This window comes from Nostoc sp., assembly GCF_036917455.1.
Lineage (GTDB): Bacteria > Cyanobacteriota > Cyanobacteriia > Cyanobacteriales > Nostocaceae > Nostoc.
In genome coordinates this window covers 57,672-113,246 of the sequence record NZ_JBALDK010000040.1, presented here as the reverse complement: position 1 = coordinate 113,246, position 55,575 = coordinate 57,672, and the positions used below count along the sequence as shown (strand labels likewise).

The window sequence follows — 55,575 nt, the reverse complement described above, 5'->3', positions numbered from 1 at the left end:
TTTTTTAGATTAAATGGTGTGATCGCTTTTGGCTTTTGCTGGATAAGAAGGTAGGCGATCATGTTGTAAGGTATAAAGTATGTGATCACCCTTTTTTGTTGTTTCTGCACCTCTTCCTAGATAGAATTAAAAATGACAAATATCTGTATGATTTCCTTCCGTAATAGACGATAATGTTCTTCTAAATTTACTAAATGTGCATTGAAGGAATAAAATATTGTAGTATAAATTTAAAACCAGAGGAAATCAATAAGCCAAATAATATCCAAAATATTCTATTAACAATTTGTTTAGTTATTTTTTGATTAGCATTTTCATACTATTCTATAGCATTTTCGTCTCCTTTTGTGATACAAAAATTTGGATATACTTGAAGTTTATCAATTTTTTTATCTATAAAACTTTCAATTTTCAATCCCAAAAACAGCCCAGCCATAAAAATTGCTGTCATAAATATAAAAATCTTTTGAAGACTATCAATAGATACTTCCTGTTTTATCCCGACAAAAGGAAAAACATAATTGGAATATAGTGCAAAAATTGCTAAAAACGTTACTGGTGATGCATAGCGAATGATTTCGCTTAAAAGCACTCCTTGTTTTTTAAAAAATTTATGAATCGAGTTAGGTTCAGGAGAGTTTTTTAAGCCCTCGTGCCAATTACTCACAATATTCAGTAATTCGATTGCAATAATATTATTAATAAAATCAACTTTACATACAGTAGGAGTCTTTGCTTCTATTAATTCTGCAATGTCGTCACTTGTTAAAAGTAGTTGAATTATATCTTTTGGTGGAATATCATTACCAATTCTTAACTTCATAGAATGTCTCTGAGGTAGTTGATAATGCGGTAGTTTAATTAAAATATCCCAGTTAATAGTAATGGTTTGAATTTTTTCATTAACAGTATCCCAGTTCTCCCTCTCAAACTCAGCCCAAGTACAATAGTCTTTAATCTTTTTATTTGAGAGAATAAAGTTAATTGATGCAATTTTCGCAACTGTATCATGATTATTGAGTTTAGCTGCTACTTGTTCATCAATATTCCTAATATCCGCTAATTCCAAAGTTTTTTTACCCGGCAATAAACGGATCTCAGTATCAGGTTTTGCATTAAGTTGATAAAATAAAGATTTGAATTCATCTAGAGGTATCATTGCCTCAGTCTTATGTGGAACAATTCCTGAAGTTTCAGGAGCCTCAAAGTTATTCATGACAGTATATTGTATATAGCTTAGTGTAAATTATAACCTAAAATTTTAATTAGCTAGTCAGTTTAACAGTCATCGCTCCAACTCGATAACACACTACTGTATATTTAGATGCGATGCACAATAAGTAGCCCCTTGGGATGATCGCCCTCACTCGACAAGAAACTAAGCGATGTCTACGACGGGCTGCGCCTACGCATTAAACCGTCCAATCCTCTATTGACAATCCGGGTAGTTTGCCCAAATCCCGATGATTGCGTGTTAATAAAACTGATTTACGAGATGGTGCGACACCGATAGCGTAGCGACGTAGGAGCGTCGTAGACATCGCAGAGATTGTGTGTGAGATGCACAAGAAGTAGACCGTATTAGCGATCGCCTCTAACTCAGGGATGTTACTTAATACACTTGAGGCACAAAAAACTGCTCATTACGAGGTGCGCGAACATAATCTTCAGCCATAGGTCTAGATGGAAGCTCTAAAGGAGGAGGTGTCATGTCTTCGTAAGGAACTTTGCTCAACAAATGATGAATGCAGTTGAGCCGCGCCCGTCTTTTATTATCTGCTTCAATGGTAAACCAGGGAGCTTCTGGAATATTTGTGTAAGCAAACATGGTATCTTTTGCTTTTGAGTATTCTACCCAGCGATCGCGTGATTCTAAATCCATTGGGCTGAGTTTCCAGCGCCTTGCTGGATCGTGACTGCGAGAAAGAAAGCGTTCCTCTTGTTCGTCATCGCTGACGGAGAACCAATACTTGATTAAAACAATGCCCGATCGCACTAGCATTCGTTCAAATTCCGGGCAAGATTGCATGAATTCTTGATATTCTCCTTCAGTACAAAAACCCATTACCTTTTCAACTCCGGCTCGGTTGTACCAACTGCGATCGAACAAGACTATCTCGCCTGCTGTCGGAAGATGTTGCACGTAACGCTGAAAATACCACTGAGTTTTCTCGCGATCGGAGGGGGTTCCCAGAGCAACTACACGACAGCCACGGGGATTGAGTGGATCGGCAATGCGTTTAATTACTCCTCCTTTGCCGGCTGCATCGCGTCCTTCAAATATGACGACAACCCGATAGCCGACGTGCTTAATCCAGTATTGCATTTTGACTAGCTCAACCTGGAGTTGCTCTAGTTCAATTTCAAAAGTCTTTTTGGGAATTTTCTTGGCAAAAACTTCTGTGCTACCATCAAAAATCCGTTTGGATTTTTTAAATTTTTTCTTGTCTTTTGACTTTACTAGGTTTCCTACTAAGTCTGTAGCGGGTTGAACTAGATCATTATTTTTCTGGTTTTCAACTTCATCAATTGACATCGCTGTTACCCCATGCCATTGAATCGGCATAATTAGAGTTTATCTATCAAGTATATATTTTAATGCGGACTAAGTGTAAATATACACGTTCGCAAGCATAACAGTACCAAAGATGTAATATTAAGAGATGCGAGTGCTAGAACTCAGGTTAGCAAAAGCTCAAAATTTTTCTCGCTGGAGTAAGTTTGTCTATAGCATTGATTCGCTTGTAGCTTGTTATACGATTTTACATCTTCTTCTGATAGGAGAATGCTCATTCTGTCATAACTATTGAGCTTATTCCAAAAGTTTGATTCAAACATAATTAGAAGATGTTTAGAAGTAATTGGATAAACTACTTGGACACCATGTGAAGCCAGACCAGTTCCAAAATGCTCATGCTGTTTGATTGCTATTGGATTATCTGAAGTCCATAGTGGAATTGAAGTTGAGTTTATACCAAATAACCAAATATGACTTGATAATCTTTTTGATATCTCTGAATCAGAACCTTGATCGAGAATGTTCGAGATATAAAATAAATGCTGTGCTATTGAGTCTTCTTCTATACCTACCTTTAATAAATCATCAAAATAAATTGAATTACTGGAAGGTTCGGGACAAGAAAAGCTAGCTTTTTGAATATCTATCTTATTATTGAATAGTGCCCGATCCATTCTTTTCTTTAGATCATCTAAAGATTGAAATATTTCTTTAATTTGCCCTCTAGGCGTAGTTGTCCTGACCAACTGAAGTGCTAAAAAGGCAGAGAATTTTTTCTTTGCCTCTTCATCCAGAACTCCAAGAGAATCAAATAAGTTCTTTTTTTCGATTTCTTCAAGACAATCTATGATCGGTTTGAGAAAATCTCTAAATCTGGATTCGACTTTAGCGAGATCATGTTCAATGAATTGAGATTTTGTTTTATACCTCAATTCATCAGGTAAAAATGAATCAGGAAAATCATTAAAATATCTCTGTTGTGCAACATTTTTTACATGAGATGGATAAATAGATTTTTCTATTTTATCCAACACAAATAATGTATCTTCATTAGCAAAGTTTCTTAAATAGAATTGAGGTACAAAGTGCTGCTGTTTAACTTTATTCATTGAAATAAATCCTCTAATTTCAAGAGATCCCTAAGTAGTATATAGTGAGATAGCTTGACTTTTAATATAGTCACTACATAATACATAATTGATGTCATTGCTACGGATTCATCCGAATCAAGTCTGTTAAAATATTATCCAAGCTGCCGTTAACTTGAATGCGATCGATCTTCTCTGCAATCCGCTCTAATACTTCGAGTTCCTTCAAACGCAAGGCGACGGGGTTATCCTCCATCACTTTGGCAGTGTTTAGCATACTACGAGTAGCAGCAGTTTCTTCTCTACGTCTGACTACGTTTGCTTGAGCGGTTTTTTCTGCCTCCACTACTTTGCTCAAGATAGCTTTAATCTCACCAGGTAAAATAATATCTTTGACCCCTACAGAATCTACTTCAATTCCATAGTCTGCGGCTTTTTGGCGAATGTATTCAGAGATACTTCTATCTATTGCACCTTTATCTTCTAATAAAGCATCTAAGTTGCGTTCGCCAACTGCACCACGCAAAGCAAACTGTAATTCTTTGTACAAATAACCAGAAATATCTGATAACCCATTTTTTGCTCTCAATGGGTCGAGTATGCGGAAGCCAGCCGTCAAATTCAACCGCAGAGGTACTTTATCTTTTGAGAGGATATCTTGACCAGAGACTTCCATATTTTGTAGTCGTAGGTCAATGGTTTCGGTCTGAAAAGAGCGACCAAATAACCACCAAGCATGTACCCCTGGCGATCGCTGTCCTTGAAACTCTTGATTAATATATACTAATCCAACGTGCTGGGCGGGAACTTGGCAAATATGCAAACAGTTGCGACTAAGCAATTTCACGTCTGCTGAACCCTCAACCAACTCAGCCACTAGGCTTGGCTGTAACTGAGCATCAGCGCTGATGTCGAGAATTTCTACTGCAACACCCTGCCAAAATAATTTACGGCTGGTGGGTGGCAAAATAGAAATCACTTTCCCTCGATATCGCACAATTCCAACTTGCGAAGTCTGTAATTGCACTGGCTCACAATAAGCAGCAATAAAGTGGGGATGTTTTTCAATGAGTACATCTTCGAGGGGAAAATCTGGATTAGGAATAATCCGGCTGAGAATTCGGACTGTTACATCTCTATCTACCGACCAAAAAGCATACTCTCCTGCTTCTAGAGGTCGCACAAAATTGTTTTGCAGATATAGTAAACCAATCTCAGACTCCGAGATTTGGAACTTCTTCAATCCATTCAACGTAACTGAGCGCAATTGCTGGACAAATGAACTAGGTAATTCCCAGCTTTCTTCCAAGTTGAATATATGAGACTCTAGCTCAATAAAACCACGCCAAAAAGCAATCAATTTATTTGGTGCAACGCTTACCCAATTCTGACCGTAGCGGACTAACGCAACTTGGTTAAATGTGGTTCTGATAATTAATAAATCTTGTTGCAGTTCGGCTTCGTGATTTCGCAACAACAGTTCTAGGTTTTCAATCTGAGCTAGTGGCTGATTGAGGTCATAAATTTTGACTTGCCAATGGCGACCAAAATATGTATATGTACCGGGTTGCAAAATTTTCTTAAAGTCACTGCGGTGATATAAGATACCAATTTCGTTAGGTTTGATATAAAACGTTTGCCACATAATAATTTGCATAAATAATTTGCGCGATCGCTTAAGTAAGCTAGCTAAGAAGATTCGATCAACACATTTATAACCTTGGTTGAACTCAAATACCACCTGTGTCTCACAGCTTAAGTACAGGAGTACACAGAATTCATTTAGAGGTTCTTAGGCTTTAGAACCCTGTAGATAAAGGCTAAAGGATTGGTTTCATCTCTTTGTACTACTATATAATACAAAAAATATCTTTAATTGTGTATTTACAATAACGTCTGTTACTTCTTGCTGCACTGATTTACTGGAAATCTTAGTTTTATTATCATTAACAGTAAAACCTTCATTATCAATAATAAATTTAGTGTTTTTAATCAAATTAAATATTTGGTGCAATGCGTCTCCAGAAGCAGAAAATGTTAAATCGTCAGCATAGCGCGTATAAGAAAACCCAAGATTTTCAGCGATTGTAGCGAGACGATTATCGAAATGACGACAAATTAAATTAGAAATAGCAGGACTTGCAGGTAAACCTTGAGGTAAGTGGCGGTTTTCTGAAGCTGCGATCGCAAAAGCGCTAAATTATCAGTTCCCAACCTTTCTAGATTACTTGCAGTCGCTAATGAGGTAGTGGTTAGATTTTGGCTATACATACTACAAAAGATTTTTTAACTCTGCCAGTGCAAGCGTTTACAGTTTAGGTGTGGGCAAAAGCTTCTCCAAAACTGGATTAAGATTGCTATTCCTTTTCCCAAACTGCTCAATGGCAATCTAGAAAAAAGAACCACACTCAAATATACCGTTCAATTTACTAATCTAGAATCCCCAAAGGAAAACTAGATGTAGCAAACGAAGGGACATACTCAAGTTAGGGAAAAATGCAGTTGCGCTTACTCCTTAACTGACGCTACCGAAGATCGCCCTTACGAGTAATCCCGATAGCAGAACACTTACACCGCAGAGTTGAGAAAGTGAGGGTCTCGAATCTGTTAGGATCCGTACCATATTGGCTACCTTGGAAGGGTATTGTCTTTTGACCCGGACAGGGTTCTGGGTGAAAGTATAGGAATCGAACCTACAACACATCGATTATGAGTCGATTGCTCTACCAGTGAGCTAACTTCCTGGGGTTTGATACAGGACTCGAACCTGTGACGCATCGATTATGAGTCGATTGCTCTACCAACTGAGCTAATCAAACGATGGTATAGTTTAAAGCACTCGGCGATATACGCTGAATATCAGAGATTGGCGCACCAGTTAGGCTTATGGAACCTAAACTATAGCTTTGTAACTTTATTACTATCCCGCTTCAAATGTAACACAGGAAAAAAGCTGTAATTTATTCTTTGGGAATTCCTAGATGATCCCTCAAATCAACGTAAGGTGTTCTATTACTTTTACTTAAGGGTTGATGCCAAGCCAAGAGATTATTTAGCGCTTGTACCCCATCTTCATTGGGTTTGAGAGTCAATATCAACTTTTCACAGCGTCCATTGACTTGATTAGCGGTGCAAATCACATTTTGTCCGTTCATTTTGCCGACAGTAATAAATCTCAAGTCTCTATTGCGGCGGTAATTTTCCAAACGTTGGCTTACGTCTTGACAGCGCGTTACTTTATTGTAGCCAGCATCTCTGAAGTAATTGGAAGTCCAGCGAATCCAAGGCTCACTAACACCTCTAGGATTTGTGTACACCGTCACGGGTTTGTTTCCTGAAGTGTCACAATAAAATCCTCGCATACTTTCAGCTTGACTTGGCTGATTGATAGTTGCAGTCGCGCTGAGGGCAATTCCACCTGCAACCAAAATATTTGTCAATGATGCCAATTTCATGAGTATCTCTCAAATGTTGAGTAAAAAGTTTTTATTTGCCTTGTATTTGGCATTATTCCTACTTCATTTAGTAGGGAGATGATAAGAAGATTTAACTTCTTATTTCCCAATTGCTTGAGATTTTAGACGTTTTTACTTGTATATATAATGAGCCGCAACCCGCTTGCGACCATGATTTGTTTTTTCCCAATGTGCAAGAACCAACACTTTCTTTTTGACTTGTGGTGTATAACGCTTAATTTGGGGTGGTTTTTTTGCTATTATTTGAGCGGGTCTATTAATAGCGTGGGGCTTCACAATAACTTGTAATGCTGATGCTTGTGAAGGAATAGAAGTAACAGCAAATGGTAAAAGAAGTGCTGCACCAGCAAGAATATGTTTGATATTCATCACTCAATCTCCTTTAGTAGACTGGATGATTAAAGTTCAAAAAACTTTAATCTGGTTGATGTCTTATGTTTATAAGGATATGAGTTAAAACAGCTACAAACTAGTGATAAAAGTAACTATTGAATTATGACTTAAGTAATCTTTAACGTCAGGGTTTTAAAGTTTGAATCATAAATGCTGTTTATCCTGCGATGAAGGGGAGATAAAATGGCTATGATACCGAATTAAATAAGACTTATAGTTAAATGTCCTTATATTGAAAGTAGGAGTATTCCCCAATTTTGCAAAACACAATTACCTTAAATGCAATGTCTGCAATTAATTACGCCTACGCCTCAATTTGACTAATGCTCACGATTTATTCTTGTGCTTAGTCTGGGAAAGCTAGACCAGTCATGGGGTCGCGGATATATAATCCTAATGTCAGACTACGCATCGCTTCATCCCAAACGGGTATTAATTGTTCTGCTTGATCTACCCAATAATCGAATGTAATCAAGCACTGAACATTTGACCCCAAACCAATGCAAGTCCGCGAAAAAGCTTCCCGTGGTTCTTCTTGAATATCAATGAACTTCATCTCCGTCCAGACAATTCTGGCGGTTTGGCGTTTGATGGTAATAATTTCTCCCCTAGCAATGACGTTGCGACTGTCGTCTTCCAGCACTTTCTTCAATGTAGATTTTAGCGGAAACTGGCTCCAGTCGTTGGGTGGCAAGCGATTAAAAGATACTTCCAAACAGCAATCATCGTTGGGTGGTTTTTTATCGAGGAACTTGAAAGATTTTTCTTGTGGCTCAAGAATCCAATCTTGGGGAACATTGAAGCGAACAGCGCCTCGATCTGCTACAAATATTTTGTAGCCTGATGGAGATTCCCAACGATGGTCAGGTTTTAATTCAAGCGTTTCTTTGATCCACTGGAGATTGCTTTTCTTACGCTTTGCCATAGTGTTTCTGCATTTTCTGCTGAAGAGGGTGATGTTGAATTAGCCCATCGTAGACATTACCCTTTTTGTTAATGTTATCAAATTGCGAGGATTTTGAATAACTATTATATTAAATTAATAAGATTTTAGGGATTTTATATCAAGGAATCCAAGGTAACTGTGACGTTGTGATTAAAATTTCAGCTTTTGGCATTAAAATCTTAGCCGCAGTGTTCATGGTTATGGATCATGTGTGCTATTTGCTAATGCCAGAGTTAAGAATCTTGCACTTTATTGGACGATTGAGCTTTCCTCTCTTTGCATGGCTTCTGGCTAAAGGTGAAAAACACACCCAAAATGTATACCGCTATGGTAGTAGATTATTAATTACAGCAATTATAACTCAGCCTATTTATAGTTTTGTTTTTCGGAGTTTATCGCTTAATATTCTCTACACGCTTGTTCTTGGACTTGTGATGTTGCGCTTAGTTAGGCGTTATTCGCAATTCTGGCAGCAATTAATAATTATTGGATTGAGTGCAGCAGTTGCCGAAAGTGTGGGCGTTGAATATGGAGCTTATGGGATTGGAGTAATTTTCTTGATGTCTTTAACAGACAAACTGAAGCCTAGTGTATGGTTGCTCTGCTGGTGCATCTTTGAGTTTATTTTAGGAACTCTATTTATACCTAATATATTTCAACATTGGGCAATTTTTGCAGGATTCATTGTTTTTCAATTCAATGGTAAACAAGGTTTACGAGCTAGATGGTTTTACCTGTTCTATCCGGCTCATTTAATTATTTTAGGTATAATCTATTATTCGATACACTTCTTCTAACCAAATAGCGATCGCACTATCATCACAACCATCAAAACTAGCGATCACAGCAAAAAAATATAGATAAAGTCAAATTTAGTTAGCAAAAGCTCATTTTGAGAAAGCAAAAGCAGCTTTTACTTTCTCATTTTGGTGTTTTCCGCAAGTAAAACAAGCTTTTACTTACTCAAAAGCAGCTTTTGCTTTCTCATTTTGGTGTTTTCCGCAAGTAAAATAAGCTTTTACTTACTCATTTTGGTATTTTCCGCAAGCAAAAGCAGCTTTTACTTTCTCAAACCCCAGTTTGCTTTCTCATTTCAGTATTTTGCGCATTTATAAGAGCGATCGCATTTGTAGCAAAAACTATTGCAGATTTGCCGAAATTCTCTCAGCCTAATCTATACGTAAACAAATTAAGGTAAAGAATGTTAACCGTATTGTATTACAAGGTGTAGCTCATGGCTCGGAGAAAAAGAACTTCTTTAGTGTTAGAAAAAGCAGTGCGTCGTGCAGCTGGTATAAACTCAATTGCTTCAAGTTTAGATTTAGGCAATGGACTCACCTTACTTGGTTTCTCAAACCTGATCGAAACGATGCGAACTAGAGAAAATGCATATAACACTGCCCTTTCCACTTTAGATAAATTGTACCGAGAAATGCTGGAAACAGAAGACGAGTTGGGAGATATGACAGAACACATGCTAATGGCAGTTGGGACTCGATATGGCAAAAGCAGTGTAGAGTACGGTATGGCGGGAGGAGTTCCTAAAAACCAGCGTCGTAAGCGATTGCGAGGCGAGTCGTCAACTCCCATTGATGATGAGCAACCGTCAATAGTTGCCAGTGTGGAGAGCAAGAATGGAAAGAAACCAGCAGCGACAACTTAAAATGTGCCCTACTACTCAAAATTTTGTCAAGCTCAAATAATTGCATAGATGCAAAATGATATTATGGTGCGTTGTGTTTTGCAGCGAAGAAACCGATTTTGTGGAACCTTTTAAGCAAGTGCGATCGCACTTTAACCATTTATGACTAATCTAAACTACACCAAAGGAATCCCGAAACATCTTTCAGGAAAGCAAACTTAACTGATGCTGATTTTAGTCATGCCAAGGTGCAAAATACAAATTGTTCCCTTGCTGTATTGATGGAAGCTTGTGTTTTGAACTGGATAATTAAACCCCATAACCACTTGACAAATGTTTATTGTAAATACCTTTATCTAGAACCAGCGCAGCAAAATTGGCAACCGACTCAGGGTAATTTTCAACGGAGTGAGTTAGAACAGGTACTAATTCGATTTATTATCAGATGAATATTATTGAGCAAACATTAACTCAATTAAAGTTTGAAGGACACAATCAACAATGGCTCTGGGGAGTATTGTTTAGCGTCCCTTTTTTGACGGTTGGATTTAGCATAGCTATAATGACGAGCAACGTAACTACATTGGAATGTCAGCGAACTAACCCTACCCAAATAAACTGTAAACGAACAATTGCCGGCTTACCAGGAACAGAAACAACCTGGATTCCTGGGCAAATAAAAAGAGCCTATGTCAAGACAGTAGCAGCGACTGGAGTTGTGCTGAATATTTCTAATAATCAGGAGGTGAACTTAGTTAACCACGGAGTACTTGTGAGGGAAAAGCACAGCCAAATTGCAGATGAAATCAACGTTTTTATCCAAAACTCTCAACAAACTGAGCTAAGAATTCAAGAGGACGATCGCTGGCAAGGATTTTTGGAGGGACTGGTGCTATTTTTGCCTGGAATTGGAATCATTTTGCAGTCCCTGGCAATACCAATACAAGTCTTGTGTGATTTTGACAAAATCTCAGAGCAGATGAGGTTGGAGAAACAATACCAATTCTTTGGCACATTTACCACAAAAAAAAAGCTGGCTGAAATTCAGCAAGTTCAAGTGATTCTAGTAGAAAATACTAATAAAAGTCCGTGGTATTTTGTACAACTACAATTAATCTCAGCTAAACCGATTTCTCTATCAGCACCTACTCGCGATCGCCAGCAATGCCAAATTATGGTAGATGCGATCGATAAATTTCTACACCTTAAAAAAAGGGCTTAAGCCCCAAGTATTTTTTGAAAGAGTAGCTTTAATTGTTTGCTGCGAGCGCAATAAATTTGCATAGTACTCTCTTTAATCTTGTTCTGTCTGTTATCTGATATTTTAACTGCGATCGCTAATCAAATTTGACCTTATCCAGCAAAATATTTACCCGTAAGATTGAGTAGCAGTGGTGAAATTAAGCTTTTCTTGGATATAGCATAGGCCTTGGTGGTTAGAACATCAACAGATGATGAAACTTAGACACAAGAAGACTTTTCACCCAGTTCCCAGTTCCCAGTCCCCAGTCCCTTGCTATATTTGAAATATTTGATTGATAGTGCATTGCACTTTGCGACAATGTACCCTACACCTGGACAAAAAAATTTCAGCAAAGATAAGTCTCTACACATATTGGGAACTATAGAGGTAAATTAACTTAGCATCAACTTCCAGCTTTCAGCTATGAAGACTCACTACCCCAGCAAAGGTAAAGCATTTCCTTTACAGATTGTCCTTGTTGTTCCCTTCCTTATCCAAATTTTTGCAGCGGTCAGTTTAGTGGGTTATTTGTCCTTTAAAAACGGAGAAAGAGCAGTTAACAACCTAGCAGAACAGTTTATAGATCGCACTACTGAGGTAGTGAATGAACACTTAAAGTCTTATCTTTCCATTCCGCAAAGCCTTAATCAGATTAACGCAGATGCTATCCACAGGGGAATATTAAATGTGCGCGATCGCCAAACCCTGGGCAAATATTTCTGGGATCAGATGCAAGCCTATGACCTGACTTATATTGGTATTGGACTAACAACGGGTGAAGGGCTGGGAGCGGCTCGTTATGATGGCAAGACGATCACTATTGACGACTGGACTGCCAAGCCTCCTAATAATACCTTCACTTATGCCACAGATAATCAAGGTAATCGAACTCAGGTTAATGCTCGGTGGGATTGGAACAATTTCAGTGAATCTTGGTATACCCAACCAATTGCTGCTGGTAAACCTATTTGGGCAAAGATTGTAACTGCAAATTTTCCAACTGGCCCCTACATCAGCGCTTCTGCTAGTCGTCCCATCTATGATTCACAAAATCGCTTGCTAGGAATGATTGCAACGGATATTCATCTGTTGAAACTCAGCGATTTTTTACGCAGTTTGAATATTAGTCAGTCTGGGCGAGTATTTCTTTTAGAACGGGATGGTACATTAATCGCCAGTTCTGGTAAAGAGAAACCTTTTGTTCTCATCAATCAAGGTATCCGACGATTAAAGGCGATCGATAGTTCTGACCCAATCATACAAAACATTGCTAAACACCTCCAAACTTCTGGGTTCGGATCTATCAACCAAGACACAGATTTTAAACTTGAGGTGCAAGGAAAAAGGTATTTTGTCGATGCTATGCCTTGGCGTGACAAGTATGGCTTAAATTGGTTGATGGTAGTAAGTGTGCCTGAAGAGACATTTATGGCGCAAATTAACGCCAATACACGCACCACGCTTGTACTTTGTTTTGGTGCATTAGTTGTTGCCTCGGTAATGGGTGTATTTACATCCCATTGGATTGTCCGCCCGATTCTGCAACTCAATTGGGCAAGTGAGGCAATGGCATCCGGTAATTTAGCCCAGAAAGTAGAAGTTAGCAGTATTCAAGAATTTAATACCCTTTCCAACACCTTCAACCACATGGCAGAACAACTGCATGAATCGTTTACTGCTATAGAAAAAAGCAAAGAAAAACTAGAAGAGCGAGTAGAAGAACGTACTACTGAACTCAAAAATGCATTAGAAGAATTGCAACGCACTCAATCTCAAGTTATTCAAAGTGAGAAAATGTCTAGTCTGGGACAACTAGTTGCTGGAGTCGCACACGAAATTAATAATCCAGTCAACTTTATTCATGGCAACCTCGACCATCTACAGCAATATACCCAAGATTTATTAGCGTTTGTGCAGTTGTATCAGCAGTACGATCCTAACCCTGCGGCTGAAATTCAAACTCTTGCTGAAGACATCGATCTAGAGTTTTTGCAGGAAGACTTAGCAAAAATGTTATCTTCCATGAAAGTAGGAACCGATCGCATTCGTCAAATTGTACTATCGCTACGAAACTTCTCCCGCATCGACGAAGCAGAATTTAAAAGTGTTGATATTCATGAAGGTATGGACAGTACTTTGATGATTTTGCAACACCGCCTTAAAGCAAAACCAGAACAACCTGAAATTGAGGTAATTAAAGACTATGGCACTCTACCCCTAGTAGAATGCTATGCCGGACAACTCAACCAGGTATTTATGAATATCTTAGTTAATGCAATTGATGCGTTAGAAGAAAATAATACTAAGCTTACCTATAAGGAGATTGAGGAAAATCCCAGTCAAATTAAGATTCGCACATCTGTAATTAATTCAAAATGCTTAGAAATTGCGATCGCTGATAATGGAGTTGGTATTTCTAAAGAATTTCAGCAACGCATATTCGATCCTTTTTTCACCACCAAACCCGTTGGCAAAGGTACTGGAATGGGTATGTCTATCAGCTACCAAATCATCACAGAAAAACATGGCGGCAAACTAGAGTGCTTCTCAACTGCTGGAGTTGGAACCGAGTTTATCATCCAGATTCCTCTCCGGCTAAAAGCTGATGAAGTAGTTTAATTTAATACTGTGTTGAAATTATCAAGTTATCTAAATAGTAGCAAAATATACAATATGCAGGTATTAACACACCATACAGTTGACACAGATAGTTAAATAAATAGTCCTATTTGTTGTTAAAAAACCTATGCAGATAAATCAGCTGATTGAAACCTATGATCGCGGGGCGGTAGATTATGATGCGATTATGAAGCGTTACTGGCACATTGAACGCGAACCCCTAATTGCTTCTTTGCAGCTTCAGCCAGGACAAACCGTGCTAGATGCTGCTGTAGGAACGGGTCTTAATCTTTCAGCTTACCCGGAAGGAGTAAAGGTTGTGGGTATCGATCTTTCTGAAAAGATGCTGGATGAAGCACGTAAAAAGCACGTATCCGCAGATATCGCTTTCAAGATGTCGGATCTCTGCAATCTCGATTTTCCTGATAATAGCTTTGATGCAGCAGCATCGGGATTTACCTTTTGTGTGGTTGAAGATCCAGTTCTTGCTCTTAAAGAAATCTTACGAGTTACCAAGCCTGGTGCATTTATTGCCATTCTCGATTACTGCAAATCGCAAGATCCAGAGATTCAAAAATGGCAAGAGTTAATAGCTGATAGTAGTTCACAACTAGGCTTCCCTACTGGCAAAATCAAGTGGGATGCGTTGATGGATTATGACGAATTGATTTACAACAGTAAGCTGACGATTGAAGTGCTTGCGGACGATCGCATAGAAAGTCCAAACCCGTTCTCATGTGGTTGTCAATTGCTGCTGAAAAATTCAAAAGGTTAAAAACAATAGGATCGCACTCACTACACAAGAGTGCGATGTTTACGACAAGCCTGATCACAAGTAATTTTGAAACAGTTCTAGAACATGTTGCCAAGCATCAGGAGCAGCTTCAGGATTGTAACTTGGGTGTTGTTCTATAAATGGATACTTGTCTTTGAAGAATCCGGCGAAGAATCCGTGTCCTGCATCGTATCGAAATACACGATGATTGATATTATGTTTCTTTAATTCTGCTTCAATTTGCTCGTTTTCTTCTTGCGAAACTAATGCATCTCTTGTACCAAAAAAGGCATAAATAGTACCTTTAATTTCTGAGGTGCGATTAATAGTTGGAGTCTCTTCACCATAACTGGAAGTAGTAATCCCACCACCATAGAATGAAGCTGTGGCTTTGATATCGGGTAATGTTGCAGCCATGTAAGCAACATGACCGCCAAAACAGAAACCAATCACACCGATCGCATTATCTTTGACATTGGGTAAAGTTTTAAGGTAGGTAATGGTAGCTTGAATATCGCTGAATATCTCTTGATATTTTACTTGTTGATAGTATTCCAACCCCAGCCTATAGCTTTCTGGACTAAACCCAACATCTTCTGGGCTAAAGTCAGCTTCAAAACCGGGAGCAGTACGTTGATACATCGCTGGGGCGATCGCTACATAACCTTGTTTAGCGATTAGTTCGGTGATATCTCGAATATTACTGTTGATTCCAAAAATTTCTGGAAAAACTATAACTGCGCCAAAGGTTCCATTTTGTGCTGGTTGAGCTAAGTAAGCATCGATTTCTAAGCCATTGTTAGGTATTTTGACTTTTGCAGTATTAATTTCGATGTTTGTTGTTTCTACCATCTTTGTTTCGGCTACTTTTATACTAACTCATCTATTTTGACTGTTTTTTGATACCAATGGGTGATGTCTACAACGAGCAAAAACACCAAGAGTATTGCTTTACTCAATAGATATGATATTTCCAGAAATTAAATGTGTGTTAACCAGAACCTTTTTAGAGGGGTAGTTCTATTACCTATATCTATGCAAATCAGATGAATTTCTAACTTTTGAATAAATAGCATCTCAAACTTCTGGATGATACTAATGGTTTTGAATTTGTGCGACCTTACATAAGGTAAGCATAAATCAAAATTAATAACCAGAAGAAAAAACAATGCCAGATCAAAGTTTTAGAACAAATATTCCAGAAGTTGATCCAACAGAGATAGAAGATAATCGAACTGCGATCGCAGATGAACATCGCTCATTTCTAGAAAAAGTCCAGGTCAAAGCCGGATTTGCAGATCCCTATGATGCCAGAGACTTTACCGAAGTTGTGTTTCGCGTCATGCGGGACTTAATGACCACAGAAGCTAGCGATCGCGTTGAGGCAGAATTGCATACAGAGGCAGTGCCTACCGATGAGAAAGCGCTCCAGTTTGAAGTGTCTGATTTGTGGAAAGACACCAATCCAATTGTGGGATTTTTGAGCCGGGTTCGTCCACCCTTCAAAGGCCCAGGTATCTTCAATATCGATTCCGATCGCTTCCTGTTCCGAGTTGCTAATGAAAGTGGAATGCCGCGATCGGTCGAACGAGAGCAAGCGGTTAAAGCAGTGTTTTCTGCCACTAAAGACGAACTTTCCGAAGAGCGGATTCAGGAAATTGCTAGCTGGCTACCTGATTATGTCCGTGGGCTTTGGGAGCAAGCTTAATTAGAAACGTGAAAAAGTCTGTTTGCGATGATTACTCGCAAACAGACTTTTTCAATAGGTTTAGTCTACACCAAACTCTGTATACTGCCGTACATGAGGTGCGTGATATGCGATCGCAATATCTTGCTTAGGCACACCCTCGCTCACAAGTTGATCTGCAAGTGCATCCTCCGTTCCGTCATGCTGCACCCAAATTTTCCCATCTTTAATATCTACATACAGCACACAGCCGTAAATTCGGGTACTGCTATTCTTCCATCCCACATGCATAAGCTGATAGTGGTCTTTTGTAATATCAAAAATGGTTTGACTTTCTATTGGAGCGTTCCCAGAATGCAAGTTTGCCCGCGCCGTCAATAATCTCTGAATTAGTTCACGATACAAATTTAGCTTATCCATTCTGCAATCTCCTGTTTTTTTGTGCAGCATCTCGTAGAAAAGAGAAGATATCCCCTCACAATCAAATTTGTGACAAAATAGTTTTGTTGCCCTACAGCTAATGTAATCGGCTAAGACCTATGATTTCTACCATCAAGCGCCGCTACAGTTTAGATGAATATCGCGCAATTGAAGAAAAAGCCGAAGGACGCAGCGAATATCGAGATGGAGAAATTGTACCCATGCCTGGAGGAACGCTCAAACACAGCCGCATCAGTGGCAATATTTTTGCCTTTTCCAAATTTTTGCTGCGTGATACTCAATTCGAGCCAATTAATAGCGATTTACGGCTGTGGATTCCCGAACATCGACGCGGAGTATACCCAGACGTAATGATTTTTGACGGCGAACCGCAACTAAATGCTGAACGTTTAGATGAAGTCTTGAATCCTACTTTGATTGTTGAAGTTCTATCTCCTTCCACCGCAGATTACGATCGACAAAGTAAATTTCGGATGTATCGATCAATTCCAAGTTTTAGCGAATATTTATTAGTCGAGCAAGATGAACCTTTTGTGGAACGCTATAGTAAACAACCAGAAGGTTGGTTGCTTAGTGATTTTAGCGGTTTAGAGGTATCTATTTCTTTAGATTCAGTTGCGATCGCATTATCAATGGCAGAAATTTATCGCGGCGTTGTTTTTTAGTAAATCAGCTTTGTGACGATGTATGCTTTGGGAGGGGTGCGATCGCTATCACTCACTGTTAATTTAACTTTGTTTATAAACCATTTCTATTTTCAACTTATCAAGCTCCAATCTCAACTTGTCATTCTCCATCCTTAACTTAGCATTCTCTTCCCTAATCAACTCAACTTCATTTTTTTTACTCAACGCCTGATTAATCGCCAACTTCCGCATATCTAGCGAAAACCAACGCTGATAAGTTTGTGTATGAACTTGCACACTATGCCCCAAATTATCCGCCGCCGCTTTAATTGGTATCCCCAAAATATGCGCTCGAATTGCCCAAGCGTGACGTAAATCATAAGGTTTAAAATCTAATCCTATTTTGCGAAACCACCAACTAACTCGTTGTGTTAACGCCGTTATCTCAGCATGATTAGTGTTATCTTTTTTAGCGATCGCACTCCCCAACATCTCCAAATATTTAGGATTTCTCAAATCAAACTCCTTAATCCATTGTCTATATAAAGGTAATGCTTCTCTCTCACCAGTCTTACAATCTTTATGAACTTTCCATGTCAAATCGACATTTTCTTCACTTAACCACCAATCAAGATCGGGATTAATAAAAAGTTCCCGTGGACGTAAACCAAAAACTGCTAACATTCCATACGTCCAACGCCAAAGTTGCCAACTATCTTGAACATTTTGATTAACTTGATTTCCTCTGTTATGCAAATAATCTTCAAACTTGATAATTCCATCAGCTATTTCCGCATCTGTAGGGATAGTGCGGGAGTTATTCTCAGGCATCTTGGAATATTTAGATAAATCAATTTCGATTTTAAATGTCATGCAAAATGCTGATATAGCTCTAACTGCATTATATTTAGCCCATTCTTTATCGATTTGCTCAATTGAACTTATCAAATTTTCAGCGATCGCTAAATCTTTGGGATTCGTAAATCGTTTAGTTCGGGAAAAGTAATAAAAAAAAGTATGCTCGCTTTTCGTAGTTCGTTTATGAGTCTTAAAATACTCTTCTTCAAATTGCTCAAGTAATTCTCCTATAGTCTTAAATCCTTTCTTAACTGCCTCATTACCTAAATATTTATCATTCCATTCAAAAGTTTTCCGAGCGATTAACTTTCCTAATTCGTATGCTTCTTCCTCAGCCGTCTTCAGTCCATCCAAATTAGAGGGAATATTCAAACTGATATTGTATTGTTTTTTCCCAGTACCATTGCTATCTTTATCTCCCGGCTTAATTGGTAACGTCGCCCGTAATTGCAGACTTCCATTTGATTCTCTAATTGTCACCTTTGCCTTTGCAGACTTCAAACGCAGATTAACTTTCTCTAATTCTAGTAGTACTTTCGTTCTCATGTGTTCTTTTTGCTGCTGTGCTTGCAGAGATGAGCAAAAAAACGGGCGATTTTTTAACCGCCTTAGCTCAGGACAACATTTAGATGATGCGTGAGTCCTGAACCTAATTATGCTGTCTTTTTAGCCTATATTTAGCCTAAAAATAAATGTGTTATCAGTGAACAATGTTTAGCAGAGACATTGCTTACTGCAAACATTAGACAGTTGAAAATAATTAAACCACCAAAAGGATTACTCCGGCCCTTATCACGGTTATGACGGCTTCGCCATCTTCGCACGTGACATGGACTTGGCACTCAACAGCCCAACCTGGGGATTAATTGGCGCTCCTTGGAATGAAAAAGCTCAGGCTAAGAAGGCTGAAGCTAAGGCTAAGGCTGCCGTTTAGGGAAATGGGAGAGAGAGATAAGTAAGGATAACCTGGGGCTAAAACCCCAGGGGGGAGTTGGGAATACTAAATTCAAAATTGAAAGATTAAAAATTCGTTTTGATTTTTGCATTTTGAATTTTGAATCATATTTCCACTCCCGCCTTAAATCTTCATTCCTCGATTAGTAAAGAATTCAGTAACCTTGGAGATCCAGAAATGCCTCAGAATCCTGAAAAAATTCAAGATCACGTCGAGTTATTCCACCAACCGGAGTACAAACAGCTATTTGAAAACAAAAAGCAGTTTGAAAACGGTCACGAAACCGAAGAAGTTCAACGGGTTGCAGAGTGGACAAAAGGTTGGGATTATCGTGAAAAGAACTTCGCTCGTGAAGCTTTAACCGTTAACCCTGCTAAAGGTTGTCAACCATTGGGAGCAATCTTTGCTGCTGTTGGTTTTGAAGGTACTCTACCTTTCGTTCAAGGTTCTCAAGGTTGCGTTGCTTACTTCCGCACCCACTTAACCCGTCACTACAAAGAGCCATTCTCTGGTGTATCTTCTTCAATGACTGAAGATGCAGCCGTGTTTGGTGGTCTGCAAAACATGATCGACGGCTTGGCGAACTCTTACCAACTGTACAAGCCTAAGATGATCGCTGTCTGCACCACCTGTATGGCAGAAGTAATTGGTGATGACTTACAGTCTTTCATCAACAATGCCAAGGAAGCTGGTTCAGTTCCTCAAGATTTCCCAGTACCTTACGCTCACACCCCTAGCTTTGTTGGTTCCCACATCACTGGTTACGACAACATGATGAAGGGAATTCTTTCTAACCTGACCGCAGGTCATAAGAAAGAAACCAGCAATGGTAAAATCAACTTCATCCCAGGTTTTGACACCTACGTAGGCAACAACCGCGAAATCAAGCGGATTGCTTCTTTGTTCGGCTTTGATTACACAATTCTAGCCGACAACAGCGACTACCTGGATTCACCAAACACAGGTGAGTTCAATATGTACCCAGGTGGTACAAAGCTAGAAGATGCAGAAGATTCAATTAATGGGAAAGCAACGATCGCTCTGCAAGCACACTCTACCCTCAAAACCCGCGAGTACATCGAAAAAGAATGGAAGCAACCAACCTCAGTTTCCCGTCCTTGGGGCATTAAGGGTACTGATGAGTTCTTGATGAAACTCAGCGAATTGAGTGGTATCCCCATTCCTGAACAATTGGAAATTGAACGCGGTCAGGCAGTTGATGCCATGACTGACTCCCACTCATGGATTCACGGCAAGCGCTTCGCTATCTACGGCGAACCAGATTTAGTATACAGCGTTGTTGGCTTTATGCTAGAAATGGGTGCTGAACCTGTGCATATCTTGGTTCACAACAGCAACGACGTATTTGAAGCAGAAATGAAAGAACTGCTTGCTTCTAGCCCCTTTGGTAGCAATGCAACTGTTTGGGGTGGTAAGGATTTGTGGCACATGCGTTCATTGTTGTTCACCGAACCAGTAGACTTCTTAGTTGGTAACACCTACGGTAAGTACCTGTGGCGCGACACCAAGATTCCCCTCGTGAGAATCGGCTACCCCATCATGGATCGCCACCACCTACACCGCTACGCCACCATTGGTTATCAAGGTGTAATCAACTTGCTGAACTGGGTTGTAAATACTCTGTTTGAAGAAATCGATCGCAACACCAACATTCCTTCTAAGACAGATATTTCCTACGACTTGATTCGTTAGAAATTGCGTAGAAACACAACGTGTTAATTAAAGGGTGAAGAAGGGGAATAGGGAGTAGGGAATAGGGAATAGGGAAATATTCAAACCCAATGCCCGATGCCCAATGCCCAATCCCCAACTCCCCTTTTTCTTGATAGCATTTACCCAAGGAATTTATCAATGGAAACCATCAATCACACTCACGAACATACTCACCCTCATCCTCATCCTAATTACCATCCACCTAATCAGAAAAAGCCAGGGTGGTTCCACAATCTTCTTAATCCGTTGCGTGCTGTAGTGGATGGAATTCAGGTTAAAAATAATCGCATCGCTCATCTAATTTGCCAAACAATTCCTTGTTGTTGTCCCTTTGAGCGACAAATTAAATTATTTGGGAAGTCTATTGATATCCCACCACTATGTAAACTCAATCCTTTATATGACGAATTTGTAGGATTGCGTTTTCGCGCTCTATCTTACCTTGCTGATGTATGTGGAGAGGATGTCACGAAATACATTTGTTAGTCATTGGTCATTAGTCATTAGTCATTGGTCATTAGTTGTTAGTTGTTAGTTATTCAAAGGACAAATGACAAAGAACAAATGACAAAGGACAATTAACAATTAAGAGAAGAGAGATGAAAAGCACCCAAGGCAAAATCAACGAGCTGCTGACTGAGACAGGATGCGAGCATAATCAGCACAAACAAGCGGAAAAGAAAAACAAATCATGCGCTCAACAGGCACAACCTGGCGCGGCTCAAGGGGGCTGTGCCTTTGATGGTGCAATGATTTCTCTAGTACCGATCGCAGATGCAGCGCATTTAGTCCACGGGCCGATCGCCTGTGCTGGTAATTCCTGGGGCAGTCGTGGTAGTCTGTCGTCTGGCCCTCAACTCTACAAAATGGGCTTTACGACTGACTTGGGTGAGAATGATGTCATCTTTGGTGGCGAAAAGAAGCTCTACAAAGCGATTCTGGAACTCAAAGAGCGCTACCAACCCGCAGCAGTATTTGTCTATGCCACTTGCGTTACAGCCTTAATTGGCGATGATATGGATGCTGTCTGCAAAGCTGCGGCTGAGAAAATTGGTATTCCTGTTGTTCCTGTCATTGCTCCAGGATTCATTGGCAGTAAAAATCTCGGCAACCGTTTCGGTGGTGAAGCTTTATTAGAATATGTTGTCGGAACAGCAGAACCGGAACATACAACGCCCTATGATATTAACTTAATCGGTGAATACAACATCGCCGGTGAAATGTGGGGAGTCACACCACTGTTAGAAAAATTAGGCATCCGCATTTTGTCTAAAATTACGGGCGATGCTCGCTACGATGAAATTCGCTACGCCCACCGTGCCAAGCTCAACGTCATGATCTGCTCACGAGCGCTGCTCAATATGGCGAGAAAGATGGAGGAGCGTTACAACATCCCCTACATTGAAGAGTCTTTCTACGGCATCGATGATATGAATCGCTGTCTGCGAAATATCGCTGCTAAATTAGGCGATCCCGATCTACAAGAACGCACAGAAAAGCTAATTGCAGATGAAACGGCTGCTTTAGATTTGGCACTAGCTCCTTATCGCGCTCGACTCAAAGGTAAGCGGGTTGTTTTGTATACAGGTGGTGTCAAGAGTTGGTCGATTATCTCGGCGGCTAGAGACTTGGGTATTGAAGTTGTTGCTACCAGTACTCGGAAAAGTACTGAGGAAGATAAAGCCAAAATCAAGAAGTTGCTCGGCAACGATGGCATCATGTTGGAGAAGGGCAACGCTCAAGAATTGCTACAAGTGGTTAAAGACACCAAAGCAGATATGCTGATTGCTGGTGGACGTAACCAATACACCGCTTTGAAAGCTCGAATTCCTTTCCTTGATATCAACCAAGAACGTCACCATCCTTATGCAGGTTATGTGGGAATGATTGAGATGGCGCGGGAATTGTACGAAGCTTTGTATAGCCCGATTTGGGAACAAATACGTAAACCCGCTCCTTGGGAAGAAGAGGAAGTTTAATGGCGATCGTCACTGTTTCCAATAAATCACTGACAGTTAATCCCCTCAAGCAAAGTCAAGCTTTGGGCGCAACCTTAGCCTTTTTGGGATTGAAAGGGACGATGCCCTTATTCCACGGTTCTCAAGGTTGTACTGCTTTCGCAAAAGTTGTCTTAGTGCGGCATTTCCGGGAAGCGATTCCTCTAGCTACCACAGCAATGACAGAAGTCACTACTATCTTGGGTGGTGAAGAGAATGTCGAGCAAGCAATTCTGACTCTGGTGGAAAAGGCTAATCCAGAAATTATTGGTTTATGTAGTACTGGGTTAACGGAAACTAGAGGCGATGATATTGAAGGGTTTCTTAAAGAAATCCGCGATCGCCATCCCGAATTGAATGATTTAGCGATCGTTTTTGCACCAACTCCAGATTTTAAAGGTGCGTTGCAAGATGGTTTTGCTGTTGCTGTCGAAAGCATAGTTAAAGAAATTCCTCGCGCGGGTGGACTCAGAACTGAACAAGTCACGGTTTTGGCGGGTTCTGCTTTCACACCTGGGGATGTACAGGAAATCAAAGAGATAATCACGTCCTTTGGATTAGTGCCGATCTTTGTACCTGACCTTGGCGCTTCTCTAGATGGACATTTAGAGGATAATTATAGTGCGGTTACAGTCAATGGAACTACCTTAAAACAGCTACAAGAAGTAGGTAGTTCTGCTTTCACCCTGGCATTGGGTGAAAGTATGCGGGGTGCAGCCAAAATATTGGAAGAACGCTTTGGTACACCTTACGAAGTGTTTGGCGAACTGACAGGATTAGAACCAGTAGATGAATTTATCCAAGCATTAGCGTTTCTGAGCGGTAACAGCGTACCCGAAAAATACCGCCGCCAACGCCGTCAGTTGCAAGATGCGATGCTAGACACCCACTTTTACTTCGGTGCAAAACGAGTTTCCTTAGCACTGGAACCAGACTTATTGTGGTCAACAGTGCATTTCCTGCAATCGATGGGTAGTCAAATTCATGCTGTGGTGACAACCACGCGATCGCACCTTTTAGAAAAACTCCCAGTTAAAAGCATCACCATCGGCGACTTAGAAGACTTTGAGAGTTTAGCGGGTGGTTCTGATTTGCTGATTGGTAACTCGAATGTGGGTGCGATCGCTAAACGGCTCTCGATTCCTCTTTATCGTCTAGGATTGCCCATTTATGACCGCTTAGGTAATGGTCAATTTACCAAAGTTGGCTATCGAGGCACGATGGAACTTGTGTTTGGCATCGGCAACCTGTTTTTAGAGGCAGAAGAAGCGAGAGTTAAGCAGTTTCAAGAGTTCGGAACTGTGAGCGCTGAGTTTTGAATTAACAGTTGAAAATTCAAAACAGTTCAGTTAAAAGTCGATCCTCCCTAACCCTCCTTAAAAAGGAAGGAATAGAGCAAGTCTTAAATTAGCCCCCCTTTTTAAGGGGGTTGGGGGGATCTTCCGAGGCTAAATATCACTAACTGAACCATATTGCTTCAAAATTCAAAACTTTAGAGAGGAAAATGACGATGAAGATTGCCTTTACGACGAGTGACGGAGTTCATATTAATACTCACTTTGGAGGATCAGAACAAATTGATGTTTATGAAATTTCAGATGAAGGATATAAATTTGTAGAAGCTATCAAATTTAATTATGAAATCAAAGAAGAGAATAATGAAAGTAAACTCGCGCCAAAAATTGAAGCATTAGGTGACTGCACAATTGTTTATGTTGTAGCAATTGGTGGAAGCGCGGCTGCTCGGTTAATCAAGAAAGGTGTCACCCCAGTGAAGGCGCGATCAGAAGAAGAAGAAATTAGTGAAGTGCTAAATAAGCTAGTGAAAACCCTCAAAGGTAATCCTCCACCTTGGTTACGTAAAGCTTTACAGCCAAAAACCAAAAACTTTGCTGATGAAATTGAAGACGAAGCAACAGTATGACCACAAATAATAGTGTTAACGGAACTGCTACAACTGAAGTCTTGAATTCACCTTTCCTTAAGGTATTAATCAAACAAATCCGTGGTCAAGACAGCTATGGAGTTTATCGTACTTGGTCGGATGAGTTGATTCTCAAACCCTTTATTGTCACCAAACAAAAGAAACGGGAAATCTCCGTTGAGGGTGAAGTAGATGCAGTAACTCAAGCTCGAATTATGGTATTTTTCCGAGCCGTAGCTGCTGGGATTGAACAAGAAACAGGTTTAATCTCCCAGGTTGTAGTTGATTTGAGTCATGAAGGATTTGGCTGGGCGCTAGTTTTTTCTGGTCGTCTTTTGCTAGCTGTGAAAACCTTGCGAGACGCTCAACGCTTTGGCTTTGACTCAGTAGAGAAATTAGCAGAAGAGGGAGAAAATTACGTCAAAAAAGGTCTTGATTTGGCGAAACGTTTTCCTGAAGTTGGCAACCTGTAGGAGTGCTGATTGTGCAAGCAGAAGAAACGAGTATTGAGGAGTTACAAGGGCAAATCAGACGGCTCAACAGCAAAGCAGGTCAAATGAAAATGGATCTGCATGATTTAGCTGAAGGTCTGCCAACAGATTACACACAACTTATGGATGTTGCAGCTGCAACTTATGAAATCTATCGCCAGTTAGATGAGCTTAAGCAACATCTGAAACAATTGGAGAATGCAAAATGACTGGAACAATTGATGAATTCAAGAAGCTCATAGATGCAGAAGAATTTTTTCACTTCTTTAATATGCCCTACGACTTAGAAGTTGTGAATGTGCATCGTCTACATATTCTGAAAAAGTTTTCTCAACACATTCAGGAAATTGATGATAATTCTTCTGACTTGAGTCAAGAAGAGAAATTAAATCAATATTCTTTGGCTTTGCAAAAAGCTTATCAGTTATTTACCGAATCGACAGCTTACGAACAAAAGCTGTTCAAAGTGTTTAACGACAAGCCGAAAAATGTAGTCACACTGACAGAAATCACTTCTGATTAGGAGGTATAAATTGGTTAACCTAACGCCTACCGAATTAGAACGCTATCGTCGCCAAATGATGCTTCCGAACTTTGGCGAAACAGCACAGAAACGCCTGAAGTCAGCGACAGTTTTGGTTACAGGTGTGGGAGGATTAGGCGGTACGGCGGCGCTTTACTTAGCAGTAGCGGGCGTTGGGCGGCTAATCCTAGTCCGGGGTGGTGACTTGCGGCAAGATGATATGAATCGTCAGGTTCTTATGACTGATGATTGGGTAGGTAAGCCAAGGGTATTCAAAGCTAAAGAAACTCTGGATGCGATTAATCCTGATGTCCAAGTGGAAGCTGTTCATGATTACATCACCCCGGAAAATGTAGATTCGTTAGTGCAATCTGCTGATATGGCTCTTGATTGCGCCCACAACTTTACAGAGCGCAATTTGTTAAATGAAGCCTGTGTGCGATCGCGTAAGCCAATGGTGGAAGCCGCAATGAATGGGATGGAGGCTTACCTGACAACGATTATTCCTGGTGTGACTCCTTGTTTATCTTGTCTGTTTCCAGAAAAGCCTGATTGGGATCAGCGCGGCTTTTCAGTTATAGGCGCTGTTTCTGGGACACTAGCTTGTTTAACAGCACTGGAAGCTATCAAGTTGATCACCGGGTTTAGTCAGCCTCTATTATCGCAATTGCTGACAATCGACCTAAATCGGATGGAATTTGCTAAACGCCGTTCTCACCGCGATCGCTCTTGTCCAGTATGCGGCAATAGTGCGCCTTGGAGACACGCGCAATCTAATTCTATGGAACCTACAGGGATTGCACAAAATAGTTAATTTTCGTCCCCACCTGAAATTAGACAACTAATCGCTACAAATCAGGAGACTTAATGGCCGTTATTTTATCAGAAAAAGCAGAATTTCATCTGCGGGCATTCCTCAAAGGTTCAGCACCCGACGCTAATGGCGCAACTAAAGGTGTCCGCATCTCTGTAAAAGATGGTGGTTGCAGTGGCTACGAATATGCAATTGATATCACCAGCAAGCCCCAACCAGATGATTTGGTAAGTCACCAAGGCAAAGTGGTCGTTTACGTTGATGCCAAAAGTGCGCCCTTATTAGACGGAGTTATCGTTGACTTCGTTGAGGGAGTGATGGAAAGCGGTTTTAAATTCATCAACCCCAACGCAACTGATACCTGCGGTTGTGGAAAGTCCTTCAAAACAGACGACGGTACGCCTACTGGTGTACCTTGCAGGTAACATCATTCCGTTAGCACCAAGTCTGATTGGAGAGGCTTTCTGTAGATGCGGTAAGCGTTCGCGGAGCGTCTCTAAGAGTTGCCATACCGCAGGCTTATCGCCTTGCCTTGAGGTAGCTTCTCGTTCGCGTTGCATCCCTTGCCCCTATAGAGAAGCCAACTCAACTTAGCATCTCCGTAAGAAGAAGGGGAGCAAAAGTAGGATAGGTTGCTCAAAAACTTCGGAAATTAAACCAACTGTATAACGTTTGAGGAGAATCGGAAAATGGCTTCCTACCAAGTTAGATTAATCAACAAAAAAGAAGACCTCGACAGCACAATTGAAGTTGACGAAGAAACTACAATTTTAGAAGCAGCAGAAGAAAATGGTATTGAGTTACCCTTTTCATGTCATGCAGGCTCTTGCTCTAGCTGTGTAGGCAAAGTTGTCGAAGGTGAAGTTAATCAAGACGATCAAAACTTTTTAGATGACGATCAGGTTTCTAAAGGATACGCTCTACTTTGTGTAACTTATCCTCGTTCTAATTGCACAATTAAGACTCATCAAGAAGCGTATCTCGTTTAAACTATTACTTTGGTTGCTGCCTTTAGTAACCAAATAAACAATGAAGGATGAAGGATGAAAATAGACTTCATTTTTCATCCTTTAAAATTGCAAATTTATAATTAAAATGTTTACCTGCTTCAGTGTAACTGGTTATTCATTAGAATTATTAACAATAAGAGAGCAAGGAGTCGTCACTTTCTGTAAAAGTCACGATGAAATAATCTTAAGTAAACTGATATTAATAGGTATATTAACAGGAAATATTATTACTTTAAAACAAAATTTTCCTTCATTTGTTATTAAAATGGAAAACACATCTTTAACACTAAACACAGAAAGTATCCGCGCTATTTATATTCCTATTATTAATAATTGAATTAATTAACATATAATAATATTTTCTAACGATAATTTAACTTCGTAATTAATAGCTTATATAAAAACCATTTATTATAACTACGAATTAAGAATTACGAATTAAAAATTACATTGGACTCACTCCTTTACTTATTAATTCCAGGAGTGAGGTTACGAAATTTAGAGATATCAATGCAATTCGGTATTAGAGATAGAGCCGCTTGCAATAAAAGGCAATTTACCTATTTTTACTCGACAGCAACTATCACATCTGATGATTTAATCACGGCATAAGCCTCCTTGCCTTCTGCAAGTCCCAGCTTTTCTGCTGATGATTTTGTGATTATTGAGACTAACTCTACTCCTGGTGCAATTTCTAAAGTTACCTCAGTATTAACTGTGCCAGGTACAACTTTTGTTACAGTTCCTTTGATAGAATTACGAGCGCTAATTTCCATGTTTCGTTTGTGCTTTACTTATTTATACCTAAATAAACTAACAAATTTGGCTTGAAAAAGGAAAACTTTTGAGATTTCTTAATAAGTTTCAGCATGATAAAGTAAATCTCACCGTAATATCTCTGCTTTATTAAACACAAGGTTCAATGGAAAGATGATATCAAATTTGAGCTTTATCAATGGGTTTAAGTTCATTATTAAAATTAGGAAAATTCTCACCACAGTGTATTAATGACTACTTACCAAAAAATGTATTTGCTATTAGTCTAGATTATCAACTGACATTGTAAAAAGTACTACATTTTAATTGTTTTTAAATATTCTTTTTTAGATATATCTGGGGATCTTTAGAAATGATTCATAATTCAAACTTATCAAAGTGATAAGATATAACTAAGCTAAATTGTTGCTAGTTAACTTAGTATTCGACTAACCCAAAATTGCTAGATGAGGGTGGGGAGCAAGGAGCAGGTAAAAGATTTTTTCGTTTTACCTAACTTTTGAATAAATAGCGAATTTGATTTGGTAGACTACTAGACTTTAGTTACTTGGATAGCATTCTAAAATAATGGTGGGCAATGCCCACCATTAAGTTTTTCAAGCATAAATCTGCTTGAAAGCTGCTTAGTTTTTTGCCCTTAAAAGAACAATTATGAGTCAAGTAAACAGTAAAGATTTGAGTGAAGCAACAAGCCAATGGTTAATAGCAAGAGGCTATAATGCTGGGGATTTGAATCAACCAAGAGAAAATGGCGATACAGCTTTGATGAAAGCTACAAGAGAGGGAGTTTATGAAATTGTTAAAGAATTAATTGATGCAGGCGTAGATATCAATGCTCGAAATAGCGATCGCAACAATGCTTTATGGTTTGCTTGTTTTGGTAATCACTACGATTTAATTAATTTAGTGTTGGCTCATAACATTGACATTAACAATCAAAATGATAACGGTGCAACTGTTTTAATGTACGCAGCATCAGCCGGAAAAACAGAAGTCGTCAAGTTACTTTTAGAACATAATCCTAATTTATATTTAAAGAACTTAGACGATTATAAAGCCATAGATTTTGCTAGCAACGTAGAAGTATTAAGGATAATTAAAAATGCCATCAAGTCAGATATCGGGCAAAGCTTATCATGACGCTACCAAGCATTCTTACTTATCGGTACAACTCGATCCAAATTATGTAGATGCTTCAACACAGCCATCTTCATTTAAAGTTTATCCTAAGTTTTATCGGAGAGTGAAATTAAATCTCAATAATCCTGTTCATTCTTTTATCTCCTTAACCAGTGCGATAACGCTGGAAAAAGTATACAAAGATGGCCCTTATAAACTGCGGGTGAATCCATCAGCAGGCGCTCTGTATCCTACGGAAGTTTACGTACAGGTTCGCGGCATTGAGGGAATGGTAAATGGTATATATCATCTAGAAGTTGAGAATAATTGTCTAACTCTCATCTATGAATTAATTGATGATGGGTTGGAGAATGATATTATACCAGGTAAAAGTATCAACGGATTCATCTTTTTAATTAGTTGTGTTTATTATAGGTCTAGCTGGAAATATCAAAATAGAAGCATCAGATATTGCTTCTTAGATAGCGGACACCATTTAGGTGCGATCGCAGCTTCAGCTTTTCTCCATAATCGAGATATACAACTAATTTTTGACTTTGATAAACTCACTCTCAATTCAGATTTGGGATTTGAGAATAAAGAGTTTATTACTGCTTGTGCGGTGTCAGGAGAAATACAAGATAAGAAAATTAGGCGCTTAAGGCTGAAAATTCCTTTTGTCTCTGGTACTGATTATTTTGAATCTAATCAATTTATTGAAGATGCCTATCAAGCAACTACTCTACAAAATAGTAGCCAGCAGAAATTAGAGTATCCTCAATTTGACTTTGACAAGGATAAACTTTATCAAGTTGTTTGGAATAGACGTTCTATTAGACGTTTCCGGAAAGAGTCTATTTCTCAAGAAGATTATTTATATATAGTGCAGCAACTTGAGCAATCAATACCGACAGAAAACTATGAGAAAATAGAAATTTACTCAGTCGTGCATCGAGTAGAAAGAATGACACCTGGGTTATATAAAGGTACGTATCTGGTTAAGACAGGTAATTTTAGTGAAAAGACAGGTTACTTATGCATTAATCAGGCTATCGCTAAAGATGGCGCTGTAACTTTATTTTTTGTGTCAGATTATTTAAACTATCAGACTGCTATGCAAATAGCTGGTTTTCTGGGACAGAGACTTTATTTAACTAGTAATTATTTGGGAATTCAGTGTAGTGGGATAGGTGCTTATTATGATGACGAAACCCAGGAATTATTAGAAACAAATAAAGATGTACTTTATGGAATGGTGATTGGGATATAAGCAGGAAGCTAAAGAGATATGCCTAGAAAGATGTATTACTTAAATGGTGATGACTCACATCCAATACAACCGACATCAGCAGATATTATACTGCGACAGCAACTAGAATATTCTATTAGTAGATACTTTTATGACGCTTGCGATCGCACAATTCAAAATCTTCTATCTGATTGTCGGTGGTATGTCACAACCCACGCCAATGCTCTGACATTGGTAATTGAATGTCCCGATCAAGTTATTAATTGGCGTGTTCTGCAAAAAATCGTGCCAATGGGGACATTGCTACATGGAATTGTTAGCAGTGCTAAAATCCGTGTTTGTCCACCAGAAAGTCAAGGTGTACCTTTTGAAATGAGGGTAGATGAACTTTCGGTTTATCGGGATTGGGCGTAATTCGATTTTGGATTTTGGATTAGTTAATATTCTGTTTGATAAGTGCAGCTACCTCTTCAAAAACTAAATCAGCAGAATGTTTGATAGCAGGGCTTAATTCAAGTCCCAAAGCAAGATTTGCCGCCTCAATTAAATAAACTGTCACATCTTCGGGAAAGTCATTGTGAAAGATTTTCCGTCCGGCGGCTAAAGCATTATCCCAGCGAAAATCGTGCAAGTTATAACTAGGTTCGGGCATTGCTTCCAGTTCTCTTCCTGGAACTTTAAACACAGCACCTGGTTCAGAACCTGTTGAACTTGCATCAATAATTACTAATTGTTTACTACCTCTAGCTTGAAACATTACTTCCATCCCTGCGGTGCCACAGTCATAAACTCGCACATGAGGATGAGGGTTTTCAGCTAGATATTTTTGTAAGCGTTGGGCAATGATTACGCCTACAGCATCATCACTGCGATTGAGATTGCCGCAACCGATAATAGTGAGCATGGGATAATGGCGATCGCTCCTACGAAGCAATGTATAGTTTAGGCAATCAGTAGTGACTGAAACAGAGGCTTTGAGTAAATAATACAGACAAAGCCTCTGAAAAATAATTTATTAGCAGGAAACTAGAACTCTACACCATGTTTCTTGGCAACTTCAGTAAGTTTATCATACTGATCTTGTGACACTTTAGTTAATATCTCTTCAGCCTGTTCTTTAGTACTTCCCTCTTTAGGAATTAAGTACTTGATATAAAGAGACACGAAATCGGCTGCGATCGCTAAACCGGATAAAGCGTGTTTGTCAGCTTCTTTGCCAGCGATCGCAGCTACCAAACCCGCTTTAATTGGATCTGGTTTAACTTTCATGAACTGCTCGACAAGTTTAGGAACGTAGTCTTCTGGTGGCAAATTATCTAACTTACTTCTATCTGGAGTAAAGTTACATTCTGCGGCTTGAGCTTGCTCTAAAACACACCATTCTATGTATTCTTGCAATGCTGCATCGGGAACGCGAGGAAGATAATTATGTAGCGCTAAATCAGACACAAGCTTACCGTGTAAATTGCTGTTTTATGCAAATGCATTAATGCAAGCCTAACTCACTGTTTATCGAAGTTTTAGTATGTTACGCTACGACTGTTGAATCAGCTGATTGTGTAAATGATTAATCCTGAATCTAAGCCATGTTTGCGTGTTTATCAGCCATTGCCTATAATTACGCAACGAGAAGAGACAGAAGCAATTTTGAGTCATGGATCATTTGATGAGTTGATGGTGTTACTGCTGGCGTTGGGCGAACATTATCCCGACTGGAAATATGCTCAAGATGTGTGCCTTAAACTTGCCAAACATGCCGACGATCGCATTCGTGCTAATGCTTGCCTAGGGCTGGCCTACGTGGCACGTACCCAAGGTAAATTAGAAAAGCACTTAGTTAAACCACTGGTATTGCGGGAATTACGAAGTCAAACTGAATGGCGGTGGCGGATTGAAGATGCGATCGCCGATATTAATAACTATCTCGGTTGGCCTTTAGCCCAAGCTAGGCTGGGAAAATAGTTTTTTATTCTCAACATCATGGCTCGTATTCAGCTAGCATATCCTAAAATTCTCGGTAGCAAAAACTACCCCTCCAGTCGCTGTATTGCTTTTGATAAATACGACGGTACGAATCTGCATTGGGTTTGGGAAGTCGAACTAGGGTGGTATGGGTTTGGGACTCGGCGCGATCGCTTTGATTTGGATGACAGGGGTATTGCTGAGTTCAACGCCGCCCATCCAGGGCTAGAAGAGGCTTCTAACCTGTTTCAAAAGCTTTTCGCCATCCCCTTAGACAAACTGTTTCGAGAAAACCCCGCTTACAATAGCCCAGAAATCACCGTCTTCACTGAATTTTTCGGGGCGAATTCCTTCGCGGGGATGCACAAACCCGAAGAACCCAAACAACTGATTCTCTTTGATGTACAAACTGTTCGCGGGATGATTCCCCCCGAACAGTTTGTACAAGATTTTAGTAATTTAGCGATCGCCCGCGTTGTCTATCGTGGCAAACTCACTGGACAATTTGTAGAAGATGTCCGCGCTGGGAAGTATGGCGTAGCTGAGGGTGTAGTCTGCAAAGGTGGTAGCAATCCTGCTGATTTGTGGATGGTAAAAATCAAAACTAACGCCTATATGAAAAAGCTACAGCAAGCCTTCCAAGATGACTGGGAAAACTATTGGGAGTGATAGAGCAGTATGAGTCTGAACTTTCTAAACCAGGCTAACTACAGAAATTTTGGTGCGTTACCCTACGACTAACGCACCTGACAATTAAATTAAGCAGTGCGAAAACGTGCCAACTCTTCACCAGTCTTAGCATCGTGGGCGTGAACTGTACACACCAAACATGAATCAAACGATCGCGCCACATGACCAACTTCTACCGGATCGCTAGAATCGTAAATGGGTGTCCCAATTAACGCTTCTTCAATTGGGCCGCGGATTCCTTCACCGTCACGAGGACCGATATTCCAAGTACCTGGAGCAATAACTTGGTAATTTTTAATTTTACCGCCCTCTATTTCTACCCAGTGAGACAAGGAACCACGTGCTGCTTCCGTTGCACCCCAACCCTTACCATCTTTTTCTTTGGGTTTAATATACCAAGGGTCGTTTAATTTGAATTCGCGTAAACAGTGTTCAGCTTGACGATATAACTTGACAAGTTCGTGAACTCGTGCTAGTTGACGCACATGAATACTAGCACCACCCATGTTTTTGAAGACATCCAGGATGAAGGGGTCGTAGTGTTGCCAAGATTCGCCATGTTTACCACCAGCTACTAATTGCCGCGCTAAGGGGCCAGTTTCCAAGCGTCCGAAGTCTTTGTGAAGGACTGCACTCGACCAAGAGTAGGCGTTATCGAAGTCTTTGGTATTGATTGCAGTAGGTTTAGTGGTGCGATCGCTAGGGTGAATATCTTCTGTCCCTTCATCGTACCAAGAGTGAGTTGTATTCTCGCGGGTAAATGACTGATCCATTAAGGTGTGAGTGTGTGCGAAGCTGTCGTACACTCCACTTTTCATAATCATCGCCGCATTTCGTCCCTCGATAGTCGGCTTTTGGTATTTATCTTCATGGGCTAAATATCCCCAAGTGACATATTTACCAACACCAGCGCCATATCTATCTAAACCGATGTCTAAACCCATGCGCCAATAAAAACCTAAGTCGGAATCTCGATGATTGCGGTCTTCATCTAACCAATCTCTGAAGTCATCATAAGTTTGGATTTGTTCGTAGCGTTCTAAAGAACAACCTAACCACACTGGTTCTAACCAATTGGTGCGGAAGTATTCAAGAATCGCCCAAGCGCGGGTAATGTCTGTTAAAGTTGGGGCGCACATCACGCCACCGGGAACCATGTAACTAGAATGAGGCCATTGTCCGCCTAATAGTGCATAAATTTCTACAGGTTTAGCGGAAATTGTTATGCCTAGTTCATAAGATTTGCCAGTGAAAGCAGCAAAGCGTCTGGTAGCTTCTTCATAAAAGCGACTATTGCGGTATTTTTTATTAGTTAAATCAATGGCAAAGAGTCCATAAAAATAACGGGGAATGCTTTGAATTGTTTCAACAATTTGACCGAGATTTCTCGCTAAAATTGCATTGCGGGGAACTTCTGTTTCCCAAGCTGTATCTAATGCCCAAGATGCACAAGTTAGGTGAGAACCGCCGCAAATTCCGCAAATGCGGGGTGTGACAATTAAGCCGGCTTGAGGGTCTTTACCGCGTAGGATAACTTCAAATCCGCGAAATAATTCAGCGTGTGTCCAGGCGTTGACTACTCTTCCATGTTCAATATCAACTCGAACATCTAAATCGCCTTCAACTCTACCAACAGGCGATATATCTAATGATTGAATTCCCATTTGTTATTTGTCCTTTATCATTGGTCATTTGTCATTGGTCATTGATCATTGGTCATTAGTCATTGCTTTTTCAAAAATGACAAAGGACTAATGACTAATGACTAAACAGTAAAAAAGTCTTCTTCTGCCCAAGGTGGTGCTGCATCTTTTGCGACCATTGTGAGTAAGGCGTAGTCTTTTTTGTTCACCCCTGGCGGTAATTCTTTGGGAACTCCCATCACTGTTTGGGTTTTGAATACAGTTCCAGGTTTGAGGTCAAAGAAGGGAAATTCTGGTTCTGTGCAACCTAAACAAGGCATTCCGGCGCGAGTTTTGGATGAAACGCGGTTCCATAAGATGCGGTTGCAGGAAGAATGAGTCATGGGGCCGCGACAACCCAAGTCATAAAATAAGCAGCCTTTGCGCTGACCAAATTCGGCAGTTGATGCTTTGTAGGCAAAGTGAACGTTGCGCGTACAACCTGTTTGGGTATAGGTGTTGAAGAAGGTTTGGGGACGATTTAGTTCATCGAAAGCAATGTCTGCTATGCGTCCAGTAGCGATCGCAACTAATATCTGCGTAATCCAGTCGGGATGGGCGGGACATCCAGGTATATTAATTACAGGTAATCCAGCTTGTGATACGAAATCTTTCCCTAAAAAGCCGCCTTCTTGACGTTTGAGAAATTGCAAACCTTCTGATTCGCTGGGGTTAGGTGACATAGCAGGAATTCCTCCCCAGGTTGCACAGTCTCCCACAGCGACAATAAATTGAGCAACTTTGGCGAGGTCTAATAACCAATCTTTCATGGCGCGATCGGCAAACCGATTCCATTCGCCTGTGCCGTTGGGGGCGTTAACAACACTGCCTTCAAATACCAAGATATCTAAAGGAATTTTGCCAGAAATGCAATCCCACAACAGTGTTTGTAAGTCCTTGCCTAGTTCTAATCCCAAGGAGGGATGCCAAAGTACCTTGATACCAAAGTCAGCAATTAAATCGCAGACTGTCGGTTCTTCAGCATTGAGAAATGACATGGTGTTGCCTGAACAAGCACCACCTTGTAGCCATAGTACATTAGTCATCGGCTAGGTATTTTTGTATTGTTTCCCATGCATGATGTAGGTGATAATGCTTGCAAAGTCTCACCTGTTTATCAATATTTATTTTTTAATAGTAAGATATTTTTTTATCTAATTCACTTTCATTAAAAAAGAATTAATCATTAACAATAAATTAAATAGTCTCAATATTATTTTCAATAGCTTTGTCTGTTATATACAACACATTATACAAATACAAAATAGTAAGAATAAGCACCGCATCTGATTTTTAAATCTTAAAATTAAAGAAACTCAATATGCTTAATTTATCGTCGTCAAAACTATATTGTTAATAATTACTGTCAACTGTTAATTTGCATAAGGTAATGAGTATTTCCAGTCATCATATTTTTATATAATAAATGAGCCAAAAATAGGGGCACTAAACTTTGCGCCCCGTCAACTATATATCAGTTGTTCTAGGATTTTGGTTGTGCAGCTTGCCTAACAAGTTGTTCGTCCAAACCTAACGCTTGAGCTATCTGCTCAATACTTAAACCAAACCCTAATAACTGGGGTATCGTTTCTAACTTCCCTTCTTGTTTCCCTTCTTGTTTCCCTTCTTGTATACCTTCTTGTATACCTTCTTGTTTCCCTTCCTGTCTACCTTCTGCAAAAACATCTTGGTAAAATCTAGTTTGCTTTAATTCATTTGATCCAAACATTTTTCCTATCTCCTCCTGGCTCAATCGCGGTAACTTGTAGATTAATATCGTCTCTATTAATTGTATTATTTCCCTAATAGTAGTGACATCTGGAATTTGCTGTCGGGCAATGTTTACTATCTCTACAGCTTTTATTGTTGCAGTTGATTCGGGTTCGATGATGAGTTTAACTGTCTCTATACCGATTGATGATGCCTCCATTGAGCTTAATTCGTCGAGATAGACGCGAGTTACTCGTTGGGAGTTGAGTAATTCTGTATATCTTTCGGTATCTCCAGTATCAACGCTGCGGTTGGGGAAGATGACAACACCACGCCAATTGTTAGTTAATTCGGTTTTGTCGAGATAGTTAAAGATTTCGGTAAATAAACGTGAGTAGAATCTTTTATCTGGTTGAAATTGCACTTCGGCAAAATAAATCGGTAAGTCTGGCGTATTTGGAAGAAAGACACCATCGATTCTAAATGCCAGTTGCTTAACTTCTACTGAAGAAAATTGGTAAGCACTAGCTAGTTGGGGTGGTTGGTTAATCAGTTCAAAAAAAGTACTGGGGATACTCTGAAAGATTCGATAAAAGATACTGTCGGTTTTCAAAAGAGCTTGTTTTACAGTTGATGAATATATTTTACACAATGACTAACCCGTGGTGACTATTTTGAGTACAATAAATATTATGTATGTCAACAATTCAATAAAAAATATTGAAATTGTATAAGGTGATGATACAAAAAGTATTTAAAAAAAATTAGGTGTTTAAAACTGACATTAATATTAGCAATTTCCCCCTAGAATTTTAGAAATAGGGTGTTTTATAGTATTGTATTGAGCATGGCATAAGACATTGGCTATAGGGGATTAAGTTTTTTCCCTAGTTTCTAGTCTTTAATCCTAGCTCAAATAAAAAAGGGGAATTCCGCCTAAAGGACTCGAAGCCTGCGTAAATCAGTATGGCCCGTGATTAGATGCGTTTACGTATTTCAATCATTCGTGGGCGTTGACAGATTCAATTCCCAATTGGCTAGAGTACGGCAGAGTTATGACCCCCAGCATTACAGATTCAGCGGTGAAGGCTGCGGTAGCAGCTGTTGCTTCAGAGTCAGCCTCAGCAGAAGAAAAAATCCAGATGCTGATTGAGATAGCACAGGGTTTTCAAAAAAAGCCCAAAGCTGCCCAAGACTTGCGAAATGCAGTTGGGTTATATTACCGGGCCTATGAAATGTGTGGTGAGGAGTATCCCTTATTAAAAGCCAGGGCCCAAGTAGGTATGGCGGGGACGTTACAGGCAATACCGGATGCTGATTACCAACTGTTGATGCAAGCGAAAGTCGGTTATGAAGAGGCATTACCGATTTTACAACAATTAGCAACGCCCGAGGAAGTGGCAGAGACGCAGATGAATTTTGGGCTGGTGTTGCAGTCGCTAGTGCCATTTAATTTGGCGCGGATAACTGACAGCATCCAGGCTTATCATGAGGCTTTGCGGGTCTTTACTTGGGAAGATTACCCCCAAGAATACGCCATTTTGTATAACAATATTGCGATCGCTTACCTTTCCATGCCTTTAGCATCGGAACGGGAATACTTGCGTCAAGGGTTAGCTGTGCAATCCTTTGAGGTGGCGCTAAAGCACATTAATTTGATTGACCATCCTAGAGAATACGCGATGTTGCAGAACAATTTAGGTAACGCTTTGCAATACCTAGTGAGTTCCCATCCTGTGGAGAATAACTTACGTGCGATCGCAGCTTATGACGAAGCGTTAAAAGTGCGTAATCGCAAAGATACACCTTTAGAATACGCTAACACAATTTCCAACAAAGCTAACGCCCTATTCAACTTACCAGACGAGCCAGAAAAACCAGAAGTTGGTAATCCCAAAAATCTTTTGCAAGCGCGTCTTTACTATCAAGCTGCATTAGAAATATTTACGGAACATCAGCAAATTGCACAAGCAGAAGTAGTAATTCAAGCACTACAAGACGTAGAAACAGAAATGAATGATTAAGAGTTATGAATATCATTGAACTCTTATTACTTTAACAATGAGTAAAAAAACAGCATGAGAGATATTTTAACAACGCAAAATCTAATGAATTTTCTCACAAGTTTAGCAGATGGCGATCTGAACATAGCAACAGAATTAGTGTGGCTAATCATAGCAGCCGCCTTATCTATGGTTGGTGGTGCAATTGGTGGAATGCTATTAGCTGGTAAAGATATAGGCTATCAGTTTTCAGCAATGCTTGGAGCATTATTTGCCCCTGCGGGTGTAATTCCCGCCATTCTCTTAGGGCTTGCTGCCTTAAATTTCTTGACAAATTATTAGGAGAAAACATGTTAGAGATAGGTTGGTTTTCAGCCAAGTTATTTTTTAAAGGAAAGCTATTACGCGATCCAGTGTACTTTGTCAAGCAAACTACTATTGGTATTGCTGTAGGTTTCTTACTGCTAGTGTTACTCGCACAAGCCCCAATTCCCTTCTACCTACCAATAATATTATCTAGCTTAGTGACGGGCATAATTATGCCATTTCTCCTCAAAGACTTCAAAATGAAGTAATTTGTCATTGATAAATAACCAATGACTAATGACAAATGACCAATGACAAATGACCAATGACAAATCTTGAAGAATTAGTTCAGGAAATTAATCGTTTTGAGGCAATTATATCCGAGTGGGATGAAAGCCAACGGTGTGTAGCAGTAGGTTTAAAAAGAGCAATAGAAGCTTTGCATAAAGCTGCATTGACTAATTTAATCAAAAGTCTGAAAGAAGAATCAATGCCAGCTTTACGCCATGCAGTTGCAGATGAAATAGTCTATGCAGTGCTACTGTATCACGAACTAGTTAAACCACCAAAACCTCCGCTTTCACAACGAATTCAGACAGCGCTTGAAGAAGTTCGCCCAGGCTTAAAAAGCCATAACGGTGATGTAGAATTAGTGGCAATTAAACCACCAGATACAGTAGAAGTCAGATTAATCGGAACTTGCAGCAGTTGTCCGACTTCTACTTTAACTTTATCTCAGGGAGTAGAACAAGCAATAAAAAACCATTGCCCCGAAATTACCAAAGTATTGGCAGTTAATAACAGTTCTACTATTAACAATGCTAATTCTAGTTTAATCAGTCCATTCTCTGCAAAAATAACTTGTACTTGGATGAAAGTAGCGACCCTTGATGAAGTTCCTGAATTTAGTGTAGTGGCAGTACAACTTGCTGGTACTTCACTAATTTTACATCGTCAAGGTACTACAGTAAAATGCTACCGGAATGCTTGCAGTCATCTAGGATCTCCCTTAGAAAAGGGTAAAATTGAAGATGGTATTATTACCTGTCCTTCCCACGGATTCCAGTACAAATTAGAGACAGGTGAATGCTTAACTGCGCCTGATATTTCGCTTCAGTCATATCCAGTCAAGATTAAAGGCGATAAGGTTTTTGTGAAAATGCAAAAATGATAATGCGAAGGTAAAATTTCAATAAATATACTTGACAATTAGTCAATCACAGCTACTTTGCTTTTTCATTTCAGTAGTTCGCGCATTCATTTTAGTATTTTGTGCAAGCAAATTGCCTGAATGCTTTCTCAATATCTCTGAATTCATTCTCATTTGTGTAATTCAGGTATTGATTTTAGCGTTTTGAGAAAGTAAAAAGGCATATTACTTTCTCAAAAGGTCATTTGACTTATTCAAACCCCAGTTTGCTTACTCATTTTAGTGTTTTCCGCAAGCAAAAGAAGCTTTTACTTATTCAAACTCCAGTTTGCTTACTCATTTCGGTGTTTTCCGTAAGCAAAAGGTCATTTGACTTACTCATTTTAGTGTTTTCCGCAAGCAAAAGAAGCTTTTACTTTCTCAAACCCCACTTTGCTTTCTCATTTAAGTATATCGCGCACTCATACCAAAAATTTACTATGTAGTAAAAGTTACTAAAGGTTAGCTAGATTTTTTAAGCTTGATTAATATCAAAGTTAATTAAAGGTTTTAACTAAATTTAAAAAAGTATAATGCAAAACCGTTACTGTTGTTACACGCTAATCAACATTAATGTTTTTAAATAAATATCAGCGTCTATCTGCGGTTCATGGATATCCCAATCATAAGTAATCCCATATCACAATTACCGCTAGAAGCAACAGAAATTTTTCAACAATTACCTTTATCACCTCAAGGTGCAGAGGTAATTTTAGGTAACATTATTGAACCAGAACAATTAGTCATACCAGTAGCGCCTAATGCTACAAATATGTTTGGGCCTCGTGGTGCTTGTTTATTATCAGAAACTGGCCCTTTATGGGTATCAGATACAGGACATCATCGATTATTAGGATGGCAAAATTTACCCACCAGAGATAGTCAACCGGCTGATTGGGTAATTGGACAGCTTGATTTTTATCATGAAGGACAAAATGCTAAAAATATACCGGGAAGGGCAACTTTAAGTGTACCAACAGGGATTTGTGCTTGCGGCGAAGGGTTAGCTGTAGCCGATGCTTGGAATCATCGGGTTTTGATTTGGAGAAGCTTACCAGAAGATAATAATGTTCCAGCAGATTTGGTATTAGGGCAAGTTAATTTTACCGATAATGAACCAAATCGAGGAAATCAGCAAGCATCTGCTAGTACAATGCACTGGCCTTATGGTGTTTACTATCATCAAGGACGGCTATTTATTGCTGACACTGGTAATCGAAGGCTATTAATTTGGCATCAATTACCAACAGAAAATGGCCAACCTGCTGATTTAGTTTTGGGACAACCAGATATGATATCTCGCAATGAAAACGGCGGTGATTCTCCAACCGCAGCGAGTATGCGATGGTGTCACGACATCGCCTTTTGGGGAGATAATTTGGTTGTCAGCGATGCAGGTAATCACCGGATAATGATTTGGCAGGGAATACCCACAGAAAATAATGCTCCTTGTGCAGTGGTTTTAGGACAAAAAAGCTTTGATTTTGTGGAAATGAATCAAGGAGTTTATTATCCTAATGCTAGTAGTTTAAGTATGCCTTATGGTGTGGCGGTGGCTGGCGATTGGTTAGTAGTTGCAGATACAGCTAATTCTCGTTTATTAGGATGGAGAAAGCTAGAATCAATTTTATCACTGCAAGGTGTAATGGCAGATGGGTTAGCAGGACAAATAAATTTTCAAAGTAAAGGTGAAAATCGTAATTACAAATTGCCTAAACGAGATAGTTTAAATTGGTGTTACGGGATAAAAATTTGTGGCAATACGGCGGTAATAGCTGATTCTGGAAATAACCGAATTTTGTTGTGGCAGTTTAATAATGACGCTCGCAGACTCGCTACCACTACGCTAACGTAATTCGTAATTTTGGAAAGTCAAATTTATATGCCGACTGAAGAAATTAGAGTTCGCGGTACTGTTCAAGGAGTAGGATTTCGCCCTACTGTATATCGTCTGGCTAAAGCTTGCGGTTTGCGTGGAGATGTTTGTAATGACGGACAAGGTGTATTAATCCGGGTATCTGGTAGTGAAGAAGCAATCACCAAATTTGTTGCCAGATTGCAAACCGAATGTCCACCGTTAGCAAGAATCAATGAATTAACAAGAATTAGTTATAAAGATGAATTAAAATTTGATAATTTTGTGATTTCTATTAGTGTTAGTAATGCCATTAACACAGAAATTACTCCTGATGCAGCCACTTGTCCACAGTGTCAAAAAGAAATATTTGACCCCTTTAGCCGCTTTTATCGTTACCCCTTTACTAATTGCACTCATTGCGGGCCCCGCGTGAGTATTATTCGTGCCATTCCTTACGACAGATGCAATACCAGTATGTCTGCGTTTACTATATGTCCCGAATGTGCAAAGGAATACCACGATGTTGAAAATCGCCGTTTTCACGCCCAACCTGTAGCTTGCCATGTTTGTGGCCCTTCAGCTTGGTTAGAACGTGCTGATGGTAAATCGGTTACTGCTTCCATGTTTTCCATGCTAGATGATGTGGATGCCGTTTGTACTTTGTTGCAAAAAGGCGAGATTGTCGCAATTAAAGGGTTAAGTGGTATTCATTTAGCTTGCGATGCAACTCAAGAAACTGCTGTACAAAAACTGCGTCAGCGTAAAAAGCGCTATCACAAACCATTTGCTTTAATGGCGCGAGATATTGAGATAATTGAACAATATTGTACTGTCAACGCCAAAGAAAAAGAATTATTGAGAAGTTCTGCTGCACCAATTGTTTTACTACAAGCGATAGGTAAAAACTTACTAGCACCATCGGTAGCATCGGGGCAAAATACCCTTGGCTTTATGTTACCTTATACGCCCTTACATCATTTAATTTTGCGGCGGATGAATCGTCCAATTGTTTTAACAAGCGGTAATCTTGCCGATGAACCGCAATGTATTGATAATGAGGAAGCAAAAGAAAAATTAGGGACAATTGCTGATTATTTTCTCTTCCACAATCGAGAGATTATTAATCGGGTAGATGATTCAGTTGCAAGAGTTATCAGTGATAAAATCCAAATAATTCGCCGTGCTAGAGGATATGCACCAGCATCTATTAGCTTACCGTCGGGATTTCACGATGTACCGCAAATTTTAGCAATGGGTAGTGAATTAAAAAATACCTTTTGCTTATTGCGTGAAGGAGAAGCAATTCTCTCTCAACATCTAGGAGATTTAGAAAATGCTGCGGCTTTTAATGCTTATCAAGAAACTTTAAATTTATACTTAAATTTATTTGAGCATCAACCAGAAATAATTGCCATTGATAAACATCCAGAATATCTCTCAAGCAAACTTGGTAACGAACTAGCGAATACAAATCAAATTCCAATTCATCAAATCCAACATCATCACGCCCATATCGCCGCTTGTATGGCAGAAAATGGAATTCCTTTAGATTCACCTCCAGTATTAGGTATAGCTTTAGATGGTTTAGGTTACGGTGATGATGGTACACTCTGGGGCGGAGAATTTCTTTTAGCAGATTATCGAAAGTTTCAGCGACTAGCAACATTTAAACCAGTAGCAATGATTGGTGGTGAACAGGCGATTTATCAGCCTTGGCGTAATACTTATGCCCAATTAATAGCTGCTAAACTCTGGGATGATTGCCGAAAACAGTACGCTGATTTAGAAATCGTAAAATTTCTGAATAAAAAACCACTAAATCTACTTAATCAACTTATGGAGAAGAAAATTAACTCACCTCCAGCGTCTTCCGTGGGGCGGTTGTTCGATGCAGTGGCAGCAGCTATCGGTATTTATAGAGATGAATGTAGCTATGAAGGACAAGCTGCGATCGCACTTGAAGCTATAGTAGATGTTAGCAGCTTAAATAATGATAAAGAAGCGCCAATATACCCTTTTAATTTTAGCTTTTCAGATAGTATTTACTGTATAGACCCACGCCCAATGTGGCAAGCCTTGCTAAATGACTTACAGCAGCAGATTCCACAGTCGGTTATAGCTGCCAAATTTCACAAAGGTTTAGCTAATGCGATTGTGGAAATGGTTAAGCATCTTTCCCAAAAAAATCTGATTAATCAGGTAGCTTTAACAGGAGGAGTCTTTCAAAATTGTATATTGTTAGAGCAAGTTACCAAACGATTACAAACATTGGGAATAAAAGTACTGATTCACAGCTTAGTTCCAGCTAATGACGGCGGTTTATCTTTAGGACAAGCAGTAATTACAGCCGCACAATTAATACATAAGTGTTGATATTTTACAACCTTTTTCTCACAAATAATTCTCTCTGCGTTCTCTGCGCCTCTGCGGTTCGTTTATCTTAAAAAGAAAAAAATGTGCTTAGGAATTCCCGGACAAATTATAGAAATTACCAACATTAACCATAAATTAGCCCTAGTTAACATTGGTGGTGTTAAGCGCGAAGTAAATATTGCTTGTATCGTTGATGAACAACATCCCCCCGAAGCTTGTATTGGTGATTGGGTATTAGTTCATGTTGGCTTTGCCATGAATCGAATTAACGAACAAGAAGCAGCAGAAACATTACAACTTTTTCAAGAATTAGCAACAGCACAAGCAGGGATTAGTACTTAACGAACCGCAGAGGCGCAGAGAAGCCAGTGCGTTGGGCGGGTTCCCCGACTTGAAGCAACTGGCGCGGTACAGAGAGAAGAAAGAAATACCGTATTGACATAAAGCTTACTATTCCCAAATCCTTATGAAATATGTTGACGAATTCCGCGAACCGGAAAAAGCAGAAGCCTTACGCCGCGAAATCGCCAAATTATGCCATCAGCTAGAAAAACCCATCAAAATCATGGAAGTATGCGGCGGACATACCCATTCCATTTTTAAATATGGTATCGAAGAAATTCTACCCCAAACCATTGAATTAATTCATGGGCCTGGTTGTCCAGTATGTGTTATGCCAAAAGGGAGATTAGATGATGCGATCGCAATCTCTCAAAATCATAACGTCATTTTTGCCACCTTTGGCGACGCAATGCGAGTTCCCGGTTCCAAAACCACTTTACTGCAAGCCAGGGCGCAAGGTGCAGACATCCGTATGGTGTACTCTCCCCTAGATAGCTTGCAAATTGCTAGAGATAACCCCGACAAAGAAGTAGTTTTCTTCGCTTTAGGCTTTGAAACCACAGCCCCCAGCACCACCTTCACCATTCTGCAAGCAGCAGCCGAAAGAATTCATAACTTTAGTATGTTTTCCAATCACGTTCTCGTGATTCCCGCCCTCAAAGCACTATTAGATAATCCCGATTTACAACTAGATGGATTTGTTGGGCCAGGCCATGTCAGCATGGTAATTGGCACTGACCCTTATGAGTTTATTTCCCAACAATATAATAAGCCGATAGTCGTTTCAGGATTTGAACCTTTAGATATTCTCCAATCCATTTGGATGCTATTGCAACAGCTAGTAGAAAATCGCTGTGAAGTAGAAAATCAATATAACCGAATTGTCCAAAAAAGCGGAAACACAGTAGCCCTTGAAGCCATAAATAAAGTTTTCGCTGTGCGAGATAGTTTTGATTGGCGCGGCTTAGGTGACATTCCCTATTCAGGATTAAAAATTAAACCTGAATATGCCCAATTTGATGCCGAACTTAAATTTACCATTCCTAATCTCAAAGTAGCCGACCATAAAGCTTGTAAATGTGGAGAAATTCTTAAAGGAGTCTTAAAACCTTGGGAGTGCAAAGTATTCGGTACAGCTTGCACACCAGAAACACCCATTGGTACTTGTATGGTATCTTCCGAAGGTGCTTGTGCAGCCTCTTACAAATATGGGCGACTCTCTACCATTGCCAAAAGAACAATCACTCAAAAACCAAAAATAACTCAAGAACCTCTCCCCGCCTGCGGCTTTTCTTTGGAATAATACATCCTTTAAATACTCTGCGTTTTAAAATTAATCCTCAATTCTAATATGAATGTTTATCCAACAAACTCAGCACAAAATTCCTTGTTTCAAAAAATAGAACAAGCCCGCCGTCGCCAAGGTAAAGTGCGAGATACTCATATAACTCTCGCACATGGTAGCGGTGGTAAAGCCATGCGCGATTTAATAGATGATATTTTTATCAGCAATTTTGATAACCCAATTCTCTCACAATTAGAAGACCAAGCCAGCTTTAACTTAGCCCCTCTCCTCCAACAAGGAGACAGACTCGCATTTACAACAGATTCTTATGTTGTAGACCCGTTATTTTTCCCAGGTAGTGATATAGGAGAATTAGCCGTCAACGGCACAGTTAATGATTTAGCTGTAAGCGGCGCTAAACCTTTATATCTAACTTGTAGCGTAATTTTAGAAGAAGGATTACCTGTCGAAACCTTACGCCGCGTCGCAAACAGTATGAAAGCAGCCGCAGAAAAAGCTGGTGTTCAAATTATCACTGGTGACACAAAAGTTGTACATCGCGGTGCTGTCGATAAACTCTTTATTAATACTGCTGGTATTGGTATCATTCCGCGAGTAGTTAACATTTCCGCCCACAATATAAAAGCTGGAGATGCAATAATAATTAATGGTGAAATAGGCAATCATGGGACAGCAATTTTAATTGCCCGTGGGGAATTAGCTTTAGAAACTAATATTGAAAGTGACTGTCAGCCGTTGCATAGTTTAGTAGAAACTATTCTCCATGTATGCCCACAAGTTCATGCTATGCGAGATGCTACACGCGGTGGTTTAGCTACAGTATTAAATGAATTTGCCCTGACTTCTAATATAGGAATCCGTCTCTTTGAAGAATCTATTCCAGTGCGTGAAGAAGTCAACGGAGTTTGCGAAATTCTCGGTTTAGACCCATTGTATTTAGCTAATGAAGGTAAGTTAGTTGTAGTGGTTCCAAAAGAGAATGCTGGCAAAGTTTTATCCGCTATGAAATTACACCCAGCAGGTAAAGATGTTTGTATTATTGGCGAAGTTATTTCTTCACCCCCAGGTATCGTATTGTTAAAAACACTTTTTGGTGCTGAAAGGATTGTGGATATGTTGGTAGGCGACCAATTGCCACGAATTTGTTAATTTTTAATAGATTTTATAGTATGCACGAACTTGGAATTACCCAAAATATTGTGGCAATTGTTACTGAACACGCTAAGGGCGCAAAAGTGCAACGGGTTTTATTAGAAATTGGCAAACTTTCAGCCATTATGCCCGATGCTATCCGATTTTGTTTTGATATTTGCACTCAAGGCACAATTTTAGAAGGGGCGACATTAGAAATTTTAGAAATTCCCGGCTTAGGGAGATGTCGCCAATGCGGTGCAGAAACTTATTTAGATAAACCTTATGGTATTTGTAGTTGTGGTAGCGTGCAATTAGATTTAATTACTGGTGAAGAACTGAAAATTAAAGAAATAGAAATAGAGGAATTATGTGTGTAACCTGCGGTTGTTCTGATGATGGTGAAATAAAAATTACAACTCTAGAAACAGATGAATTTGAACATCATCATACTCACACTTTATCAGATGGTACTGTTATCACTCATTCCCACAGTCATGATACTCATATAGAAGCACCTCAAATTCATGCCAAAATACACAACACAACAATATCTTTAGAACAGGATATTTTAGCAAAAAATAACTTGCTAGCTGCCCAAAACCGGGGATGGTTTAAAGGTCGAAATATTCTCGCCTTAAATTTAATGAGTTCTCCTGGTGCTGGGAAAACAACTCTTTTAACGCAAACCATCAATGATTTAAAAAATCAATTATCTATTAGTGTCATTGAAGGCGACCAAGAAACTGCTAATGATGCCAAAAAAATTAAAGAAACTGGTTCTAAAGTCATCCAAATAAACACCGGAACAGGCTGTCATTTAGATGCATCAATGATAGAGAGGGGTTTACAACAACTGAATCCGCCTCTAAATTCAGTTGTGATGATTGAAAATGTCGGAAATTTGGTTTGTCCAGCCTTATTTGATTTGGGAGAACTGGCAAAAGTGGTGATTCTCTCCGTCACTGAGGGAGAAGATAAGCCGATAAAATACCCGCATATATTCCGTGCTAGTAACATCATGATTCTCACCAAAATTGATTTGCTGCCTTATGTAGATTTTGATGTTCAAAAATGCATAGATTATGCTAAGGAAATAAATCCCAAAATTCAGATTTTTCAGGTTTCTGCAACTACTGGTACTGGGTTAGAAAAGTGGTATGCGTGGCTCATTGAAAACTTAAAAATTTGTCAACGTTAATCTCTTTACGCTTTCTTCTATATTGACCATCCTACCTATTTGCGGATAGCTGCGATCGCACGTATCCGTAACCGTCACGATAAAATTGGTAAAGCATTGCGCCGTGGACATCACTTTGTAATTATTATAAAATTGCAACACCCTGGACTTTAGAAGTACAGGGTGTAATAAGGATGAACCAGCTATATTTGTTGTGATTCCCAGAGTGTGCCTATTTACCTCACAACCAATCTCGATAAGCAGATATTTCATTTACGCTGATTTCAAACGGCATCCCCTTGCCAAATGGCGGATAAACGCGAATTTTGCCATTGCTAGCAAACCGTTCTAACCTATTACCCAATTGGGCAATATTGCTAACTATATGCCAGTAAGATACTATGTCAGGACAGTCAACAATTAATGTTAAGATAGTGGCATTTGTTGTGAGATACCACTGACAATTAGACAACAAAACTCGCGTAATGCGATCGCAAGCTAGAAAAAAGCATCTGCCAGTAGACTGTTCTAGCTCCATTTGCAGCATTCCATCCTGTTTCGTTACCTCATCAGGAGGTAAATCATCGGGAGGAAGCTGGTAAAGTTTAGAAGACATAATTTCGCACCTCTTGGTTGTAGCGCGTCAAACTCTCCAAGTTTTTTTCCATATCCGAAGACGAGGGTTTGAGGGCTAGGGTACTTAAATTTAATTCGTCCTGAAATTTCTTGATTTTGTCTCGACAAGTCTCCACATCACCGATAATTGAGTTCTCAATCAAATAATCTTCGTCGAAACAAATGTTTGTGCGATCGAATGGTTTTTGGTTGGGATTCGCACTACTTTGCAATACTTGAGCCGTATTAGCCTTCATTTTTTGACTAAATTGGCGGATGAAAGGCAATGCCTCACTCACTGCTTCATCAAATGTTTTGCCAACATAAAAAAAGCGTGCCAGCACGAAGTTTTCTGCACCGCTAGAATTTAAGGCTCGATATTTGGCAACAGTATCCTTCAATCTGGGTAGGGAGAATGGCGGCCCACCCATTAAGCTGAAGGAATGTTTAGCAGCAAACTCGATACCATCATCGCCGCCAGTGGCAACATACACCGGTACTTGACTCTGCAATGGTTTTGGGTAAATGGTTAAGCGATCGCATTGATAATACTTGCCATTAAATGATACATCAGTTTCATATAAAAGCTTTTGAACCAGTGCGATCGCCTCTAGTGTCTTAGGACGTGCTTCACTTGGAAGTGTCGCAAAATGCTTATTCTGTTGCGGGAATGGGCCGCCTTTGGCAACTCCAAATAATAATCGTCCATTGCACAGGTTATCCAGAGTGGCGATATCCTCCGCTACCCTAATCGGGTTATGGAATGGCAGTAACACCGCCGCAGTACCTAATTGGATAGTTGAAGTCAATCCCGCCAAGTGTGCCATTAACAGCAACATAGACGGGCTGAGATTGGATTCACTAAAATGATGCTCACTCACCCAGGCTGACTCAAAACCTAAACTTTCTGCCTGTTTTATCAGCGCGACTTGCTCAGAAATGGCACGACGAGCATCTTGGTGATGATTATCGTAATTGCAGAAAATTCCAGTTTTCATTACTTGCGTTAATACTTTGTGCTGGCTACTTTACTGGTTGATAGGTTCGCATTAAGCATTTTAGTGCTTAAATAATTGATAATTTTAGTCCTCAATTACCACCTATCAAATAATCTATAAATGACTAATTTGCAACCCACTGCAACTCCAACCATAGGCGTGGATTATTGTATTTGAGCTTCGACATCGGATCGCCTAATAATCGCTTGGCATTCATGCAGACTACCTGCACTAGACCCATGTTGTATGCTACTTCTCTGAGTATTTCTTTGTGGGCTTGCACACAGGAAATCATTTCGGCAGAGCAATAAATTCCTATATATTGCAAGCGTCTAGCAGGTCGCCCCCAAAAACAGGTGATCACTTTCACATAACACCCGTCTAATGATTCCCCAACTTTTGGGTAGTAGTGGTTGAGGACTCTTGTGAATTCTTTGGCTAAGATATCTTCAGCAATCATTGTAACTGATATTTCTGTAGCGCCCATTACGCTATTTAATATAACATAATTTTATCAATTAAATATGACAAAATGTCTTATTAGGCTTTAATAAAATATTAGATATTACAGAAAAAAGAGGCGCAGCTTATTTGGTATCACCTCCGATTTGCGTAAAGCATCTTTATATTGAATGAGATATCAAAGTAGCCTTAATGCCAAAAGTTTGATATCAAAAATCATGAATTCAAATAAAATGTATTTTATTAGTACATTTTATTTGAATTATAAATATTAAGTTTTTAATTATTATCGAGCATTGCGTTCACAGACTAATACTTCGGCTATGATATCCGGCACATTTCCAAAATCTGCAAATCCTTCATTACCACGAATTTGTGATATAAATGTATAGTTTGGATCGCACGCTCCAGTATCATATACTTGAATAAACCATCTATCGGGAAATCCTTCTACACCTAATTCTACAGTGTACCAACTCTCGCCAATCAAACGAGAGTTAAAGATTGTGAACCACTCCCGATTTTCTTCTGAAATATTCCAATCTGCCATAAGCAGTTCTAAAGCAATTTGCCCCGCATCCGTTGAAGTCAACAACATTTTTACTCCTTATTGGCGACTTCAGTATTTTCAACTTCGGTATTTGGAACTTCTGGGTATAAACCCAATTCTTTAGCTAGCTCACGTGCCACAAAAAATAAAAACTTCGCACCATCTTGATTGCCTTCATGGGCAAACATAGTAGCTACTTGTAACATTGTTTCTACGAAACCAGAATCAATCAACTCTGGCTTAGATTCTAAAACTTGTGGTTCCTGACCATTAGGGCATTTGAGCAATTCATCAATCAGGTTAAAATACAATTGTTGGCGTTGTTCTGACATGGTTTTTCTGTTGATTTTAGTAAGTAAATAGGGAATTGGTTACTGTTCGATACTTTGTCGCCACAGTCTTTCCAACATTTCAACTTGTTCTTTTAAAACAGCCGCACGATGTACAAGATATCTGTCATAAAAGAGAATACCTAACCCAACACAAATAGGGGTTAACAAGAAGAACCATTGCAAAATAGCGGCAAATTTATATTTTTCAGCAACAGTCAGCATTTGATGAACCACATTACGATCAGAGGATTGGATGCTAGTCTGAGGGGAATGTGTAACCTCTGTCTGGGGAGCCAAAGCGGGAGCATTTTTAGTAGTCTTGTTAACTTCGTAGGCTAAATTTTGGGATTTTACTAAGTCCAGATGTCGCTCCCAAATTATGCCAAAGACTACTAGCCCTGGAGAAAGCATTACTAAGGTAACTACACAAACTGTAAGGACATTTAAAACTTTTGCTTTCATCTTGGCTCTCCCTTGCTAGGTAGTTTGCACCCAGTAAGAAAATATCCTTTGCTGTTTATCTCAAACAGTTTTGATATTAAAATATGTGTAAACGGTAATTTTCAGAATCATAAGTTGTCAGTTCTTTTTCTAATTACCACTGACTACTTACTAATGAAAAGTTACCAAACTTTTCGCAAAACGTAGGATTATTCAATCAGAAGTAACGCATTTAGATCGGGAATCTGGTTTCATCTTACTCTCAAAAGAGAGATTAAGAAGTCCCCCCTAGTTCACTCAGCTTTCGCTCAGGAATGTTGGGGGGTAGAGGGGAATCTCTGCGTAAATCCTATACGATTTATATCAGTCGCTCTCCATAAAACAGTCTACCTCAGCCCCGTTAAGATTATTAAATTAATTAGAATAGTACTCAAAGCCTGTAATCTTGATCTGATAAGCATTATAAAAAATTGTTGGGGTATGGGTACTAGTGTTTTTGAGAGGGGGTTCTAGTGTTTTTGAAGTGGGGTTCTGGTGTTTTTGTACTCAACCTAAAAGCAATGTAGGCAATGGTTTAGAACTGTTTTGGATGTTAGTCTTGCTAGACAAAACCTGCACTCAAAAGAAAACATCAATGTCTTTTGATAAAGATAAACTAATAAATTAATAAAAGCAATTAAATATTTTTAAATTAAATTGCATTTTCATAAAAAATTGAAAATAGTAATAGAAATTATTAATTTATACAGATTTATAAAAATTGATCTTAACTTGAGAGACAACAGTCAGCAATTCCAAATGGTAAAATATAAGAATGAGATCGACGGGTAAAAGTTCTTCCTAAACTTTCATATTTTGTAGTTTAGTTAGAATACAGAGTATATGCACTCATTGACATTAAACTGTAAATTAAATACAGACAAGCTTATTGTTACAAGTAAATACTTTGTACTAAGATTTAGAATTACAGGAGTTAAATAATGCGGATTGCTCAAGATATAACAGAATTAATCGGACGAACTCCTTTAGTTCAACTAAACAAGATTCCTCAAGCTGAGGGAGTAGTAGCAAGGATAGTTGTCAAATTAGAAGGGATGAACCCAGCAGCTTCGGTGAAAGACCGAATTGGGTTAAGTATGGTACTTTCAGCAGAAGCGGCTGGCTCAATTACCCCAGGAAAGACTATTTTAGTTGAGCCTACTTCCGGTAACACAGGAATTGCTCTAGCGATGGTAGCAGCAGCGCGTGGCTACCGTTTGATTTTGACAATGCCAGAAACGATGAGCCAAGAACGACGCGCTATGCTGAGAGCTTATGGTGCGTCTTTAGAGTTGACACCAGGCACTGAGGGGATGCGGGGAGCTATTCGCAAAGCTGAAGAGATTGTGGCTAAGACTCCTGATGCTTTTATGCTGCAACAGTTTCGTAACCCTGCCAATCCTAAAGTTCACCAGGAAACTACCGCCGAAGAAATTTGGACAGATACAGACGGTGAAGTGGATATCGTCATTGCTGGCGTAGGTACTGGTGGGACGATTACTGGCATTGCAGAGGTAATTAAAGGTCGTAAGAAGACTTTGAAAGCGATCGCAGTCGAACCCAGCAACAGTCCCGTCCTCTCCGGTGGTGAAGCCGGGCCACATAAGATTCAAGGCATTGGTGCCGGATTTATCCCCGATGTTCTCCGCCTAGAATTGGTTGATGAAGTAATTAGAGTCAGCGACGAACAAGCGATCGCTTATGGGCGACGTTTAGCAAAAGAAGAAGGCTTATTATCTGGGATATCCTCTGGTGCAGCTTTGTGTGCTGCAATTCAAGTAGGTAAACGCCCAGAAAATGCCGGACGTTTAATTGTGATGATTCAGCCTTCTTTTGGCGAACGTTACCTCAGCACCCCAATGTTTCAGGATTTGTCTTTAGAAACTGCTGGTGTGCGTTAATCAAAGAACTAATTTTTGACGGCATCTGGAAAACCTCACTTCTAAATCTCTCTCCTAAAAGGAGAGAGACTTTGAATTTTCCCCTTTCCCGCATTGGAAAGGCGGTTAGGGGGTTAGGTTTTCCAGATGACGTAAAAGTAAAAATGACAGAAGCCTTGTGAAGACGTAGCAATGCTACGTCTCTCTTATGTCTAATGTTTAGAGCCGCCTTCCTTATGGTGTTGATGGCTATGATCTTTACCGTGGGAACAGTTTTGCAAATCTTGCTTTAGAAGCTTGTCGCTGATTTCTTGCAAGGATTCGTCTACAGCTTGTAAGCCAATCCAAGTATCAATCTTTTGGACATCAAATCCTACCTCACGGCGATCGCCTATTTCTAACAAAGGACGGCGAATTAGCAGTGGCTCTTTCAGCATCAGCGCCAAAGCTGTTTGTTCATCCACTTTTTCAGGAACCACCTCACCAGATTTTATCTTGGGGGCGGAAAGATTAAACCATTCGGCTACGGGGCGATCGCCAAAAAAGGAACGCAACCGTTCAGCTGTCCAAGGTTCTTTTAGCAGGTTCTGTGGTATCACTTCATGACCAGCAGCTGTTAGCAAAACTTTTTGCTTAACACCACCTTTACAGCCTGGTTTGCTATAGAAAATTACTCTTGCCATTCAACTATCTCCTAATTACTCTTTCGCGCTAAAGCGCCAACTACGAACCGATGAAATTAAAAATTCCTCGCTTTATGGCTAATTAAGTCAAACTCAAACCTCTCACTTGGATCGGTTTCGCCATAAATATTAAAAGTCACAGTTGGTTCATCACCCACTGCTTCTACACTGTGAATTGCATCGGGAGTAAAGCTAATAATGTCTCCTGGGAAGAGAGTTATTTCTCCCGTTGCTTCGATTTTGTCCTGAAATTCTGGGCTATTAGTGCGTCGCCAAAAAGTATTTTTTTCCTGGCCTTTTAGCACCGCCACGATTCCCCACGTTCCATGATTATGAATGTTTGAACTGGTTCCCGGTGCAAATATTACTGTTTGCACTGTTAACGGAAAACCCAATTCATCATATAGGAGTAAAACAGAGCTTCCCGTTTTGGGTGAAGGTTCTAAATTTTGACTTTGCACCCAGTAGGAATTTACCATCAAACGCCTTACGAGCATCCGAATTTCTGGCAGACAATTGGTTTCATTGTCACTATTATTGAGAACATCTTCCAGTTCAGTTAAAAACCGATAAAGGCGGTAATTTTCTCTCAATAAATCCCATGCTCTTACAGATTTACAGGCTTGATGCTGACCGTCCCCTGTTAGCAGCCAATCCCTACCTTTCATAATTTTTAAATTGATAGTGGAGAGGATTGGATCACAATGATCGGTGAGACATTAGGAATGTTACCTACAGAAAGTTTAGTAGGTATGGTAATAGTAGGGATGATAGAGTTACTATCAGTACTTGCTCCTAATAGGGAATAGGATTTAGTAGATAACCAATTGTTCATGATTTCACCTTGACTTTTCATTACTGACTAATTAATCGTCTTCTTCTGCTGGACGTGTCAAAATATCCAGCAGAATACCAGAACCAAAATCATTCTTTTCGTC

At 39.6% G+C, this 55,575-nt stretch carries 63 protein-coding genes, 2 tRNA genes and 3 pseudogenes (1 of these 68 cut by a window edge); 38 read left to right on the top strand and 30 right to left on the bottom strand.

What is annotated here, in order from left to right; genetic code table 11:
• Window positions 1-319: 319 nt before the first annotated feature.
• From V7K42_RS04585 to V7K42_RS04530, 12 genes are all read right to left on the bottom strand, one after another.
• Window positions 320-1,216, bottom strand: coding sequence for a hypothetical protein (locus V7K42_RS04585; protein ID WP_334913951.1), 897 nt, complete (start codon window positions 1,214-1,216; stop codon window positions 320-322).
• Window positions 1,217-1,412: 196 nt separating this feature from the next.
• Entirely contained in the window at window positions 1,413-1,541 is a 129-nt protein-coding gene (locus V7K42_RS04580; protein WP_334913949.1) for a hypothetical protein, read from the bottom strand.
• Window positions 1,542-1,612: 71 nt separating this feature from the next.
• Entirely contained in the window at window positions 1,613-2,566 is a 954-nt protein-coding gene (gene ppk2, locus V7K42_RS04575) for a polyphosphate kinase 2 (RefSeq protein ID WP_334913947.1), read from the bottom strand.
• 113 nt (window positions 2,567-2,679) lie between these two features.
• Complete coding sequence (locus tag V7K42_RS04570; RefSeq protein WP_334913945.1) at window positions 2,680-3,627, bottom strand: DUF4238 domain-containing protein; 948 nt, start codon at window positions 3,625-3,627, stop codon at window positions 2,680-2,682.
• A gap of 100 nt (window positions 3,628-3,727) precedes the next feature.
• Entirely contained in the window at window positions 3,728-5,251 is a 1,524-nt protein-coding gene (locus tag V7K42_RS04565; protein ID WP_334913963.1) for a slipin family protein, read from the bottom strand.
• Window positions 5,252-5,440: 189 nt separating this feature from the next.
• On the bottom strand, window positions 5,441-5,725 hold the full coding sequence (locus V7K42_RS04560; RefSeq protein WP_334913961.1) for a hypothetical protein: 285 nt from the start codon (window positions 5,723-5,725) through the stop codon (window positions 5,441-5,443).
• On the bottom strand, window positions 5,725-5,877 hold the full coding sequence (locus V7K42_RS04555) for a hypothetical protein (protein ID WP_334913943.1): 153 nt from the start codon (window positions 5,875-5,877) through the stop codon (window positions 5,725-5,727). Before V7K42_RS04555 ends, V7K42_RS04560 begins: the two co-directional genes overlap by 1 nt.
• A gap of 398 nt (window positions 5,878-6,275) precedes the next feature.
• A tRNA-Met gene (locus V7K42_RS04550) sits at window positions 6,276-6,350 on the bottom strand.
• Window positions 6,350-6,425, bottom strand: a tRNA-Met gene (locus V7K42_RS04545). The genes V7K42_RS04550 and V7K42_RS04545 overlap by 1 nt, the downstream gene beginning before the upstream one ends.
• Window positions 6,426-6,566: 141 nt before the next feature.
• Window positions 6,567-7,061, bottom strand: coding sequence for a COP23 domain-containing protein (locus V7K42_RS04540; RefSeq protein ID WP_334913942.1), 495 nt, complete (start codon window positions 7,059-7,061; stop codon window positions 6,567-6,569).
• A 132-nt stretch (window positions 7,062-7,193) separates the two neighbouring features.
• Window positions 7,194-7,451: a hypothetical protein gene (locus V7K42_RS04535; protein ID WP_334913940.1), complete on the bottom strand. Its 258-nt coding sequence runs from the start codon at window positions 7,449-7,451 to the stop codon at window positions 7,194-7,196.
• Between the two features lie 370 nt (window positions 7,452-7,821).
• Entirely contained in the window at window positions 7,822-8,400 is a 579-nt protein-coding gene (locus V7K42_RS04530) for a hypothetical protein (protein ID WP_334913938.1), read from the bottom strand.
• A gap of 167 nt (window positions 8,401-8,567) precedes the next feature.
• Here V7K42_RS04530 and V7K42_RS04525 point away from each other — a divergent pair, with 167 nt between their 5' ends.
• From V7K42_RS04525 to V7K42_RS04505, 6 genes and pseudogenes are all read left to right on the top strand, one after another.
• Window positions 8,568-9,218, top strand: a complete 651-nt coding sequence (locus V7K42_RS04525; protein ID WP_334913936.1) for a TraX family protein — start codon at window positions 8,568-8,570, stop codon at window positions 9,216-9,218.
• 437 nt (window positions 9,219-9,655) lie between these two features.
• Entirely contained in the window at window positions 9,656-10,084 is a 429-nt protein-coding gene (locus V7K42_RS04520; RefSeq protein ID WP_334913934.1) for a hypothetical protein, read from the top strand.
• A gap of 203 nt (window positions 10,085-10,287) precedes the next feature.
• A pseudogene (locus V7K42_RS28885) lies at window positions 10,288-10,512 on the top strand (hypothetical protein); the annotation flags it as partial.
• A gap of 113 nt (window positions 10,513-10,625) precedes the next feature.
• Window positions 10,626-11,285, top strand: a complete 660-nt coding sequence (locus tag V7K42_RS04515; protein ID WP_334913932.1) for a hypothetical protein — start codon at window positions 10,626-10,628, stop codon at window positions 11,283-11,285.
• Window positions 11,286-11,729: 444 nt separating this feature from the next.
• The gene (locus tag V7K42_RS04510) at window positions 11,730-13,925 is read left to right on the top strand and encodes an ATP-binding protein (protein ID WP_334913930.1); all 2,196 of its coding nucleotides are present in this window, start codon (window positions 11,730-11,732) and stop codon (window positions 13,923-13,925) included.
• A gap of 127 nt (window positions 13,926-14,052) precedes the next feature.
• Window positions 14,053-14,700 carry a class I SAM-dependent methyltransferase gene (locus tag V7K42_RS04505; protein WP_334913928.1) on the top strand — a complete coding sequence of 216 codons (648 nt, stop codon included), beginning with the start codon at window positions 14,053-14,055 and terminating at the stop codon, window positions 14,698-14,700.
• Window positions 14,701-14,754: 54 nt separating this feature from the next.
• On the opposite strand, the gene V7K42_RS04500 is transcribed toward V7K42_RS04505, so the two are convergent.
• Window positions 14,755-15,552, bottom strand: a complete 798-nt coding sequence (locus tag V7K42_RS04500) for a dienelactone hydrolase family protein (RefSeq protein ID WP_334913926.1) — start codon at window positions 15,550-15,552, stop codon at window positions 14,755-14,757.
• 316 nt (window positions 15,553-15,868) lie between these two features.
• Here V7K42_RS04500 and V7K42_RS04495 point away from each other — a divergent pair, with 316 nt between their 5' ends.
• The gene (locus V7K42_RS04495) at window positions 15,869-16,408 is read left to right on the top strand and encodes a DUF2267 domain-containing protein (protein WP_334913924.1); all 540 of its coding nucleotides are present in this window, start codon (window positions 15,869-15,871) and stop codon (window positions 16,406-16,408) included.
• Window positions 16,409-16,468: 60 nt separating this feature from the next.
• Here V7K42_RS04495 and V7K42_RS04490 read toward each other — a convergent pair whose 3' ends face one another.
• Window positions 16,469-16,807, bottom strand: a complete 339-nt coding sequence (locus tag V7K42_RS04490) for a XisI protein (protein WP_334913922.1) — start codon at window positions 16,805-16,807, stop codon at window positions 16,469-16,471.
• A 119-nt stretch (window positions 16,808-16,926) separates the two neighbouring features.
• Here V7K42_RS04490 and V7K42_RS04485 point away from each other — a divergent pair, with 119 nt between their 5' ends.
• Window positions 16,927-17,493 carry a Uma2 family endonuclease gene (locus tag V7K42_RS04485; RefSeq protein ID WP_334913920.1) on the top strand — a complete coding sequence of 189 codons (567 nt, stop codon included), beginning with the start codon at window positions 16,927-16,929 and terminating at the stop codon, window positions 17,491-17,493.
• Window positions 17,494-17,556: 63 nt separating this feature from the next.
• On the opposite strand, the pseudogene V7K42_RS04480 reads toward V7K42_RS04485, so the two are convergent.
• A pseudogene (locus tag V7K42_RS04480) lies at window positions 17,557-18,900 on the bottom strand (site-specific integrase); the annotation flags it as partial.
• Window positions 18,901-19,078: 178 nt separating this feature from the next.
• Between V7K42_RS04480 and V7K42_RS28880 the strand changes: the two are divergent.
• The 13 genes and pseudogenes from V7K42_RS28880 to V7K42_RS04420 form a co-directional block, all read left to right on the top strand.
• A pseudogene (locus V7K42_RS28880) lies at window positions 19,079-19,246 on the top strand (nitrogenase molybdenum-iron protein alpha chain); the annotation flags it as partial.
• 198 nt (window positions 19,247-19,444) lie between these two features.
• Window positions 19,445-20,980: a nitrogenase molybdenum-iron protein subunit beta gene (gene nifK, locus V7K42_RS04475; RefSeq protein ID WP_334913918.1), complete on the top strand. Its 1,536-nt coding sequence runs from the start codon at window positions 19,445-19,447 to the stop codon at window positions 20,978-20,980.
• A 159-nt stretch (window positions 20,981-21,139) separates the two neighbouring features.
• Complete coding sequence (locus V7K42_RS04470; protein WP_334913916.1) at window positions 21,140-21,487, top strand: Mo-dependent nitrogenase C-terminal domain-containing protein; 348 nt, start codon at window positions 21,140-21,142, stop codon at window positions 21,485-21,487.
• A gap of 113 nt (window positions 21,488-21,600) precedes the next feature.
• Window positions 21,601-22,980 carry a nitrogenase iron-molybdenum cofactor biosynthesis protein NifE gene (nifE, locus tag V7K42_RS04465; protein ID WP_334913914.1) on the top strand — a complete coding sequence of 460 codons (1,380 nt, stop codon included), beginning with the start codon at window positions 21,601-21,603 and terminating at the stop codon, window positions 22,978-22,980.
• A complete protein-coding gene (gene nifN / locus V7K42_RS04460) occupies window positions 22,980-24,317 on the top strand; it encodes a nitrogenase iron-molybdenum cofactor biosynthesis protein NifN (RefSeq protein WP_334913912.1) in 1,338 nt (445 codons plus the stop codon). Before nifE ends, nifN begins: the two co-directional genes overlap by 1 nt.
• 191 nt (window positions 24,318-24,508) lie before the next feature.
• Complete coding sequence (nifX, locus tag V7K42_RS04455) at window positions 24,509-24,922, top strand: nitrogen fixation protein NifX (RefSeq protein ID WP_334913959.1); 414 nt, start codon at window positions 24,509-24,511, stop codon at window positions 24,920-24,922.
• On the top strand, window positions 24,919-25,395 hold the full coding sequence (locus V7K42_RS04450) for a NifX-associated nitrogen fixation protein (RefSeq protein WP_334913910.1): 477 nt from the start codon (window positions 24,919-24,921) through the stop codon (window positions 25,393-25,395). The genes nifX and V7K42_RS04450 overlap by 4 nt, the downstream gene beginning before the upstream one ends.
• Before the next feature lie 11 nt (window positions 25,396-25,406).
• On the top strand, window positions 25,407-25,622 hold the full coding sequence (locus V7K42_RS04445; RefSeq protein WP_174710309.1) for a CCE_0567 family metalloprotein: 216 nt from the start codon (window positions 25,407-25,409) through the stop codon (window positions 25,620-25,622).
• Complete coding sequence (nifW, locus tag V7K42_RS04440) at window positions 25,619-25,936, top strand: nitrogenase-stabilizing/protective protein NifW (RefSeq protein ID WP_334913907.1); 318 nt, start codon at window positions 25,619-25,621, stop codon at window positions 25,934-25,936. The genes V7K42_RS04445 and nifW overlap by 4 nt, the downstream gene beginning before the upstream one ends.
• Before the next feature lie 10 nt (window positions 25,937-25,946).
• Window positions 25,947-26,750, top strand: coding sequence for a HesA/MoeB/ThiF family protein (locus V7K42_RS04435; RefSeq protein WP_334913905.1), 804 nt, complete (start codon window positions 25,947-25,949; stop codon window positions 26,748-26,750).
• 53 nt (window positions 26,751-26,803) lie between these two features.
• Entirely contained in the window at window positions 26,804-27,175 is a 372-nt protein-coding gene (locus V7K42_RS04430; RefSeq protein WP_334913903.1) for a HesB/IscA family protein, read from the top strand.
• 264 nt (window positions 27,176-27,439) lie between these two features.
• The gene (locus V7K42_RS04425) at window positions 27,440-27,739 is read left to right on the top strand and encodes a 2Fe-2S iron-sulfur cluster-binding protein (protein WP_323201379.1); all 300 of its coding nucleotides are present in this window, start codon (window positions 27,440-27,442) and stop codon (window positions 27,737-27,739) included.
• A 106-nt stretch (window positions 27,740-27,845) separates the two neighbouring features.
• Complete coding sequence (locus tag V7K42_RS04420) at window positions 27,846-28,097, top strand: FeoA domain-containing protein (protein ID WP_334913900.1); 252 nt, start codon at window positions 27,846-27,848, stop codon at window positions 28,095-28,097.
• Between the two features lie 229 nt (window positions 28,098-28,326).
• Here V7K42_RS04420 and V7K42_RS04415 read toward each other — a convergent pair whose 3' ends face one another.
• Window positions 28,327-28,536 (bottom strand): TOBE domain-containing protein, encoded by a 210-nt coding sequence (locus V7K42_RS04415; RefSeq protein WP_334913898.1) that lies wholly within the window; start codon window positions 28,534-28,536, stop codon window positions 28,327-28,329.
• A 652-nt stretch (window positions 28,537-29,188) separates the two neighbouring features.
• Between V7K42_RS04415 and V7K42_RS04410 the strand changes: the two genes are divergently transcribed.
• Genes V7K42_RS04410 through V7K42_RS04400 form a run of 3 tightly spaced genes read left to right on the top strand, consistent with a single transcriptional unit; the run spans window position 29,189 to window position 31,319 of the window.
• Window positions 29,189-29,677 (top strand): ankyrin repeat domain-containing protein, encoded by a 489-nt coding sequence (locus V7K42_RS04410; protein ID WP_334913896.1) that lies wholly within the window; start codon window positions 29,189-29,191, stop codon window positions 29,675-29,677.
• Window positions 29,640-30,926, top strand: a complete 1,287-nt coding sequence (locus V7K42_RS04405; protein WP_334913894.1) for a SagB/ThcOx family dehydrogenase — start codon at window positions 29,640-29,642, stop codon at window positions 30,924-30,926. The genes V7K42_RS04410 and V7K42_RS04405 overlap by 38 nt, the downstream gene beginning before the upstream one ends.
• A gap of 18 nt (window positions 30,927-30,944) precedes the next feature.
• A complete protein-coding gene (locus tag V7K42_RS04400; protein ID WP_334913893.1) occupies window positions 30,945-31,319 on the top strand; it encodes a hypothetical protein in 375 nt (124 codons plus the stop codon).
• 19 nt (window positions 31,320-31,338) lie between these two features.
• Here V7K42_RS04400 and V7K42_RS04395 read toward each other — a convergent pair whose 3' ends face one another.
• Both V7K42_RS04395 and V7K42_RS04390 read right to left on the bottom strand, forming a co-directional pair.
• Window positions 31,339-31,809 carry a hydrogenase maturation protease gene (locus V7K42_RS04395; protein WP_334913891.1) on the bottom strand — a complete coding sequence of 157 codons (471 nt, stop codon included), beginning with the start codon at window positions 31,807-31,809 and terminating at the stop codon, window positions 31,339-31,341.
• Window positions 31,810-31,931: 122 nt separating this feature from the next.
• Window positions 31,932-32,354, bottom strand: a complete 423-nt coding sequence (locus tag V7K42_RS04390; protein WP_334913889.1) for a hypothetical protein — start codon at window positions 32,352-32,354, stop codon at window positions 31,932-31,934.
• Window positions 32,355-32,468: 114 nt separating this feature from the next.
• On the opposite strand from V7K42_RS04390, the gene V7K42_RS04385 reads away from it, so the two are divergent.
• Together V7K42_RS04385 and V7K42_RS04380 are read left to right on the top strand one after the other, a co-directional pair.
• The gene (locus tag V7K42_RS04385) at window positions 32,469-32,867 is read left to right on the top strand and encodes a hypothetical protein (RefSeq protein ID WP_334913887.1); all 399 of its coding nucleotides are present in this window, start codon (window positions 32,469-32,471) and stop codon (window positions 32,865-32,867) included.
• An 18-nt stretch (window positions 32,868-32,885) separates the two neighbouring features.
• Entirely contained in the window at window positions 32,886-33,536 is a 651-nt protein-coding gene (locus tag V7K42_RS04380; RefSeq protein ID WP_334913886.1) for a hypothetical protein, read from the top strand.
• Between the two features lie 89 nt (window positions 33,537-33,625).
• Here V7K42_RS04380 and V7K42_RS04375 read toward each other — a convergent pair whose 3' ends face one another.
• The 3 genes from V7K42_RS04375 to V7K42_RS04365 all read right to left on the bottom strand — a co-directional run bounded on the left by V7K42_RS04375 (window position 33,626) and on the right by V7K42_RS04365 (window position 37,562).
• Window positions 33,626-35,221 (bottom strand): nickel-dependent hydrogenase large subunit, encoded by a 1,596-nt coding sequence (locus V7K42_RS04375; protein WP_334913884.1) that lies wholly within the window; start codon window positions 35,219-35,221, stop codon window positions 33,626-33,628.
• A gap of 101 nt (window positions 35,222-35,322) precedes the next feature.
• The gene (locus tag V7K42_RS04370; protein WP_174710825.1) at window positions 35,323-36,285 is read right to left on the bottom strand and encodes a hydrogenase small subunit; all 963 of its coding nucleotides are present in this window, start codon (window positions 36,283-36,285) and stop codon (window positions 35,323-35,325) included.
• A gap of 437 nt (window positions 36,286-36,722) precedes the next feature.
• A complete protein-coding gene (locus V7K42_RS04365; RefSeq protein ID WP_334913881.1) occupies window positions 36,723-37,562 on the bottom strand; it encodes an Rpn family recombination-promoting nuclease/putative transposase in 840 nt (279 codons plus the stop codon).
• Between the two features lie 442 nt (window positions 37,563-38,004).
• On the opposite strand from V7K42_RS04365, the gene V7K42_RS04360 reads away from it, so the two are divergent.
• The 11 genes from V7K42_RS04360 to hypB all read left to right on the top strand — a co-directional run bounded on the left by V7K42_RS04360 (window position 38,005) and on the right by hypB (window position 48,658).
• Window positions 38,005-38,973 (top strand): hypothetical protein, encoded by a 969-nt coding sequence (locus tag V7K42_RS04360; RefSeq protein ID WP_334913957.1) that lies wholly within the window; start codon window positions 38,005-38,007, stop codon window positions 38,971-38,973.
• A 54-nt stretch (window positions 38,974-39,027) separates the two neighbouring features.
• On the top strand, window positions 39,028-39,294 hold the full coding sequence (locus V7K42_RS04355; RefSeq protein ID WP_334887385.1) for a hypothetical protein: 267 nt from the start codon (window positions 39,028-39,030) through the stop codon (window positions 39,292-39,294).
• An 8-nt stretch (window positions 39,295-39,302) separates the two neighbouring features.
• The gene (locus V7K42_RS04350) at window positions 39,303-39,527 is read left to right on the top strand and encodes a hypothetical protein (protein ID WP_229491136.1); all 225 of its coding nucleotides are present in this window, start codon (window positions 39,303-39,305) and stop codon (window positions 39,525-39,527) included.
• A gap of 56 nt (window positions 39,528-39,583) precedes the next feature.
• Window positions 39,584-40,429: a NifU family protein gene (locus V7K42_RS04345; RefSeq protein ID WP_334913876.1), complete on the top strand. Its 846-nt coding sequence runs from the start codon at window positions 39,584-39,586 to the stop codon at window positions 40,427-40,429.
• A 628-nt stretch (window positions 40,430-41,057) separates the two neighbouring features.
• The gene (locus V7K42_RS04340) at window positions 41,058-42,302 is read left to right on the top strand and encodes a hypothetical protein (protein WP_334913874.1); all 1,245 of its coding nucleotides are present in this window, start codon (window positions 41,058-41,060) and stop codon (window positions 42,300-42,302) included.
• 27 nt (window positions 42,303-42,329) lie between these two features.
• Window positions 42,330-44,678 (top strand): carbamoyltransferase HypF, encoded by a 2,349-nt coding sequence (gene hypF / locus V7K42_RS04335; protein WP_334913872.1) that lies wholly within the window; start codon window positions 42,330-42,332, stop codon window positions 44,676-44,678.
• 81 nt (window positions 44,679-44,759) lie between these two features.
• Window positions 44,760-45,020 (top strand): HypC/HybG/HupF family hydrogenase formation chaperone, encoded by a 261-nt coding sequence (locus V7K42_RS04330; RefSeq protein ID WP_334913870.1) that lies wholly within the window; start codon window positions 44,760-44,762, stop codon window positions 45,018-45,020.
• A gap of 124 nt (window positions 45,021-45,144) precedes the next feature.
• Entirely contained in the window at window positions 45,145-46,323 is a 1,179-nt protein-coding gene (gene hypD, locus V7K42_RS04325; RefSeq protein WP_334913868.1) for a hydrogenase formation protein HypD, read from the top strand.
• A gap of 48 nt (window positions 46,324-46,371) precedes the next feature.
• Entirely contained in the window at window positions 46,372-47,475 is a 1,104-nt protein-coding gene (gene hypE / locus V7K42_RS04320) for a hydrogenase expression/formation protein HypE (protein WP_334913866.1), read from the top strand.
• A 20-nt stretch (window positions 47,476-47,495) separates the two neighbouring features.
• Entirely contained in the window at window positions 47,496-47,837 is a 342-nt protein-coding gene (gene hypA / locus V7K42_RS04315) for a hydrogenase maturation nickel metallochaperone HypA (protein WP_334913864.1), read from the top strand.
• Window positions 47,828-48,658, top strand: a complete 831-nt coding sequence (hypB, locus tag V7K42_RS04310; RefSeq protein WP_334913862.1) for a hydrogenase nickel incorporation protein HypB — start codon at window positions 47,828-47,830, stop codon at window positions 48,656-48,658. Before hypA ends, hypB begins: the two co-directional genes overlap by 10 nt.
• 220 nt (window positions 48,659-48,878) lie before the next feature.
• Here hypB and V7K42_RS04305 read toward each other — a convergent pair whose 3' ends face one another.
• From V7K42_RS04305 to V7K42_RS04280, 6 genes are all read right to left on the bottom strand, one after another.
• Window positions 48,879-49,253 carry a hypothetical protein gene (locus tag V7K42_RS04305; RefSeq protein ID WP_334913860.1) on the bottom strand — a complete coding sequence of 125 codons (375 nt, stop codon included), beginning with the start codon at window positions 49,251-49,253 and terminating at the stop codon, window positions 48,879-48,881.
• A complete protein-coding gene (locus V7K42_RS04300; RefSeq protein WP_334913858.1) occupies window positions 49,243-50,250 on the bottom strand; it encodes an LLM class flavin-dependent oxidoreductase in 1,008 nt (335 codons plus the stop codon). The genes V7K42_RS04305 and V7K42_RS04300 overlap by 11 nt, the downstream gene beginning before the upstream one ends.
• A 124-nt stretch (window positions 50,251-50,374) precedes the next feature.
• On the bottom strand, window positions 50,375-50,737 hold the full coding sequence (locus V7K42_RS04295) for a hypothetical protein (RefSeq protein WP_334913856.1): 363 nt from the start codon (window positions 50,735-50,737) through the stop codon (window positions 50,375-50,377).
• Between the two features lie 261 nt (window positions 50,738-50,998).
• On the bottom strand, window positions 50,999-51,310 hold the full coding sequence (locus tag V7K42_RS04290) for a hypothetical protein (RefSeq protein ID WP_334913855.1): 312 nt from the start codon (window positions 51,308-51,310) through the stop codon (window positions 50,999-51,001).
• A 2-nt stretch (window positions 51,311-51,312) separates the two neighbouring features.
• Entirely contained in the window at window positions 51,313-51,594 is a 282-nt protein-coding gene (locus tag V7K42_RS04285; protein WP_334829692.1) for a hypothetical protein, read from the bottom strand.
• Window positions 51,595-51,633: 39 nt separating this feature from the next.
• Window positions 51,634-52,056: a hypothetical protein gene (locus V7K42_RS04280; protein WP_334913853.1), complete on the bottom strand. Its 423-nt coding sequence runs from the start codon at window positions 52,054-52,056 to the stop codon at window positions 51,634-51,636.
• A gap of 959 nt (window positions 52,057-53,015) precedes the next feature.
• On the opposite strand from V7K42_RS04280, the gene cysK reads away from it, so the two are divergent.
• On the top strand, window positions 53,016-53,975 hold the full coding sequence (gene cysK / locus V7K42_RS04275; RefSeq protein WP_334913851.1) for a cysteine synthase A: 960 nt from the start codon (window positions 53,016-53,018) through the stop codon (window positions 53,973-53,975).
• A gap of 191 nt (window positions 53,976-54,166) precedes the next feature.
• Here the strand turns inward: cysK and V7K42_RS04270 are convergent, their stop codons facing one another.
• The 3 genes from V7K42_RS04270 to V7K42_RS04260 all read right to left on the bottom strand — a co-directional run.
• The gene (locus V7K42_RS04270) at window positions 54,167-54,637 is read right to left on the bottom strand and encodes an ArsC/Spx/MgsR family protein (protein WP_334913849.1); all 471 of its coding nucleotides are present in this window, start codon (window positions 54,635-54,637) and stop codon (window positions 54,167-54,169) included.
• Between the two features lie 56 nt (window positions 54,638-54,693).
• A complete protein-coding gene (locus V7K42_RS04265; RefSeq protein WP_334913847.1) occupies window positions 54,694-55,305 on the bottom strand; it encodes a cupin in 612 nt (203 codons plus the stop codon).
• A gap of 198 nt (window positions 55,306-55,503) precedes the next feature.
• Window positions 55,504-55,575, bottom strand: the final stretch of a protein-coding gene (locus V7K42_RS04260; RefSeq protein WP_334913845.1) for a hypothetical protein. The gene runs 414 nt beyond the window's last position; the window shows 72 of its 486 coding nt (coding positions 415-486); the start codon falls outside the window, past its right edge — the gene reads right to left on this strand; its stop codon occupies window positions 55,504-55,506.

Bases quoted from the DNA above. Each gene is read 5' to 3' on its own strand.
- V7K42_RS04330 (WP_334913870.1), top strand. From the start codon at position 44,760: ATGTGCTTAGGAATTCCCGGACAAATTATAGAAATTACCAACATTAAC.
- V7K42_RS04510 (WP_334913930.1), top strand. From the start codon at position 11,730: ATGAAGACTCACTACCCCAGCAAAGGTAAAGCATTTCCTTTACAGATT.
- V7K42_RS04580 (WP_334913949.1), bottom strand. From the start codon at position 1,541: ATGTCTACGACGCTCCTACGTCGCTACGCTATCGGTGTCGCACCATCT.
- V7K42_RS04270 (WP_334913849.1), bottom strand. From the start codon at position 54,637: ATGGCAAGAGTAATTTTCTATAGCAAACCAGGCTGTAAAGGTGGTGTT.
- V7K42_RS04485 (WP_334913920.1), top strand. From the start codon at position 16,927: ATGATTTCTACCATCAAGCGCCGCTACAGTTTAGATGAATATCGCGCA.
- V7K42_RS04555 (WP_334913943.1), bottom strand. From the start codon at position 5,877: ATGTATAGCCAAAATCTAACCACTACCTCATTAGCGACTGCAAGTAAT.
- V7K42_RS04370 (WP_174710825.1), bottom strand. From the start codon at position 36,285: ATGACTAATGTACTATGGCTACAAGGTGGTGCTTGTTCAGGCAACACC.
- V7K42_RS04340 (WP_334913874.1), top strand. From the start codon at position 41,058: ATGGATATCCCAATCATAAGTAATCCCATATCACAATTACCGCTAGAA.
- V7K42_RS04500 (WP_334913926.1), bottom strand. From the start codon at position 15,552: ATGGTAGAAACAACAAACATCGAAATTAATACTGCAAAAGTCAAAATA.
- V7K42_RS04350 (WP_229491136.1), top strand. From the start codon at position 39,303: ATGTTAGAGATAGGTTGGTTTTCAGCCAAGTTATTTTTTAAAGGAAAG.
- V7K42_RS04505 (WP_334913928.1), top strand. From the start codon at position 14,053: ATGCAGATAAATCAGCTGATTGAAACCTATGATCGCGGGGCGGTAGAT.
- V7K42_RS04490 (WP_334913922.1), bottom strand. From the start codon at position 16,807: ATGGATAAGCTAAATTTGTATCGTGAACTAATTCAGAGATTATTGACG.
- hypD (WP_334913868.1), top strand. From the start codon at position 45,145: ATGAAATATGTTGACGAATTCCGCGAACCGGAAAAAGCAGAAGCCTTA.
- nifE (WP_334913914.1), top strand. From the start codon at position 21,601: ATGAAAAGCACCCAAGGCAAAATCAACGAGCTGCTGACTGAGACAGGA.
- V7K42_RS04295 (WP_334913856.1), bottom strand. From the start codon at position 50,737: ATGGGCGCTACAGAAATATCAGTTACAATGATTGCTGAAGATATCTTA.
- V7K42_RS04265 (WP_334913847.1), bottom strand. From the start codon at position 55,305: ATGAAAGGTAGGGATTGGCTGCTAACAGGGGACGGTCAGCATCAAGCC.
- V7K42_RS04570 (WP_334913945.1), bottom strand. From the start codon at position 3,627: ATGAATAAAGTTAAACAGCAGCACTTTGTACCTCAATTCTATTTAAGA.
- V7K42_RS04345 (WP_334913876.1), top strand. From the start codon at position 39,584: ATGACAAATCTTGAAGAATTAGTTCAGGAAATTAATCGTTTTGAGGCA.
- V7K42_RS04415 (WP_334913898.1), bottom strand. From the start codon at position 28,536: ATGGAAATTAGCGCTCGTAATTCTATCAAAGGAACTGTAACAAAAGTT.
- nifK (WP_334913918.1), top strand. From the start codon at position 19,445: ATGCCTCAGAATCCTGAAAAAATTCAAGATCACGTCGAGTTATTCCAC.
- V7K42_RS04495 (WP_334913924.1), top strand. From the start codon at position 15,869: ATGCCAGATCAAAGTTTTAGAACAAATATTCCAGAAGTTGATCCAACA.
- V7K42_RS04355 (WP_334887385.1), top strand. From the start codon at position 39,028: ATGAGAGATATTTTAACAACGCAAAATCTAATGAATTTTCTCACAAGT.
- V7K42_RS04530 (WP_334913938.1), bottom strand. From the start codon at position 8,400: ATGGCAAAGCGTAAGAAAAGCAATCTCCAGTGGATCAAAGAAACGCTT.
- ppk2 (WP_334913947.1), bottom strand. From the start codon at position 2,566: ATGCCGATTCAATGGCATGGGGTAACAGCGATGTCAATTGATGAAGTT.
- V7K42_RS04565 (WP_334913963.1), bottom strand. From the start codon at position 5,251: ATGTGGCAAACGTTTTATATCAAACCTAACGAAATTGGTATCTTATAT.
- hypB (WP_334913862.1), top strand. From the start codon at position 47,828: ATGTGTGTAACCTGCGGTTGTTCTGATGATGGTGAAATAAAAATTACA.
- V7K42_RS04290 (WP_334913855.1), bottom strand. From the start codon at position 51,310: ATGTTGTTGACTTCAACGGATGCGGGGCAAATTGCTTTAGAACTGCTT.
- V7K42_RS04520 (WP_334913934.1), top strand. From the start codon at position 9,656: ATGGCTCGGAGAAAAAGAACTTCTTTAGTGTTAGAAAAAGCAGTGCGT.
- hypE (WP_334913866.1), top strand. From the start codon at position 46,372: ATGAATGTTTATCCAACAAACTCAGCACAAAATTCCTTGTTTCAAAAA.
- V7K42_RS04425 (WP_323201379.1), top strand. From the start codon at position 27,440: ATGGCTTCCTACCAAGTTAGATTAATCAACAAAAAAGAAGACCTCGAC.
- V7K42_RS04585 (WP_334913951.1), bottom strand. From the start codon at position 1,216: ATGAATAACTTTGAGGCTCCTGAAACTTCAGGAATTGTTCCACATAAG.
- nifX (WP_334913959.1), top strand. From the start codon at position 24,509: ATGAAGATTGCCTTTACGACGAGTGACGGAGTTCATATTAATACTCAC.
- V7K42_RS04535 (WP_334913940.1), bottom strand. From the start codon at position 7,451: ATGAATATCAAACATATTCTTGCTGGTGCAGCACTTCTTTTACCATTT.
- V7K42_RS04420 (WP_334913900.1), top strand. From the start codon at position 27,846: ATGTTTACCTGCTTCAGTGTAACTGGTTATTCATTAGAATTATTAACA.
- cysK (WP_334913851.1), top strand. From the start codon at position 53,016: ATGCGGATTGCTCAAGATATAACAGAATTAATCGGACGAACTCCTTTA.
- V7K42_RS04395 (WP_334913891.1), bottom strand. From the start codon at position 31,809: ATGCTCACTATTATCGGTTGCGGCAATCTCAATCGCAGTGATGATGCT.
- V7K42_RS04375 (WP_334913884.1), bottom strand. From the start codon at position 35,221: ATGGGAATTCAATCATTAGATATATCGCCTGTTGGTAGAGTTGAAGGC.
- hypF (WP_334913872.1), top strand. From the start codon at position 42,330: ATGCCGACTGAAGAAATTAGAGTTCGCGGTACTGTTCAAGGAGTAGGA.
- V7K42_RS04305 (WP_334913860.1), bottom strand. From the start codon at position 49,253: ATGTCTTCTAAACTTTACCAGCTTCCTCCCGATGATTTACCTCCTGAT.
- nifN (WP_334913912.1), top strand. From the start codon at position 22,980: ATGGCGATCGTCACTGTTTCCAATAAATCACTGACAGTTAATCCCCTC.
- nifW (WP_334913907.1), top strand. From the start codon at position 25,619: ATGACTGGAACAATTGATGAATTCAAGAAGCTCATAGATGCAGAAGAA.
- V7K42_RS04385 (WP_334913887.1), top strand. From the start codon at position 32,469: ATGATTAATCCTGAATCTAAGCCATGTTTGCGTGTTTATCAGCCATTG.
- V7K42_RS04410 (WP_334913896.1), top strand. From the start codon at position 29,189: ATGAGTCAAGTAAACAGTAAAGATTTGAGTGAAGCAACAAGCCAATGG.
- V7K42_RS04400 (WP_334913893.1), top strand. From the start codon at position 30,945: ATGCCTAGAAAGATGTATTACTTAAATGGTGATGACTCACATCCAATA.
- V7K42_RS04540 (WP_334913942.1), bottom strand. From the start codon at position 7,061: ATGAAATTGGCATCATTGACAAATATTTTGGTTGCAGGTGGAATTGCC.
- V7K42_RS04280 (WP_334913853.1), bottom strand. From the start codon at position 52,056: ATGAAAGCAAAAGTTTTAAATGTCCTTACAGTTTGTGTAGTTACCTTA.
- V7K42_RS04450 (WP_334913910.1), top strand. From the start codon at position 24,919: ATGACCACAAATAATAGTGTTAACGGAACTGCTACAACTGAAGTCTTG.
- V7K42_RS04380 (WP_334913886.1), top strand. From the start codon at position 32,886: ATGGCTCGTATTCAGCTAGCATATCCTAAAATTCTCGGTAGCAAAAAC.
- hypA (WP_334913864.1), top strand. From the start codon at position 47,496: ATGCACGAACTTGGAATTACCCAAAATATTGTGGCAATTGTTACTGAA.
- V7K42_RS04405 (WP_334913894.1), top strand. From the start codon at position 29,640: ATGCCATCAAGTCAGATATCGGGCAAAGCTTATCATGACGCTACCAAG.
- V7K42_RS04515 (WP_334913932.1), top strand. From the start codon at position 10,626: ATGACGAGCAACGTAACTACATTGGAATGTCAGCGAACTAACCCTACC.
- V7K42_RS04285 (WP_334829692.1), bottom strand. From the start codon at position 51,594: ATGTCAGAACAACGCCAACAATTGTATTTTAACCTGATTGATGAATTG.
- V7K42_RS04470 (WP_334913916.1), top strand. From the start codon at position 21,140: ATGGAAACCATCAATCACACTCACGAACATACTCACCCTCATCCTCAT.
- V7K42_RS04430 (WP_334913903.1), top strand. From the start codon at position 26,804: ATGGCCGTTATTTTATCAGAAAAAGCAGAATTTCATCTGCGGGCATTC.
- V7K42_RS04360 (WP_334913957.1), top strand. From the start codon at position 38,005: ATGACCCCCAGCATTACAGATTCAGCGGTGAAGGCTGCGGTAGCAGCT.
- V7K42_RS04300 (WP_334913858.1), bottom strand. From the start codon at position 50,250: ATGAAAACTGGAATTTTCTGCAATTACGATAATCATCACCAAGATGCT.